The organism is Acinetobacter sp. ABJ_C4_1 (assembly GCF_044538495.1).
Classification (GTDB): Bacteria; Pseudomonadota; Gammaproteobacteria; order Pseudomonadales; family Moraxellaceae; genus Acinetobacter; species Acinetobacter nosocomialis_A.
The window spans coordinates 1-57,671 of the sequence record NZ_JBIUCQ010000005.1 but is presented as its reverse complement, the minus strand read 5'-3'; the positions used below and the strand labels follow the sequence as shown (position 1 = coordinate 57,671).

At 39.8% G+C, this 57,671-nt stretch carries 55 protein-coding genes, 1 rRNA gene and 1 pseudogene (1 of these 57 running past the window's edge); 26 read left to right on the top strand and 31 right to left on the bottom strand.

Annotated features, from left to right (window positions below; translation table 11 throughout):
- On the bottom strand, positions 1-76 hold the start of the coding sequence (locus ACIF8R_RS08385; protein ID WP_002053176.1) for a FeoA family protein. The gene continues 185 nt to the left of window position 1, outside the view; 76 of the gene's 261 nt are visible here — the first part of the coding sequence; it begins with the start codon at positions 74-76; its stop codon lies beyond the left edge, outside the window.
- Between the two features lie 143 nt (positions 77-219).
- On the opposite strand from ACIF8R_RS08385, the gene xerD reads away from it, so the two are divergent.
- From xerD to thrC, 4 genes are all read left to right on the top strand, one after another.
- A complete protein-coding gene (gene xerD, locus ACIF8R_RS08380; RefSeq protein WP_396480209.1) occupies positions 220-1,140 on the top strand; it encodes a site-specific tyrosine recombinase XerD in 921 nt (306 codons plus the stop codon).
- A gap of 146 nt (positions 1,141-1,286) precedes the next feature.
- Positions 1,287-2,102, top strand: a complete 816-nt coding sequence (locus ACIF8R_RS08375) for a DsbC family protein (protein WP_396480207.1) — start codon at positions 1,287-1,289, stop codon at positions 2,100-2,102.
- Between the two features lie 244 nt (positions 2,103-2,346).
- Positions 2,347-3,648, top strand: coding sequence for a homoserine dehydrogenase (locus ACIF8R_RS08370; protein WP_396480205.1), 1,302 nt, complete (start codon positions 2,347-2,349; stop codon positions 3,646-3,648).
- A gap of 54 nt (positions 3,649-3,702) precedes the next feature.
- Positions 3,703-4,842 carry a threonine synthase gene (gene thrC, locus ACIF8R_RS08365; RefSeq protein WP_019457006.1) on the top strand — a complete coding sequence of 380 codons (1,140 nt, stop codon included), beginning with the start codon at positions 3,703-3,705 and terminating at the stop codon, positions 4,840-4,842.
- Between the two features lie 108 nt (positions 4,843-4,950).
- Here thrC and pbpG read toward each other — a convergent pair whose 3' ends face one another.
- Positions 4,951-5,997 (bottom strand): D-alanyl-D-alanine endopeptidase PBP7/8, encoded by a 1,047-nt coding sequence (gene pbpG / locus ACIF8R_RS08360; protein ID WP_311070215.1) that lies wholly within the window; start codon positions 5,995-5,997, stop codon positions 4,951-4,953.
- 211 nt (positions 5,998-6,208) lie between these two features.
- On the opposite strand from pbpG, the gene ACIF8R_RS08355 reads away from it, so the two are divergent.
- The 3 genes from ACIF8R_RS08355 to ACIF8R_RS08345 are packed head-to-tail and all read left to right on the top strand — an operon-like array spanning position 6,209 to position 9,872.
- Entirely contained in the window at positions 6,209-6,844 is a 636-nt protein-coding gene (locus ACIF8R_RS08355) for a response regulator (RefSeq protein ID WP_000633799.1), read from the top strand.
- 10 nt (positions 6,845-6,854) lie between these two features.
- Positions 6,855-8,423, top strand: a complete 1,569-nt coding sequence (locus tag ACIF8R_RS08350; RefSeq protein WP_396480203.1) for a sensor histidine kinase — start codon at positions 6,855-6,857, stop codon at positions 8,421-8,423.
- Positions 8,424-8,447: 24 nt separating this feature from the next.
- Positions 8,448-9,872: a sigma-54-dependent transcriptional regulator gene (locus tag ACIF8R_RS08345; protein WP_396480201.1), complete on the top strand. Its 1,425-nt coding sequence runs from the start codon at positions 8,448-8,450 to the stop codon at positions 9,870-9,872.
- A 3-nt stretch (positions 9,873-9,875) separates the two neighbouring features.
- Here ACIF8R_RS08345 and ACIF8R_RS08340 read toward each other — a convergent pair whose 3' ends face one another.
- The 4 genes from ACIF8R_RS08340 to lptF form a co-directional block, all read right to left on the bottom strand.
- Positions 9,876-11,060, bottom strand: a complete 1,185-nt coding sequence (locus ACIF8R_RS08340) for a S41 family peptidase (protein WP_343570294.1) — start codon at positions 11,058-11,060, stop codon at positions 9,876-9,878.
- Positions 11,061-11,075: 15 nt separating this feature from the next.
- Positions 11,076-12,623, bottom strand: coding sequence for a 2,3-bisphosphoglycerate-independent phosphoglycerate mutase (gpmI, locus tag ACIF8R_RS08335; RefSeq protein ID WP_396480199.1), 1,548 nt, complete (start codon positions 12,621-12,623; stop codon positions 11,076-11,078).
- Between the two features lie 125 nt (positions 12,624-12,748).
- Entirely contained in the window at positions 12,749-13,819 is a 1,071-nt protein-coding gene (gene lptG / locus ACIF8R_RS08330; RefSeq protein ID WP_039249061.1) for an LPS export ABC transporter permease LptG, read from the bottom strand.
- Positions 13,819-14,919 (bottom strand): LPS export ABC transporter permease LptF, encoded by a 1,101-nt coding sequence (gene lptF, locus ACIF8R_RS08325; protein ID WP_205200467.1) that lies wholly within the window; start codon positions 14,917-14,919, stop codon positions 13,819-13,821. Before lptF ends, lptG begins: the two co-directional genes overlap by 1 nt.
- Positions 14,920-15,062: 143 nt before the next feature.
- On the opposite strand from lptF, the gene ACIF8R_RS08320 reads away from it, so the two are divergent.
- The 4 genes from ACIF8R_RS08320 to ACIF8R_RS08305 all read left to right on the top strand — a co-directional run bounded on the left by ACIF8R_RS08320 (position 15,063) and on the right by ACIF8R_RS08305 (position 17,937).
- A complete protein-coding gene (locus ACIF8R_RS08320; protein ID WP_396480197.1) occupies positions 15,063-16,511 on the top strand; it encodes a leucyl aminopeptidase in 1,449 nt (482 codons plus the stop codon).
- Positions 16,504-16,911, top strand: coding sequence for a DNA polymerase III subunit chi (locus ACIF8R_RS08315; RefSeq protein ID WP_006581179.1), 408 nt, complete (start codon positions 16,504-16,506; stop codon positions 16,909-16,911). The genes ACIF8R_RS08320 and ACIF8R_RS08315 overlap by 8 nt, the downstream gene beginning before the upstream one ends.
- A 38-nt stretch (positions 16,912-16,949) precedes the next feature.
- Positions 16,950-17,588 carry a hypothetical protein gene (locus ACIF8R_RS08310; protein ID WP_233930716.1) on the top strand — a complete coding sequence of 213 codons (639 nt, stop codon included), beginning with the start codon at positions 16,950-16,952 and terminating at the stop codon, positions 17,586-17,588.
- 130 nt (positions 17,589-17,718) lie between these two features.
- Entirely contained in the window at positions 17,719-17,937 is a 219-nt protein-coding gene (locus ACIF8R_RS08305; protein WP_004883640.1) for a hypothetical protein, read from the top strand.
- Positions 17,938-17,997: 60 nt separating this feature from the next.
- Here ACIF8R_RS08305 and ACIF8R_RS08300 read toward each other — a convergent pair whose 3' ends face one another.
- The 6 genes from ACIF8R_RS08300 to glnK all read right to left on the bottom strand — a co-directional run bounded on the left by ACIF8R_RS08300 (position 17,998) and on the right by glnK (position 23,503).
- Positions 17,998-18,657 carry a riboflavin synthase gene (locus tag ACIF8R_RS08300; RefSeq protein WP_004710964.1) on the bottom strand — a complete coding sequence of 220 codons (660 nt, stop codon included), beginning with the start codon at positions 18,655-18,657 and terminating at the stop codon, positions 17,998-18,000.
- 42 nt (positions 18,658-18,699) lie between these two features.
- Positions 18,700-19,992 carry a DNA adenine methylase gene (locus tag ACIF8R_RS08295; RefSeq protein WP_001083669.1) on the bottom strand — a complete coding sequence of 431 codons (1,293 nt, stop codon included), beginning with the start codon at positions 19,990-19,992 and terminating at the stop codon, positions 18,700-18,702.
- Positions 19,989-21,074, bottom strand: a complete 1,086-nt coding sequence (gene ribD, locus ACIF8R_RS08290; RefSeq protein ID WP_396480194.1) for a bifunctional diaminohydroxyphosphoribosylaminopyrimidine deaminase/5-amino-6-(5-phosphoribosylamino)uracil reductase RibD — start codon at positions 21,072-21,074, stop codon at positions 19,989-19,991. The genes ACIF8R_RS08295 and ribD overlap by 4 nt, the downstream gene beginning before the upstream one ends.
- 15 nt (positions 21,075-21,089) lie before the next feature.
- On the bottom strand, positions 21,090-21,548 hold the full coding sequence (nrdR, locus tag ACIF8R_RS08285; RefSeq protein WP_000543541.1) for a transcriptional regulator NrdR: 459 nt from the start codon (positions 21,546-21,548) through the stop codon (positions 21,090-21,092).
- Positions 21,549-21,709: 161 nt separating this feature from the next.
- Positions 21,710-23,107, bottom strand: coding sequence for an ammonium transporter (locus ACIF8R_RS08280; RefSeq protein ID WP_396480192.1), 1,398 nt, complete (start codon positions 23,105-23,107; stop codon positions 21,710-21,712).
- Positions 23,108-23,164: 57 nt separating this feature from the next.
- Positions 23,165-23,503: a P-II family nitrogen regulator gene (gene glnK, locus ACIF8R_RS08275; RefSeq protein WP_000780326.1), complete on the bottom strand. Its 339-nt coding sequence runs from the start codon at positions 23,501-23,503 to the stop codon at positions 23,165-23,167.
- A gap of 279 nt (positions 23,504-23,782) precedes the next feature.
- On the opposite strand from glnK, the gene ACIF8R_RS08270 reads away from it, so the two are divergent.
- Together ACIF8R_RS08270 and ACIF8R_RS08265 are read left to right on the top strand one after the other, a co-directional pair.
- Complete coding sequence (locus tag ACIF8R_RS08270; protein ID WP_002048939.1) at positions 23,783-24,010, top strand: accessory factor UbiK family protein; 228 nt, start codon at positions 23,783-23,785, stop codon at positions 24,008-24,010.
- Between the two features lie 65 nt (positions 24,011-24,075).
- Positions 24,076-25,560: a YifB family Mg chelatase-like AAA ATPase gene (locus tag ACIF8R_RS08265; protein WP_396480189.1), complete on the top strand. Its 1,485-nt coding sequence runs from the start codon at positions 24,076-24,078 to the stop codon at positions 25,558-25,560.
- Between the two features lie 14 nt (positions 25,561-25,574).
- On the opposite strand, the gene ACIF8R_RS08260 is transcribed toward ACIF8R_RS08265, so the two are convergent.
- Positions 25,575-27,008 (bottom strand): PLP-dependent aminotransferase family protein, encoded by a 1,434-nt coding sequence (locus tag ACIF8R_RS08260; RefSeq protein WP_396480187.1) that lies wholly within the window; start codon positions 27,006-27,008, stop codon positions 25,575-25,577.
- Positions 27,009-27,119: 111 nt separating this feature from the next.
- Between ACIF8R_RS08260 and ACIF8R_RS08255 the strand changes: the two genes are divergently transcribed.
- Both ACIF8R_RS08255 and ACIF8R_RS08250 read left to right on the top strand, forming a co-directional pair.
- Positions 27,120-27,896, top strand: a complete 777-nt coding sequence (locus ACIF8R_RS08255) for an aldolase (protein WP_396480185.1) — start codon at positions 27,120-27,122, stop codon at positions 27,894-27,896.
- A gap of 16 nt (positions 27,897-27,912) precedes the next feature.
- Complete coding sequence (locus ACIF8R_RS08250) at positions 27,913-28,791, top strand: dihydrodipicolinate synthase family protein (RefSeq protein WP_396480183.1); 879 nt, start codon at positions 27,913-27,915, stop codon at positions 28,789-28,791.
- Between the two features lie 44 nt (positions 28,792-28,835).
- Here ACIF8R_RS08250 and ACIF8R_RS08245 read toward each other — a convergent pair whose 3' ends face one another.
- The gene (locus ACIF8R_RS08245) at positions 28,836-29,660 is read right to left on the bottom strand and encodes a TorF family putative porin (RefSeq protein ID WP_396480181.1); all 825 of its coding nucleotides are present in this window, start codon (positions 29,658-29,660) and stop codon (positions 28,836-28,838) included.
- 961 nt (positions 29,661-30,621) lie between these two features.
- On the opposite strand from ACIF8R_RS08245, the gene ACIF8R_RS08240 reads away from it, so the two are divergent.
- Positions 30,622-31,941 (top strand): OprD family outer membrane porin, encoded by a 1,320-nt coding sequence (locus ACIF8R_RS08240; protein ID WP_396480179.1) that lies wholly within the window; start codon positions 30,622-30,624, stop codon positions 31,939-31,941.
- Positions 31,942-32,048: 107 nt separating this feature from the next.
- Here the strand turns inward: ACIF8R_RS08240 and ppa are convergent, their stop codons facing one another.
- Both ppa and ACIF8R_RS08230 read right to left on the bottom strand, forming a co-directional pair.
- Positions 32,049-32,573 (bottom strand): inorganic diphosphatase, encoded by a 525-nt coding sequence (gene ppa / locus ACIF8R_RS08235; protein ID WP_002121243.1) that lies wholly within the window; start codon positions 32,571-32,573, stop codon positions 32,049-32,051.
- 127 nt (positions 32,574-32,700) lie between these two features.
- A complete protein-coding gene (locus ACIF8R_RS08230) occupies positions 32,701-33,099 on the bottom strand; it encodes an MAPEG family protein (RefSeq protein ID WP_213064718.1) in 399 nt (132 codons plus the stop codon).
- A 106-nt stretch (positions 33,100-33,205) separates the two neighbouring features.
- On the opposite strand from ACIF8R_RS08230, the gene ACIF8R_RS08225 reads away from it, so the two are divergent.
- Complete coding sequence (locus ACIF8R_RS08225; RefSeq protein ID WP_263612727.1) at positions 33,206-33,589, top strand: hypothetical protein; 384 nt, start codon at positions 33,206-33,208, stop codon at positions 33,587-33,589.
- Positions 33,590-33,629: 40 nt separating this feature from the next.
- Here ACIF8R_RS08225 and ACIF8R_RS08220 read toward each other — a convergent pair whose 3' ends face one another.
- The 6 genes from ACIF8R_RS08220 to ACIF8R_RS08195 form a co-directional block, all read right to left on the bottom strand.
- Positions 33,630-35,309: a long-chain-fatty-acid--CoA ligase gene (locus ACIF8R_RS08220; protein ID WP_311070233.1), complete on the bottom strand. Its 1,680-nt coding sequence runs from the start codon at positions 35,307-35,309 to the stop codon at positions 33,630-33,632.
- Positions 35,310-35,606: 297 nt separating this feature from the next.
- The gene (gene parC, locus ACIF8R_RS08215; protein ID WP_396480177.1) at positions 35,607-37,826 is read right to left on the bottom strand and encodes a DNA topoisomerase IV subunit A; all 2,220 of its coding nucleotides are present in this window, start codon (positions 37,824-37,826) and stop codon (positions 35,607-35,609) included.
- 153 nt (positions 37,827-37,979) lie between these two features.
- Positions 37,980-39,299 (bottom strand): MFS transporter, encoded by a 1,320-nt coding sequence (locus ACIF8R_RS08210; protein WP_396480175.1) that lies wholly within the window; start codon positions 39,297-39,299, stop codon positions 37,980-37,982.
- Positions 39,300-39,381: 82 nt separating this feature from the next.
- The gene (locus ACIF8R_RS08205) at positions 39,382-40,026 is read right to left on the bottom strand and encodes a trimeric intracellular cation channel family protein (RefSeq protein ID WP_002048969.1); all 645 of its coding nucleotides are present in this window, start codon (positions 40,024-40,026) and stop codon (positions 39,382-39,384) included.
- Between the two features lie 45 nt (positions 40,027-40,071).
- On the bottom strand, positions 40,072-40,539 hold the full coding sequence (locus ACIF8R_RS08200; RefSeq protein ID WP_396480173.1) for a YchJ family protein: 468 nt from the start codon (positions 40,537-40,539) through the stop codon (positions 40,072-40,074).
- Between the two features lie 71 nt (positions 40,540-40,610).
- Positions 40,611-42,203 carry a TerC family protein gene (locus tag ACIF8R_RS08195; RefSeq protein ID WP_263612722.1) on the bottom strand — a complete coding sequence of 531 codons (1,593 nt, stop codon included), beginning with the start codon at positions 42,201-42,203 and terminating at the stop codon, positions 40,611-40,613.
- 326 nt (positions 42,204-42,529) lie between these two features.
- Between ACIF8R_RS08195 and ACIF8R_RS08190 the strand changes: the two genes are divergently transcribed.
- The 4 genes from ACIF8R_RS08190 (at position 42,530) to dinB (ending at position 46,605) form a co-directional block, all read left to right on the top strand.
- Positions 42,530-43,153 (top strand): TIGR00730 family Rossman fold protein, encoded by a 624-nt coding sequence (locus ACIF8R_RS08190; protein ID WP_263612721.1) that lies wholly within the window; start codon positions 42,530-42,532, stop codon positions 43,151-43,153.
- 167 nt (positions 43,154-43,320) lie between these two features.
- Positions 43,321-44,712 (top strand): multidrug transporter subunit MdtD, encoded by a 1,392-nt coding sequence (mdtD, locus tag ACIF8R_RS08185; RefSeq protein WP_396480171.1) that lies wholly within the window; start codon positions 43,321-43,323, stop codon positions 44,710-44,712.
- 77 nt (positions 44,713-44,789) lie between these two features.
- Entirely contained in the window at positions 44,790-45,548 is a 759-nt protein-coding gene (locus tag ACIF8R_RS08180) for a GH25 family lysozyme (RefSeq protein WP_396480169.1), read from the top strand.
- Position 45,549: 1 nt separating this feature from the next.
- Positions 45,550-46,605 carry a DNA polymerase IV gene (gene dinB, locus ACIF8R_RS08175; protein WP_396480167.1) on the top strand — a complete coding sequence of 352 codons (1,056 nt, stop codon included), beginning with the start codon at positions 45,550-45,552 and terminating at the stop codon, positions 46,603-46,605.
- A gap of 58 nt (positions 46,606-46,663) precedes the next feature.
- Here the strand turns inward: dinB and ACIF8R_RS08170 are convergent.
- Positions 46,664-46,726: pseudogene (locus tag ACIF8R_RS08170) on the bottom strand (hypothetical protein); the annotation flags it as partial.
- A 199-nt stretch (positions 46,727-46,925) separates the two neighbouring features.
- Between ACIF8R_RS08170 and ACIF8R_RS08165 the strand changes: the two are divergent.
- Positions 46,926-47,279, top strand: coding sequence for a RidA family protein (locus ACIF8R_RS08165; protein WP_004711002.1), 354 nt, complete (start codon positions 46,926-46,928; stop codon positions 47,277-47,279).
- Positions 47,280-47,432: 153 nt separating this feature from the next.
- Here ACIF8R_RS08165 and ACIF8R_RS08160 read toward each other — a convergent pair whose 3' ends face one another.
- The 4 genes from ACIF8R_RS08160 to ACIF8R_RS08145 all read right to left on the bottom strand — a co-directional run bounded on the left by ACIF8R_RS08160 (position 47,433) and on the right by ACIF8R_RS08145 (position 52,651).
- On the bottom strand, positions 47,433-47,933 hold the full coding sequence (locus tag ACIF8R_RS08160; RefSeq protein ID WP_396480165.1) for a DUF2726 domain-containing protein: 501 nt from the start codon (positions 47,931-47,933) through the stop codon (positions 47,433-47,435).
- 315 nt (positions 47,934-48,248) lie between these two features.
- Positions 48,249-50,624: a YgiQ family radical SAM protein gene (locus tag ACIF8R_RS08155; protein WP_396480163.1), complete on the bottom strand. Its 2,376-nt coding sequence runs from the start codon at positions 50,622-50,624 to the stop codon at positions 48,249-48,251.
- Positions 50,625-50,839: 215 nt separating this feature from the next.
- Positions 50,840-52,099 carry an esterase-like activity of phytase family protein gene (locus ACIF8R_RS08150; RefSeq protein ID WP_396480161.1) on the bottom strand — a complete coding sequence of 420 codons (1,260 nt, stop codon included), beginning with the start codon at positions 52,097-52,099 and terminating at the stop codon, positions 50,840-50,842.
- 147 nt (positions 52,100-52,246) lie between these two features.
- Positions 52,247-52,651, bottom strand: coding sequence for a helix-turn-helix domain-containing protein (locus ACIF8R_RS08145; protein ID WP_000351005.1), 405 nt, complete (start codon positions 52,649-52,651; stop codon positions 52,247-52,249).
- Positions 52,652-52,732: 81 nt separating this feature from the next.
- Here ACIF8R_RS08145 and ACIF8R_RS08140 point away from each other — a divergent pair, with 81 nt between their 5' ends.
- The 4 genes from ACIF8R_RS08140 to ACIF8R_RS08125 all read left to right on the top strand — a co-directional run bounded on the left by ACIF8R_RS08140 (position 52,733) and on the right by ACIF8R_RS08125 (position 54,909).
- Entirely contained in the window at positions 52,733-53,218 is a 486-nt protein-coding gene (locus ACIF8R_RS08140; protein WP_396480159.1) for a DUF2938 domain-containing protein, read from the top strand.
- An 18-nt stretch (positions 53,219-53,236) separates the two neighbouring features.
- A complete protein-coding gene (locus ACIF8R_RS08135) occupies positions 53,237-53,803 on the top strand; it encodes a flavodoxin family protein (RefSeq protein WP_396480157.1) in 567 nt (188 codons plus the stop codon).
- A gap of 4 nt (positions 53,804-53,807) precedes the next feature.
- Complete coding sequence (locus ACIF8R_RS08130; RefSeq protein ID WP_396480155.1) at positions 53,808-54,008, top strand: DUF2798 domain-containing protein; 201 nt, start codon at positions 53,808-53,810, stop codon at positions 54,006-54,008.
- 292 nt (positions 54,009-54,300) lie between these two features.
- The gene (locus ACIF8R_RS08125) at positions 54,301-54,909 is read left to right on the top strand and encodes a lytic transglycosylase domain-containing protein (protein WP_077169937.1); all 609 of its coding nucleotides are present in this window, start codon (positions 54,301-54,303) and stop codon (positions 54,907-54,909) included.
- A gap of 52 nt (positions 54,910-54,961) precedes the next feature.
- Here the strand turns inward: ACIF8R_RS08125 and cysK are convergent, their stop codons facing one another.
- From cysK to rrf, 4 genes are all read right to left on the bottom strand, one after another.
- A complete protein-coding gene (cysK, locus tag ACIF8R_RS08120; protein WP_396480153.1) occupies positions 54,962-55,960 on the bottom strand; it encodes a cysteine synthase A in 999 nt (332 codons plus the stop codon).
- Between the two features lie 139 nt (positions 55,961-56,099).
- Positions 56,100-56,684: a hypothetical protein gene (locus tag ACIF8R_RS08115; protein ID WP_396480152.1), complete on the bottom strand. Its 585-nt coding sequence runs from the start codon at positions 56,682-56,684 to the stop codon at positions 56,100-56,102.
- A gap of 100 nt (positions 56,685-56,784) precedes the next feature.
- On the bottom strand, positions 56,785-57,327 hold the full coding sequence (locus ACIF8R_RS08110; protein ID WP_396480150.1) for a GNAT family N-acetyltransferase: 543 nt from the start codon (positions 57,325-57,327) through the stop codon (positions 56,785-56,787).
- Between the two features lie 225 nt (positions 57,328-57,552).
- Positions 57,553-57,667: ribosomal RNA gene (gene rrf, locus ACIF8R_RS08105) — 5S ribosomal RNA — on the bottom strand.
- Positions 57,668-57,671: the final 4 nt, after the last annotated feature.

The following is a 57,671-nucleotide window of genomic DNA, read 5'->3' as shown; positions in this document are numbered from 1 at the left end:
GCTCGGACGTTTGTGTCATCCGATCTACTTTGGTGATGGTAGCCGCTTGCTTCACTTTCAACGCTGATAAACGCACCGCATCCGATCCTAAACCTTTTCTTCTAGTATACATATAAATGAGAATAATTACCAAATAAGGTTAGATTTCAATTCTCACCTACTTTAATCGACAAATCTTAAAGTTTCTTTTAAAGTACAGTGGTTTAGAGGATATTGTTTATGATAAATAAAAAACCGCGTATTCCAAGCCCTGTTCAAATTCCTGAACATTTGAGCTTTTTACAAGGTTTTCGTGACTATTTAGTTGCACAAACAGTGAGTCCGCATACGCGAAATGCCTATTTATCTGACCTTATTCAATGCAGCGAGCTTCATAAAAAAAATAGTTTGCCGAAATGGTCGAGCGAGGACATTTCTGATGTACTGATTGAACTCACCAAAATAGGAAAAAGTCCACGCTCAATTGCACGTTGTTTATCTGCCTTACGTCAGTTTTATAAGTTTCTACGTGAACAAAAATTACGAAGCGATAATCCTGTAGCGACTCATCACTCACCAAAAATTGGCCGAGCTTTACCGAAAGATTTATCAGAAGAAGACGTCGAAGCACTTATTCAAGCGCCTGACATTACCACAGCCTTAGGTTTACGTGACCGAGCAATGTTTGAAGTCCTTTATGCTTGTGGTTTACGTGTTTCTGAATTAATCAACTTACGCTTAGAGCTGATCAATTTAAAACAAGGTTATTTACGTATTACCGGTAAAGGCAATAAAGAACGTTTAGTGCCTTTAGGGCAATATGCCTGTGACTGGGTAGAGCGCTACTTGCAGGATGCTCGGCCTCAACTCTATAAAAGCTCTACTGACTATCTCTTTTTAACCCAACATGGCGGAATTATGAGTCGTCAGAACTTTTGGTATGCGATTAAACGTTACGCCTTACAAGCCAATATTCAGGCTGAGCTGTCGCCTCATACCTTACGTCATGCCTTTGCAACACATCTACTTAATCATGGTGCCGATTTACGCGTAGTACAAATGTTACTGGGTCATAGTGATTTATCTACTACCCAAATCTATACCCATGTAGCACAAGTCAGAATGCAACAATTACATGAAAAACATCACCCTAGAGGTTAAAATTTTTTAAACGAATTATTTGAAATTCAGCAAACAATCGTTTGATTTCGTTCACAAAGGTTAAGAAAGTTTTAACAATACATACTAGATTTTTTGTTATGCTTAGCAGCTTCTGACTATAAATACTGATGAAATAAGGGTTATCTATGTCCTTTACCCGATCTCAAATTTTTCTTGCCTGTGCTTTGGCTTCTAGCTTGTTGTTCAGTGCTTGTTCTAAAGAAAACAAACCACAAAAAGAAGATGCGCTCACAGCGACCGCACCTGCTACTGGGGAAGCTTCAACTATTATTGAACGTAATGCTAAACAGCGTTTAATTGAAACTTTGCAAAAACAATTTAAGAATGCAAATATCAACGCCAAAATTTTAGATATCAAGCCTACTGAAGTTCCTAATTTATATTGGGTAAATCTCGAAGGTATGACGTCGATTTATACAACTAGTGATGGTAAATACCTTATTCAAGGTGATGTCATCCGTTTAGGCGGTAAAGAGCTGCATAATATTGGCGATAACCTGCAAGCTTCAGAAAATAAAAAGCACCTTGCTGCTTTAAAAAATGAAGATTTGATTGTTTACCCAGCCAAGGGCGGTAATGCTAAACATGTGATTTATGTGTTTACCGATGCAAGCTGTCCTTATTGCCATAAACTACATGAGCACATACCTGAAATTAATGAAAAGGGTATTGAGGTTCGTTACATTGCTTGGCCACGTGGTGAGCAATTCATGCCAACCATGGAAGCCGTTTGGTGTAGTGCAGACCGTAAAGCTGCATTTAACCAAGCCGTACAAGGCGTTAGTATTCCACCTGCGCAATGTAAAAATCCTGTTCGCGAACAATATCAACTTGGTTTAAACATGGGCGTGAATGGTACTCCTGCAATCTATAATGTTGATGGCGAGTACTTGGGTGGCTACTTAACACCAGATGAATTGGTTAAAAAACTGGATAAATAACATCCATTAAGCTGATGAATGATTAATCAGCTATCTCTTCAACAAAGCGCTGCTCTTATCGCAGTGCTTTGTTTTTTCAATAATTAATACTTTTTCTATCAGTGTTTAAAGACTGATCTACTCTGCTTTTCCGAACATCGCACTCTAATTGATTGAACAGGCACGAAAAGCGCTAGAGTCTGGCGTTTTTTTTAGCTATGATCTAGCTTCAACTAAATGATTAAATGATGATATGGAGTGTGACGTGAAACCAGTTCGCCTGGCAATACTCGGTTTAGGAACCGTAGGTGGAGGAGCCCTTAAACTACTACAAGAAAATGCCGCTGAAATTAAACGTCGCACCGGTCGAGAAATTCAAATTACCCACGTTGGAACACGCCGCCCTCGTCCAGATCTTGAATTAGAAGGTATTAAACAAAGCGCAGACTTACTTGACATCGTTCGTCAACCCGATGTAGATGTGGTTGTAGAAGTGATGGGTGGTATTCACCCTGCTTACGAAATTATCATGGAAGCAATCAAACACGGTAAGCAAGTTGTTACTGCAAACAAAGCCTTACTCGCTGAACATGGCAATGAACTATTTAAAGCAGCTGAAGACAATGCTGTGCAAATTGCTTATGAAGCAGCAGTAGCTGGCGGTATTCCAATTATTAAAGTGATCCGTGAAGGCCTTGCTGCAAACCATATCGAGTGGCTTGCAGGCATTATTAATGGTACAGGTAACTTTATTCTCACTGAAATGCGTGAGAAAGGTCGTGCATTTGATGATGTGTTAAAAGAAGCTCAAGAACTCGGTTATGCAGAAGCAGACCCAACTTTTGACGTTGAAGGTATTGATGCTGCACACAAGCTTACAATTTTAGCGTCTTGTGCTTTTGGTATTCCTCTTCAATTCGATAAGGTTTATACCGAAGGTATCAGCAAAATTACTGCACAAGATGTGAAGTATGCCGAAGAGCTTGGTTTCCGCATTAAACATTTAGGTATTGCCCGTCGTGCTGAGCATGGCATTGAATTACGTGTTCATCCAACACTTATTCCAGATGAGCAACTTATTGCTAACGTAAACGGTGTTAAAAATGCTGTTTTAGTTCAGGCAAATGCAGTTGGTCCAACGCTGTACTACGGTGCTGGTGCTGGTGCAGGCCCAACAGCTTCTGCGGTTGTTGCCGATGTGATTGATATTGTTCGTGACATCTCTTATACAGAAGATGGCGCAGGTACAATTCCTCAACTTGCTTTTGAAGCATTAACAAATATGCCAATTTTAAGCCGTGAAGAAATGACTACAGGTTATTACATCCGCTTAAATGCTGAAGATCAGACTGGTGTACTTGCAGATGTAACGACCATCTTAAGCCGTGCTGGAATCAGTATTGATGCCATCATGCAACAATCACGCTTAAAAGACCTCATTCCAATCGTAATTTTGACCGATCCAATCGTTGAATCAAAAATGGATGACGCTCTTGCGCAAATTCAAGCATTACCTGCTATTCGTGGCGAAATCGTAAGAATTCGTTTAGAATCGCTCGATAGTTAATCAGGTTGAGGGAAAGATTCCCTCTCCCGCTTCACCTCTAATTGGAACACCATCATGTCTAATGCCAATCGTTATACTGGTCTTGTAGATCGTTATCGTGACCGTTTGCCAGTTTCGGCAACTACTCGTGCTATCTCTTTGGGTGAAGGCAACACCCCTCTCATTAAACTTGAGAATATTCCACGTATTATTGGCAAAGATGTTGAAATTTATGTGAAATATGAGGGCTTAAACCCGACTGGTTCATTTAAAGACCGTGGTATGACCATGGCTGTAACCAAAGCCGTTGAAGAAGGCTCTAAAGCAATTATCTGTGCATCTACGGGTAACACGTCTGCTGCTGCTGCTGCATACGCTGCTCGCGCTGGTATCAAAGCATTTGTTTTGATTCCAGAAGGCAAAATTGCGATGGGTAAAATGGCTCAAGCCATGATGTATGGTGCGATCACTATGCAAATCCGTGGTAACTTCGATGATGGTATGCGTCTAGTAAAAGAAGTGGCTGATCAAGCACCTGTAACGATTGTAAACTCAATCAACCCTTACCGTTTGCAAGGTCAAAAAACCATTGCTTATGAAATCGTTGAAGCTTTAGGCCGTGCACCTGATTATCACTGCTTGCCAGTAGGTAACGCAGGTAACATCACCGCTCACTGGATGGGTTATACAGAAGCTGTAGCAAACCAACCTGCTGATCAGTTCGAACAAGTTGTTTATGATGCTGCGACTGATCAATTCACTGGTCCTAAACCAGAAGGCTTACCAACAATGGTAGGTTACCAAGCTTCTGGCGCAGCTCCATTCTTACGTGGTGCTCCAGTTGAAAGCCCTGAAACAGTTGCAACTGCAATCCGTATTGGTAACCCACAAAGCTGGAACCATGCAAAAGCTGTAGTACGTGACTCTAAAGGCTGGTTTGATGAACTTCAAGACAGCGAGATTTTAGAAGCTCAACGCTTACTTTCTATGTATGAAGGTGTATTTGTTGAGCCAGCGTCTGCTGCTTCTATCGGTGGTGCAATCCGTGACATTAAAGCGGGTAAAATTGCTGAAGGTTCTGTAATTGTATGTACAGTAACTGGTAATGGCTTGAAAGATCCTGATACTGCAATCAAACAATGTGCTGATGCAGTGATGTTGTCAATTGATGCAACAATGGACCAAGTAAAAGATTCGATTTTATCTAATATGTAAGATCTGAGTTTTTATAAAAAATGGCTGTTTCATACAGCCGTTTTTTTATGCTTTTTTAAATGCCATAAAAAAACGCTTCTTAGTAGAAGCGTTTTTAAAATATTTAACTTAAATACGTTTTGGCAAATTACTCAACCAACCTAATAAGTTAGTTGCGTCGTTATTACGTGCCTGTGTACTTGGCTCACCAAGCAATACAATCACTGCTGGACGTGAGTTTACAGTCGTGTGCATCACAACACAGCGGCCTGCTTCATTAATATAACCAGTCTTAGATAAGTTGATATTCCAACCACCATTACGCACTAAAGCATTAGTGTTGTTTGACTTGAGTACACGGTAACCTAAATTAAAGTCATAGGTTGGTGTTGTCGAGAATTGACGGATCAAACCATACTGAGATGCTGTACTCGCCAAAATCCCTAAATCACGCGCAGAAGAAACATTGCGTGGGTCTAAACCAGTTGATTCATAATAATGAGTTGCACTCATCCCCAAAGAACGTGCTTTAGCATTCATCGCTGCTACGAATGCAGGACGACCGCCCGGATAAGTACGTGCTAAAGCTGCCGCTGCAGGGTTTTCAGACTTCATTAAAGCAAATAGAAGAACTTCTGCACGGTTCATCTTGTCGCCAACACGTAAGGTTGAGCTTGAGTTTTTACCATTTGCACCAGCAAAGTCGATTTGCTCAAGTGTAATTTCTTCTGACATGTTTAAACGCGCATCTGCCGTTACAACTGCTGTCATTAATTTGGTAATAGACGCAATCGGTACCGATGCGTTGGTATTTTTACTATAAAGGACCTCACCTGTTTGTGCATCCATCACAAGTGCAGCACGTGCGCTGACACTCGGCTGGGCGTTATAACCCCCAGTATCACGGATTGGAGCAACTCTAGGTGTAGAGCTAATAACTTTTGGCGCATTACCGCCACGCAAAGTTGTAGTTACAGAAGTTGAACCTTGCGGCGTCGGCTCATCATCTTCATCATTTAAAAGTTGACTAGCATCCGCTGCTGACCAATTTAAACTTGCAGTACCAGTACTCCCTGAGGACGGGTTATTGACGAGTTCTGCAAAGCTTGTTGAACTCAAACTAAGCAAAATAGACATGCTTAGCACATGCATTAAAGACTTTTTAGAATTTTTCACGGCACAATACTCGACTCAGGGTGACACACATTTGCGCTTACTATCATTATGCCTTACATTTGGGATATAAGGTATAAAGCTTTACCGACACAATTGTGCACAACTATTCGCTCACTATAGAAGAATAGGATTGCTAATTTTGTCATTCCATTGCAAGCTTATTTTGCTTTATGTAACAAAAAACTTGTTTTTTGAAAGAAAGGAGGTCTTCTTGATTACAGTTTTAGTTGTCGATGACCATGAACTGGTACGTACGGGTATTTGCCGTATGTTAGAAGATCATGCAGATGTTGAGGTAATTGGACAAGCCGAATCTGGGGAAGAAGCAATTGCTATCGTTCGCCAGCAACATCCGCAAGTCGTACTACTTGATGTCAACATGCCGGGCATCGGTGGTGTAGAAACAACTCGTCGTTTATTACAAACAGCCCCAGAGACCAAAGTCATTGCTGTAAGTGGCCTTGCTGAAGAACCCTACCCATCTTTATTGCTAAAAGCTGGTGCAAAAGGCTATATCACCAAGGGTGCGCCAATTGCCGAGATGGTACGTGCAATTAATAAAGTCATGCAGGGCGGTAAATATTTTAGTGCTGATATTGCCGAGCAGCTAGCAAGCTCTTATTTATCCGACACTCAACAATCCCCTTTTGACTCTCTATCAGAGCGGGAAATGCAAGTTGCGATGATGGTCGTCAACTGTATTAGCGCACAAGAAATTGCCGATAAACTTTTTGTGAGTGTGAAAACTGTAAATACTTACCGTTATCGTATTTTTGAAAAGTTAGGAATTGATAGTGATGTAAAACTCACACACCTTGCGATTCGTTACGGTCTGATCAAACCATAATCAGACTTACATGCACTCTCCTTTAAATTCATCCCTGTCCCATACGATTTTTCGTTTGGGCACTTGGTATGGTTTATACCGTCTTATTATTGCGGTTAGCCTGACTATTATTTTGGTTTCAACCAATGCGCAAACCGACAATAGTTTGCAATACCCTGCTTTATATTTCTACACACTACTCGGCTATTCGCTCTTAAGCCTTGTCCAGTTGTTATGCTTTAAATTGGTTGCGACTCAGGCAACACGTCAGCTTGCTTTATTTTTTATTGTCGATGTTATTTGTTTGAGTTTACTGACTTTTTCTGTTGGTGAACCAAATTTACAGCTTAGTCTACTTTATGTAATTGCAATCTTTACCTCGGCAATTTTGCTCAGCGCAAGAATGTCTTTGATCATTACCTTACTTGCGATCATTGCAGTTATTTACCAGCGCTTCGTGGGTAGTTTGTTCGACTACAGCAATCTAAACACGATCGGTAATAGCGCCCTACTGGCCTTCTTATTTTTTGTGGTGCATGGTATTGGACAAATTGCTGTGCAGCGTTTTAAATTACTTGAAGCACTCACTTTTCACCAATCAATAGAACTTTATCAATTACAAAATATTAACCGTTATATCTTAGAACAAATTGAAGAAGGCTATTTAGTTCTAGATGAAGACTACGACATTGTTCTAAGTAATCCGGCCGCTTGCTCTCTTTTAGGAATTCCTCCTCAATTTGCCAATGAAAAATATTCTTTGGCTAAATGGCATGCCGATTTATTTGAAATATTGAAGTTTGGTGACTTACAAGAAGGTGACCGATTTATTTTTGAGTCTCGGTTATCCACCTATTCTATTAATATTAAAGTGCAGCATCTTTTAGTCCCACAACAAGCGCTGACACTGCTTATTTTACAAGATGCCCAGCAAATTAATCAGCAAGCCCAGCAGCTCAAACTTGCCGCTTTAGGGCAACTCTCAGCAAGTATTGCGCATGAAATTCGCAATCCCCTTGCAGCAATTGTTCAAGCAAATGAGCTACTCAAAGACAGCAACCTAGAACAACAAAATACTTTACGCCATATGATTGGCAAGCAAACCAAACGCATTGATAGTATTGTTCAAGACACCTTAGGACTTGCTCGTAGTGAAAGAACACACCCTATTCAGATTGACTTAAACAATTTTATAAATACGCTACTCGATGAAGATTTATCTGACGTTAAACATTCAATTCAACTCAAAATTTCTGATCGTTCTTTAAAATTTTTATTTGACGAAAAACAATTAAGACAAGTCATGATCAATCTGGTGCGAAATGCTCTACGGCACAATGCACCCGACTCACCGAATGTCATGATCAATATTCATTCACAAACAAATAAAATTTATATTGATGTGATCGATTACGGTGAAGGTGTTTCAAAACGTGATATATCTCAATTATTTAAACCATTTTTTAGTACCGAAATTAATGGAACTGGTTTAGGATTATACTTGTCTCATAGTTTTTGTGAGGCAAACCATGCAAAGCTCACCTATGTAGAGCAAAAACAAGGGGCATGCTTCAGAATAGAATGCCCAATAATATATTGATTTTTTTATTAGGTTTTTGGGGAAATGGCAGAACAGCAACCACTCGTTTTGCTTGTAGACGATGAAGAAGATTTGTGCCTTTTAATGCAAATGACACTTGCACGAATGGGGATTAAAACACATCTTGCTTATCGGGTTGAACAGGCCAAACAACTCTTCACACAGTTTCATTACGATGCATGTTTAACCGATTTAAACCTACCCGATGGAAGTGGGTTAGATTTAGTCAAACATGTCTCTCAAAATTACACCAACACACCCATTGCGGTTTTAACTGCCTACGGCAATATGGATATTGCAATTGCAGCATTAAAAGCAGGTGCTTTTGATTTTGTAAGCAAACCCATCAATCAAGTACATCTAGATCAGTTATTACAGAAAGCCTTAAATCGGCAAAAAACAGAGCGTGATTTTGCCGAGAGCGCTTTAGAAAACAAATTATTAATCGGTCGTTCTCTGCCTATTCAACAATTACGCATCGCAATTAAAAAAATTGCACGCTCTCAAGCACCGGTATTTGTTACGGGTGAATCTGGAACAGGTAAGGAAGTAGTTGCTAACCTAGTTCATCGGCTGAGTAACCGTAGTGAAGGTCCTTTTATTGCGATTAACTGCGGTGCTATTCCAACCGAACTCATGGAAAGTGAGCTGTTTGGGCATAAAAAAGGGAGCTTTACCGGTGCCACGCAAGACAAACAAGGCCTAATTTTATCGGCTCATGGCGGTAGTTTATTTTTAGATGAAATTGCCGAATTACCATTAAGTATGCAGGTTAAACTACTCCGTGCAGTACAAGAGAAAAAGATTCGTCCTGTCGGTTCCGATCAGGAAATTGATGTTGATTTTCGAGTAATTAGCGCGAGTCATCAAGACTTAGATTTATTGGTTAGACAAGGCAAATTCCGTCAGGATTTATTCTTCCGTATCCACGTTATGGACCTGATGTTACCGCCTCTACGTGAACGTGGTGAAGATGTCTTGTTACTTGCAAATCACTTTATTCAGAAAATTTGTATGGAGTGGGAAACCCCACCTAAGCAATTAACCGAAGCAGCTGAAACTTACTTGTTACAGCAGCACTTTCCGGGCAATGTTCGCGAATTAAGAAATATGATTGAGCGAGCAATTACCTTAAGCGACGATGCCAAGATTGATATACCACATTTGCATCCTGCACCTTTAAGAGCAAATATTCCTCATCCAATAACATCGGCATCTCAAAGCTTACCGAGTCCGGTAACTGCTGCTCCACAGACTGTAAAGAAATTGCCTACTGAGGGCTTGGAGCGTTATTTAGAGAGTATTGAAAAAGATATCTTGCTCAATGCACTCAATATGACTCATTGGAATCGAACCTTAGCAGCTAAAAAACTAGGAATGACTTTCCGTTCTTTACGCTATCGTTTGAAGAAATTTGGATTAGATACTGAAACTGAACAGGAAGTATAAAGCTTACTTCCTTTTTAGAAGTAGATCGGCAACACGATCTAAATAAACTTCTTCTTTCATTTCTGGAGGTAAGGGATAAGTCTGGTTAGGCTGAATACCTTGCCCTTCAATCATATTGCCGTTTGGTGTGTAGTAATGTGAGACCGTCATTTGTAAGGCTGCCCCACTTGGTAAAGGGAAAAGCTTTTGTACAACGCCCTTTCCATAACTTTTCTCACCAATGACCCAAGCACGTTGATGCTCTTTCATTGCAGCAGTAAAAACTTCTGCTGCCGATGCAGATCGGTGATTAATTAAAATACCAACTTTTATATTTTGAAAATCATTACCGGGTAAAGCCTGAAATTGCTGATTGCCTTCCGAGCGACTTTTTGTAGAAACAATAATGCCATGATTTAAAAATAAATCGGCTGACTCAACAGCAGCAGATAACAGCCCACCTGGGTTATTTCGTAAATCAATTAATACGGCTTTTAAACGCGAAGAACTATTTTCTTCAATTAAACGTTTGATCTCATTGGCGGTATCTTGCTGGAATACTCTAATTTTTAAGACCAATACCTGATTATGTAACATGACAGGTTCGATATCGGTTTCAATCTTTTTATTACGAACCAAACTGATTGGGGTATTTGACTCTTCTGTCTGTACTTGAAGTGTTGATCCTATCGATCCATAAAGCAGACCAAATACTTGATCTTGCGTCAGATTCTTAAGCTCTTGATTGTCGATCTTTAAAATAGTTTGGCCATTTCTTAAGCCTAATTTATATGAGTCTGAACCCGCCTTCAGGTCACGAATCATCCATTTATGAATATGTGCTTCTGGACTTAACGCGAAATCAACCGAAGCAAGATCCCCTTCGGTATATTGAATGAGTTGACGGTATTCTTCAGCTGACAAATAGCGGGAGTAACGGTCTAGACCACTAACAAGGCCTTTAATTGCTTGTAAAAATAAAGCGTCGTCCGACTTTTCATCGACATAGTTATCGCGAACAATTCCGTAAATTTGTACAAACTGCTGAATCGATTCAATAGGGACTTCTGCATAACTTTCTTCAGATTCTTGTGAATCAGCATGCTGAGGCGATAATTTTTCTTTTACAACAGGAGCAGCAAGAGCGAGGTGGCTGCAACACATCAATACACTACCCAAAAAAGCTTTATATATATTGTGTTGCAGCATTTAGTCACCTATCGCTTATGCAGATAATGTAATCAGATTACGACCTTGCATTTCCGCAGGTACAGGAATCTGCATTAGATTAAGGATGGTCGGTGCAACATCTGCAAGTACACCACCTTCTGCAATAGTCGCTTGTGTTGGACCAACATAAATAAACGGTACAAGCTCTGTTGTATGTTGAGTATGAACCTGACCACTTTCGTAGTCCTGCATTTGCTCAACGTTACCATGGTCAGCAGTAATAAGCATGTGGCCTTTTTTCGCCATCACAGCTTCGTATACACGACCTAAACATGTATCAACTGCTTCAACGGCTTTAACCGCAGCATCAAATACGCCTGTATGACCTACCATATCACCATTGGCAAAGTTCACAACAAGTAAATCGTACTCACCTGAGTTAATTGCCTTAACGAGTTCATCAGTTACTTCATAAGCACTCATTTCAGGCTTCAAGTCATATGTTGCAACGTTTGGTGATGGAATTAGAATACGCTTCTCACCTGGGTATTCATCTTCACGACCACCACTAAAGAAGAATGTCACATGAGCATATTTTTCTGTTTCAGCAATACGTAATTGTGTTTTGCCAAGAGAAGATAAATATTCACCAAGTGAGTTTTTCAACTCTTCAGGCATATATGCCACAGGTGCATCAATACTTGCCTGATAACGTGTCAGCATGACAAATTTAGAAAGGTTCGGTACAACTTTACGCTCAAAGCCAGCGAAGTCTTTTTCAACAAAAGCACGAGTAATTTCACGAGCACGGTCAGCACGGAAGTTCATGAAAACAATGCTATCGCCGTCTTGAACTTTGGCCACATCACCAATACGAGTTGCTTTTACAAACTCATCATTTTCATTAGCTGCATAGGCAAGCTCTAAACCTTCAACTGCAGTATTTGCAGTACGAACTGCTTCACCTTCAGTCAATAAACGGTAGGCCTGTTCTACACGGTCCCAACGATTGTCACGGTCCATTGCAAAGTAGCGACCAATCATGGTTGCAATGCGCCCTTTGCCTTCATATTGAGCAAATAAAGCATCTAATTTTTCTAATGAAGGTTGAGCACTACGTGGAGGAGTATCACGACCATCAAGGAATGCATGAAGGTAAACTTTTGCACCACGTTTTAATGCAAGCTCACACATTGCCACAATATGGTCTTCGTGTGAATGAACACCACCTTCAGAAAGTAGGCCCATAATATGAACTGCACCACCTGCCGCTTTTGCTTTTTCAACAGCGTCAATCAACACTTCATGTTTGAAAAAGTCGCCAGTACGAATGTCTTTAGTAATACGGGTAAAATCTTGGTACAAGACACGGCCAGCGCCAAGGTTCATATGGCCAACTTCGGAGTTACCCATTTGTCCATCAGGTAAACCTACATCTTCGCCAGAACCAGAAATCAGACTATTTGGATGCTTTGCTTTCATTGCAGTTAAATTCGGGGTTTTTGCTGCAAGAAAAGCATTATCTTCAATCGCTTCACGGTGTCCAACACCGTCCATAATGACCAGAACGTGAGGAATCTTGCCAGCAGTTGCATCCGTCATAATCAATTTCTCTTTTGTCTACAATTTCATCGCAATATCTTACCGAATTTTCGGTGAAGACTCTATTTTTTCCTATGGCTTTCACCAATGCAGATCATTGAGAAAGCCATTCATATTCTTTCAAATTAGCGGGCACGGTAAAGTAAGTAACTTCCGGCACCAAACATTAAAATAATAGGTACAAGTACAAACCAAGCTGGAGAAGGTGCATATACCAAACTTGCGTAACCCAAGAAATCTTGCAAGTAATAGAAGCCTAAACCAATAAAGAGTGCGATCACCAAACGGAAACCCATTGACTGTTGACGTAGTGGACCAAAAATAAAAGAACACGCCACTAATACAAGAGTAATCAATGAAAATGGAGAGGCAACTTTTTGCCAGAAAGCCAATTGGTAAGTTTTAGGAACTTGGCTATATTCCTCCATATAGCGCATAAAACTAATGAGCTGACTTGGAGATAAGTCTTCAGGGTCTAAAGTCACCATGTGTACATATTTAGGTTGTAAAGCCAACCCTAAAGACTGCTGATCATGGTTATTTTGTATTGAATTACCATCTGTAAGAATGTCGGTCTGGCTGGCTTTTTGCAAAGACCATTGACCATCTTTGATAAACTTTCCTTGCTCTGCATTAATTACTGACTGCAAGTGATATTCTTTATCAAAGTCGACCACCTGAATATCTCTTAGATTTCCTTGCGAGTTTGCATAATCAATATAAATAAAGCGCTGCCCTTCTCGCGACCAATAGCCTTTCACTTCGCCTAAAGCCGCTACTGAACGATGGCTTTTGATACTTTGTGCTTTCTCATTGGTATAGGGAACAACCCACTCGCTTAGCGCAAAAGATAAAACAATGAGTAGCAAAGCTGAACGCATCACCCAGCCTACAATACGCCATAAACTAATCCCGACTGAGCGCATCACGATGAGTTCACTGTTGGATGCTAAAGCACCCAACCCAATCACAGCACCAATTAAGGCCGAGATAGGCAAAATTTCGTATAGATAACGAGGAGCGCCCCATAATACATAGATAAAAGCTTGCCATGCATTATAGTCAGGCTTTAACTCACCCAACTCACCCAAATAGGTAAACAAGACTTGCAAAACAGATAAGACAATGGTGGTACCAAACATTGCAAGCGCAGTGGTTTTCGTCACATATTTGGCGACTATTCGACGTGCTAACATTATAATTTCACTCGCTTGATCTGTTTCTTGATTTTCGGCCCTAATTTCTGTTTACGTGAAAATAAGGCAGCTGCAATTGCATAAACCAATAAAGCCGCTGGATAAGCCCAAATATCCAATTCACCTTTACTAATACGAGTCTTAATCGCAATCATAAGCACAATCAGGCTCGCGAAAATAAAAATAGATGGAATAAGACGATAATAACGACCTTGTCGAGGACTCACCTCAGACAATGCAACCGACATCATTAGGGCAACAATAATGGTAAACGGACCAAATAAACGCCATCCCAATTCACTTCTAATGACTGGATCATTAGTTTTAGCCAATAGCTTAGAAGTTGGAAGTGCTTCTACTTCGCTACTTTCAAACTTGACGTCTTTATCATTTTCTAAACGCAGACGATAAGACTGGAACTCTGCTTGCGTATATTTAGGTTGTCCCGGATATATTTCATAACGGCGACCTTGAACCAGATCGACAACATTAGCTGTATCATTAGCCATCTCAACACGTGTTGCCTCTTTTGCCAAAATCATGACATCTGGCTTGCCTTCTTTGGTCGCACGTTGATAAAAGAAAATATCCTTGAGGTTTTTACGGTCTTCCGACAAGGAGCCTGCATAAATCGTATAAGGCCCTGAAGAAATAAACTCTCTTGGTCGAACCAAGTCAAAGCCTGTCCGTACAGCTTGGGTCGTCGTTAGTTTTTCAAATTCACGTAGTCCCCACGGCGTCATCCATAGCATAAGTACAGACTGACAAACCATATAAACCAATGTCATTGGAATGAGTAACCGCGCTAACTGATGACGGCTTACCCCACTACCATTCAAGACAGCCATTTCATGGTCAACATATAATCGACCAAACACCAACATTAAACCAATAAAAAATCCCAGTGGTAAAATGAGTGTTAAAAATTCAGGTAAACGGTATCCAATGATGCTAAATAAAATACTTGCATCTAAACGCCCCTGTGCCGCCACACCAAAGTATTTGATCAGACGACCACCCATCATGATTAGGGTCAATAATGCAATGACCACCAATGAGGTAGAGACAACTTGCTTGACGAGATAACGCCGAATAATCAAATTAATACTTCCAAAAGGCTAAACGGGACGAACGCTAGTTTACCCGAATGTTAAAAATATAAAACCGCACATTGCAACGCTATGCTTGAAAGTGTTTCAATGTTTTAATCCAACATAACTTTCTATAGGCAATCACGGCAGCCATGAAATTTACAACTTATACGACTTTTCCTGAACAAACATCTAATGAATCTTTGTGGGTTTTAGTTGATTCAGAACAGCTACAAAGCAACCTCAATACATATCAAATCAATAACCTAGAAAGTATTCTTGCAGCGTCTCAATATAAAGCTAACTTCAATGAGACACTGCCATTATTTGGTCAGCTTAACACTCAACCTCACAGCCAACTACTTGGTTTAGGAAAAGCAGCTGAACTTCAAGCAGTTAAGTTAGCAAAATTGGCACAAACCATTATCAAATCGACACAAAATAAATTTAAGCATATCGCAATTGATATTGCTGCATTACCTGTCGAATACCATTATTTATTTGCATTAAGCTTAACTCAAGCAGCTTATGGTTATGATGAGTTTAAATCGAAAAAAAATGAATTTGTGTTACAACAAGTTGATTTAATTAGTCCACATACTAGCCTTGATGAAAATCAACTTGCTTTAGTACATGCCGTACAATCTGGTCAATCTTTTGCGCGTGACTTAGGTAACCGTCCAGGTAATATCTGTTTCCCTGAATATCTGGCTGAACAGGCTTTAGCTTTAGCAGCAGAATTCCCTGATTTACTCAAAGTGACTGTCTTAAATGAGCAGCAAATGGCTGACTTAGGCATGTATGCTTTCCTTGCTGTGAGTAAAGGATCTGAGCGTCCGGGTCGTATTGTCACTCTTGAATACCAAGCACAGCTTGAACAAGCCCCTGTCGTACTTGTCGGCAAAGGCGTTACTTTTGATACAGGTGGTATTTCTTTAAAACCAGGCCTTGGCATGGATGAAATGAAATTCGATATGTGTGGAGCAGCCTCTGTACTCGGCACGATTCGCGCACTATGTGAAGCACGCCTTCCAATCCATGTGGTGGGCGCGATTGCAGCAGCAGAAAATATGCCTTCGGGTAAAGCAACCCGTCCAGGCGATATCGTAACGACCATGAGTGGTCAAACGGTTGAAATTTTAAATACTGACGCTGAAGGCCGTTTGGTTCTTTGCGATACGTTAACGTATATCAAACGTTTCAATCCGGCAGTCGTTGTTGATATCGCAACATTAACTGGTGCTTGTGTAGTGGCATTAGGTAAAGTGCTAAGCGGTTTATTCTCTCCTGACGATGCCTTAGCAGCTGAGCTTCAACAAGCAGGTGAGCAGTCATTTGACCGTGTGTGGCGCATGCCAGTGATTGATGATTATCAAGAACTATTGGACTCACCTTTTGCAGACATCGCTAACATTGGTGGACCACACGGTGGTGCAATTACAGCAGCCTGCTTCCTTGAGCGTTTTACTCGTGACTATCGTTGGGCTCACCTAGATGTAGCAGGAACAGCTTGGTTATCAGGTACAGCAAAAGGTGCGACTGGCCGTCCAGTACCACTACTTATGCAATTCTTGGCTAACCGTGTAAATACGAATGGCTAAAGTTAGCTTTTATCTGTTTGAAACCAGTGAAGAACGGCAAGTCGATAGTGCTTGCCGTTTATGTCGGAAGATTTTACTGAAGCATTCAAACATCTGGTGGTATTGCCCAGATGTACAGTTACAACAAACACTTGATGAAAAATTATGGAGCTTTGATCCGACCAGTTTTATTGCACATGGGATTGATCAGGCAGACGCAGCAGTATGTATTTCGGCTAAACAACCTTCTGAACAAGGCTGGTTGGTATTTAATTTTAACAATCATGCACTTGAACAAGTGAATCATTTTAGCCACATTATAGAAATTGTTGAAAATAATGAAGCAGCCAAGCAAATTGGCCGAGAAAAATTTAAAATGTATCGTCGTTTAGGTATAGAACCTCGAACCTTTAAATTATAACGCGCTAAAATGTAGATACTGTTGGACAAAGGAGAACTGTGGTGGCATTAAATGTCGGGCAAGATTTTAAAAAAAGATGGTTAAATGCGCCTGAAGCTGTCCGTCATGCCTATCAACAGGATTTGGCACGTATTTGTGATTTATTAGAGCCTCAGACGCCTATTCAACTTTGGGTACTCAATGATGAGAAGGCACAGCTAGAGTCACAGCAAAACATTGAACAAGCTTATGCTGACTTAAAAGCAGAGTTAATCGAACAGGCACGTATTCGTCGTCAGCTTGCTTTAGAAAAGTCTCTTGCAGATAAGCGCGCAATGGAAGCAGCCTATGCTGCTGAATTACAAGCAGACGAAGTTCGTAAATTTAGTGAACAAACTGAAGCTCTACAAGCTTTCCGCAGTCATTTAGAACAAGAAGTTGCTGAACAAACTGCGCGTTATCAGAAAAATCCTGAAACCCCAGCAGTTAATTACTCTTCTGGCATAAAACTTAGCATTACCGATGATCAAATCCTATCTGAGCTTGAAAGTTTACGCATTCGTTTAGAACTTGAAGCTGAGAGCTTAATTGAACAATCTGTAACGGCTTTCCGAGCTAAGCTAAATTCGGCAGCTCAAGAAGAAATTGAATACATTTTAAAGAATTCTAAGTTTTCTGATGAAAAAATAGAAAAGTAAAGTTTGTAAAACCATCTTTGTCATCAAAATGACATTTAATTGTCACAAAATGGTCATGCATAATATTCTTTTAGTTCAAATAATTATTAGAATAACGCATGGTTACTTATGAAAATTAATGAGGGTAAAAATGGACATTCCACATCAGATTTCAACGCAACTTGAGCAGCTTAATCAGGGTGAGCAATGGACATTTTCAGCACAAGAACTTTATATGAGTCACAACGACTTTAATTCACTTTCAATCTTGCTTACACGAGCGTCAGAAAAAGGTGAGTTTTCAATTACACGCACCCAGCACAATAAACCATGGGTCGGTACACATTCGGTTACTCTCACCAAGCATTAATTTTTAAAATAAAAAAACCGGAACAAGCGTCCGGTTTTTTTATTTTGGCGATTTAAAATTTTATTTTAAAAAACCATTTTCAGCCAAGAAAGCCATACTAATATTTGACTCGGTCTTCTGTTCAGCAGCTTTATCACCCAGTAATAAACGTTCGATATAACGTGCTAATACATCGACTTCAAGGTTAACTTTGCTACCTACTTGCCATGTTCCAATATTGGTACGTTCTGCTGTGTGTGGAATTAAGTTCAAACTTAAAATATTACCGCGCAAATGGTTAATGGTTAAACTAATGCCATCTACAGTTACAGAACCCTTCTCTGCTAAGTATTTAGCAAGCTCTACAGGTGCTGTCACTTCATAATAAATTGAGCGAGCATCTTCACGGACTACAGTAATTTCACCTACGCCATCAACGTGACCACTGACAATGTGTCCACCAAAACGGGTTGTCGGTAGCATTGCTTTTTCAACATTGACACGTTGACCCACTTTCCAGTTACCCAAAGTAGTACGGTTTAAACTTTCGCGAGAAACATCTGCTGCGTACCAATTGTCACCCCACTCAATAACGGTGAGACAGATTCCATTGGTTGCAATTGAGTCACCCAAATGTACATCAGACATATCCAAATCGGTTTGAATACGTAAACGCACATCGCCACCTACACTTTGCAGGCTTTCTACTTTACCTAAACTTTCAATAATGCCTGTAAACATGGCTCAATCTCCAAATCTTTTACACTGCTTAAATTGCAGCGCTTACCAAAGTGCGAGCTGCGTACTGTTACCTGAAGTATCTACACCACCTAGCTCGGCAAAGTGGTAAAGCTGGCCTAACAATTGACGTAACGGCGGTCCTGGTTTGGCATGAGTATCGGTAATCACAATAAACTCAAGCACACGTGCGCGCTCTGACTGACGTTGTTTACTTACGCGATAACGTGGAACATCTTGAGTCAGTAAAGTAACTTTTCCGCGCTCCAGATTGGCCATCAGTAGATCTTTTGGCTCAATGTTACCATCTGTCGAATAACTGGTCAGAATATAACGTGCATTGATGGTTGAAAGTAATTTTTCATACGCATCTTTTGCATGTTTAGACGAGTTGTACGGACTTGGACGCTCTTTACGCCATGCACGGTCAATACCACTTTTATAGCCTTTCGTATCTGGCGGTGGTAAATCGACTTGATCCCATAACGTCAATGCATTTAAAACGTGATAGTTACTACTATAAGCATGCTGGTTATACGGTGGATCAAGATAGGCTACATCTACTTCAAAACCGCTCATCTGATTTGCTAGATGCTGGGCATCTACACACCACATTTCAGCAGCTGGACGCTTACGGTCACCGATCTCACAAAAACGGCTAGGTGTAAGCCACAGCAATGATTCAATACGTTCTAGTGCCGTTTGTGTACGTCCGCCCCACCCTTGATGGAAGCTTTTAAATACACCACTGGTATTACTCACAAAACTAGCTGAGTAGAGTAATGGTGCAAGTAAAGCACTCATTTCTACATCATTAATTGCGCCTTGTGCCTGCCATGTTGCAATTTGCTGGCGAATCGCATCAATACGCATACCATTACGACGCTTAAAGAACAAACGGTCACGCGACGGATCGTAGACATCATCGTTACGAGGGCAAAGGTTATGCGTTACCCAACCTTTAACTTCAGGCAATCTATTTAAATAATCGATGGCTTTCTGATATCCACCAAGCTCTTTAAACGCAGGTGCATCGACACAAGCTAAAATCGCATGATTTAAAGCATGGCTATAAGGTTCCCAGTCATTCGCAATGACTCGGTAACCATTTTGACGTGCCAAACGAGACACTACACCACTACCCGCAAAGAAGTCGGCAAAAATCGGAGGATTCTTTTTCTTGCTATTCAGCGTCCCTGTAATTTCTAGAGCTTCTAAAATCAAGTGGAGCAATCGGCGCTTGTTGCCCAAGTATGGTACAAGCTGATGAAAAAGATATTCGTCTGTCGTGCGGGCTGCATGACGACGTTTGTGGTAAACCGAAGGCTCTGAATTCATACTTTCTCTTGCGTAGGGATTAACCTTAAGCGTATATCTTGATCAAGTTGTATTACATCAAGAAGTTTAAAACGAAGTTGCTGTGCCATATATTCAAAATCTGTATTGAACATGGCTCTTGCACTTTGCCCCAATAAAGTCGGGGCAACATAACTGATCATTTCATCCACAAAACCTTCTTGTAAAAAGGCAGTCGACAAAGTTGCGCCAGCTTCAACCAACACATCATAAATTTGGTATTGCTTAGATAAGGTCTGTAATAGTGTTTTTAAAGGCTGAATTTCTAATTGTATCACGCCTAAGTCAGCAAGTTCCTGACGATATGGCCCCATCACCATGACAGTTTCAGGATTTTCTAAAATTTTAGCGGTGAGCGGTAAACGTCCTCTCCGATCTAGAATTACCCGTTTTGGCTGCGCAACCGTTTCGATATCAATATTATGGAGTGACCGTACATTAAGCTGACAGTCATCAGCAAGCACAGTATCAATGCCTGTAATCACTGCACCTGAAATGGCACGCCAATGTTGGACATCTTGACGAGCAGCAGAACCAGTAATCCACTTCGACTCACCAGATGCCATTGCAGTACGCCCATCTAAACTAGAAGCAACTTTTAAACGCACATATGGCATGCCCGTAGACATCGCTTTTAAAAAGCCTTGATTAAGTTGAGCTGCCAAATCTTCACAAATCCCGATTTCTACTTCAATACCGGCATTTTTTAAGATCTGAACACCTTTACCCGCAACAAGCGGATTGGGATCGGGACATGCCACAACCACTTTTTTAACTTGTGCCTTTACAAGTGCCTCAGCACACGGAGGTGTTCGTCCATAATGAGCACACGGTTCAAGCGTTACATAAGCGGTTGCGCCTTGTGCCTGTTCACCCGCCTGACGCAGCGCAAAAACTTCAGCATGAGGTTGACCAGCTTTCGGGTGAAAACCTTCGCCAATGATTTGATTATCTTTGACAATGACACAACCGACATTTGGATTTGGTTTTGTCGAATAGAGTCCTCGTTTGGCAAGTTCAATGGCTTGCTGCATCCAGTACTGATCTTGTTTCAACTCAGACATATAAATCTCAAATGTTTAGTGCTCACGTTGTTGCATTTGCTCAATTTGACGGCGAAACGCTTCAACATCCTGAAAGTCTTGATAAACCGAAGCAAAACGAACATAGGCAACGTGGTCAAGTGCAAATAAAGATTGCATAACAATTTCACCAATTGTTCTGGATTTGACATCACGCTCACCTAAACGGCGAATCTGCAATTGAATATCGCTTAGAACCGTTTCGATCTGCTCTTGTGTCACTGGACGCTTTTGTAAGGCATGCATAAGCGAACGACGTAGCTTCGCCTCATCGAACGGTTCATTTTTTCCATTCGATTTGATCACACGGGGCATCACCACTTCATAGCTTTCAAAAGTGGTAAAACGTTCACCGCAACTTACACACTCACGACGTCGACGAATCTGACAACCTTCTGCGGCTAGACGCGAATCGATGACTTTACTATCTGCGGCGTTGCAAAATGGACAATGCATAGCGGACTTAATAGGGTCAATTACTTTGACCTAGTGTAGCAAAATTTCTACACTTACAGAACCAGCATTCTAAGAGACAAAAAACAGTCCTGAGCAAGATCAAAGCATCGCTTTGATCACAGCGCAAGACTGTTCTTTTAAGACAGCAGATATATTACGAATTATTCGATACGTTCGCCATGTTGGCTTAAATCCAGACCCATACGTTCATCATCGGCATTAACACGTAGACCAATCACAATATCAATCACTTTAAGAATAATGAAGGTTGCAATACCACTGTAAACCATAGTTGCAAGTACACCTTCAACTTGTACCCATAATTGACCTGCAAATGTTGGAGCTAAAGTTACACTAGCTGCTTTGATGATTTCATCACTATAGAACACGCCAGTTAAAATTGCGCCGACAATACCACCTACTGCATGTAAGCCAAAGGCATCCAATGCATCATCCGCTTTAAGTAAACGTTTAAGTGCTGTAATACCCCAGAAGCAGACCACACCACCGATCAAGCCCATCACTAAAGCACCGCCGACGCCGACGAAACCTGCTGCGGGTGTAATCACAACCAAACCAGCCACAGCACCAGATGCACCACCTAATACAGAAGCTTTACCACGAATCATACGTTCTACAACCAACCAAGAGAACGCAGCAGCAGCGGCAGCAACTTGAGTCACTAAAATTGCCATACTTGCACGAGCACCAGCGCCTAACGCACTACCACCGTTAAAGCCGAACCAACCCACCCAAAGTAAGCTTGCACCGATTACAGTTAAAGTTAAGTTATGCGGTGCCATAGATTCACGGCCAAGGCCAATACGTTTACCAAGCATGTAAGCTGCAACTAAACCTGCAACACCAGAGTTGATATGTACAACTGTACCACCAGCAAAATCTAATGCGCCTGCTTTAAATAACCAACCATCTGTTGCCCATACCCAGTGAGTAATTGGCGCATAAACCACAAGTACCCAAATGGTAATGAATGCCATGAAAGCTGAATATTTCATACGATCAGCAATCGAGCCACTCAAAATTGCGACAGTAATGATGGCAAAAGTCATTTGGAAAATAACAAAGAGGCTTTCAGGAATTGTTCCACTTAGTGCATTAAAGCCTACACCATTGAGCATAGCTTTAGACAAGTCACCAAAGTATGCACCTGTGCCAGAGAACGCGATTGAATAACCCGCAATCACCCAAAGCAAACTTACCAAAATTGCAGCAGAAAGGCTGAACATCATGGTACTTAAGACGTTTTTCTTACGGACCATACCGCCGTAGAACAATGCCAAACCAGGAATCGTCATCAACAGTACTAAAGCTGTTGACACTAAAATCCAAGATGTATCGCCTGTATCGAGTTTTGGTGTCGGTGCTGGAGCTGCCGGAGTTACTGCGGCGGCTGGTGCTGCTGCAGTTATTGCAGGAGCTGCAGACGTTGATGTTGCTGTAACCTCAGATGTCGGTGTTGTTACAGTCTCTTCTGCCCAAGCGGCAGTACCACCCAAAAGTGCGCCTGTTAGACTCAGCGCCATAAGCATTTTTTTCATTCGTGTCCCCCAACCTCATTTGCGAGCTATTTATTGCTCAGCAAGCTTTGTGCCAATTTAGACAGCATCTGGTCCTGTTTCACCCGTACGGATACGGATGACTTGTTCCAGGTTAGTCACAAAAATCTTACCGTCGCCGATTTTCCCAGTGCTTGCCACACGAGTAATTGACTCAATTACTGCGTCGACCATTTCATCGCTAATCGCAATTTCGATTTTTACTTTAGGTAAGAAATCAACCACATACTCCGCGCCGCGGTAAAGTTCTGTATGCCCTTTTTGACGACCAAAACCTTTAACTTCAGTTACGGTAATCCCTTGTACACCAATGTCAGAGAGTGCTTCACGCACATCATCCAATTTAAACGGTTTTACAATTGCAGTTACAAGCTTCATGTTTGTTTCCTTCGGCTTCTTTTCACCAGTAAGGTTTTATGTTCAATTTTCATGCCAATATTTCAAAGGTTGGAGGAGATGAATCTTTTGCATGAGCTTTCTTTATAACCTATTTAGTTATCAAGATGTAGATGAGCTACTAAAAATAAAATGAATTTGCAGTCCTGTTTTTATTTCGTTTTATCGTTATCCAATATGGAAAAGCCGAGAAGCCTATATCCGAGGTTCAAGCAATGTTAAACTGGCAAGCATAAGGTAATACAACAGTTTGGATATCTCATGCTAGAAACTCTATTACAGGCTATTTTGGAACAAATTGACGAGCCTAAAAAAGATTTAGAAAAAAACTTACGTGCATTATTAAATGAAACTGTCGAGAAATTAGACCTCGTGTCTAAACAAGAAATCGAAAGACAAAAAACTGCACTTCATTTAGCCAACCAACGTTTAGAAGAGCTACAAAAACAAGTGAGTCTATTAGAAGAAACTTTAAAGAATAAAAAATAAGCACCAATGTAGCGCACTTATACTTTACAACGATTAAAAATTAAGCACTATAATGGAACAATAAGATGTCTTTTTCTAAAATTTATACACGGGGACTTTTAGGTTTGCATGCCCCTCTCATTGAAGTAGAGGTGCATGTGAGTCAAGGCTTACCCTCTCTGACGATTGTCGGGCTAGCTGAAGCGGCAGTGAGGGAAAGTAAAGACAGAGTTCGCTCAGCCATTATTAATAGTGGATTTCAGTTTCCGACTAAACGGCTGACCATTAATCTTGCTCCCGCAGATTTGCCCAAAGATGGTTCACGTTTAGATTTACCGATTGCATTAGGGATATTAATTGCCTCAGGTCAACTCCCAGAGAACTGCACAGAAGACTTTGAATTTATTGGAGAGTTAGCACTAGATGGTCATGTAAGACCAGTTTCAGGCGCTTTAACTTTGGCAATGGCATGCCAGCAAGCTCATCATAAAATTGTTTTACCAGTCGATAATAGTCAGGATATTAGTCATTTACCAAATCTTGAGTGTTATCCGGTGAGTCATTTAAAAGAAGTTTGTGAACACTTTTTAGGAAATACTAAGCTATCTCAGGTGCATTCATCTTCACGCTCAAATGACATGCCGTATAAATTTGACCTTGCAGATGTAAAAGGTCAGCTACGCCCACGTCGTGCATTGGAAATTGCAGCCGCTGGAGGGCACTCCTTGCTCTTTAAAGGACCACCGGGCACAGGGAAGACTTTACTAGCCTCACGTCTTCCTTCAATTTTGCCACCACTTTCTACTCAAGAAATGCTTGAAGTTGCTAATATTTATTCGATTTCAAATACGCCCCATACTTTTGGGCAGCGTCCTTTTCGTGCACCCCACCATACAGCATCAGCAATTGCACTAGTTGGCGGCTCACACCCTAAACCGGGTGAAATTACATTATCCCATTTAGGTGTTCTATTCTTAGATGAATTGCCCGAGTTTGATCGCAAAGTATTAGAAGTCTTACGCCAGCCGCTCGAGTCAAAAGAAATTATTATTTCTCGTGCAGCCCGGCAAATTACTTATCCTGCAAACTTTCAGCTCATTGCAGCCATGAACCCCTGCCCATGTGGTTATGCATTTAATCAAGACAGTCGTTGTCAGTGTTCACCAGAGAGTATTAAACGTTATCAAAATCGTATATCAGGACCTTTACTTGACCGTATCGATTTACATATTGATGTACCACCTTTAAAAGCTCAGGAACTACAAGATCCAACGCCTGTTGAAGGTTCTACGGCTGTAAGACAGCGTGTAATTTCAGCTTATGAACAACAAATGCAAAGACAAAATTGTTTAAATCAAGCGCTTTCGCCTAAACAATTAGAGCAGTTCGCTATTCTGGATGACACGTCACAGCGAATGATTGAAATGGCTCAGCAGCGTTTAAATTTATCTGCACGTGCTTATCATCGGGTTTTACGAGTAGCACGGACCATTGCCGATTTGGCTCAAAGCGAGATGATCCAAAGTCCTCATCTCACAGAAGCACTCTCCTATCGAGGCAATCATTCTTAAGGCAAAACAGCGGATTATGAGTCCGCTGTTCTTTTATTAAGAATCTCATTTAGCTTCTCGATTAAAGCAGTAATTTCTTTCTCTGATAAAGCAGCAAAACCCAAGCGGATACTATGATTAGGGTGTTCTCCCTGTTTAAACTTATGCTCTGTATCAATATTGAGTTCTTTTAACTTTATAAGCTGATCTTGAGTAAATGGTTTCTGGAACTTCACCCATAAAGCCATTCCGCCCGCAGGTGGTTGTATCTGAACAGACTCAGCAAAAACTCGCTGAAACTCAGCTAAGGCATGGTCACGGCGTAGTTGATATATTTTTTTCATTTTACGGATGTGTCGTTTGATCTCCCCTCGCTGCATTAAATCTGCTAACGCAAGTTCCGTAATGTTATTACCTTGCCGATCAATCAATAAAATATCTTCAGTAATGGATTGAATGATTGGTGAAGATGCCACAATGTAACCCAAGCGAATACCGGGTGCAAAAACTTTAGACAATGAACCCACATGAATGACTAATTCAGAATGAGGCAAACTTGCTAAGGGCGGCATAGGCCGACTGTCATAGTGAAATTCATGGTCATAGTCATCTTCAATAATATAAAAACCCCATTTTTTTGAAAGCTCTAAGAGTTGGAGACGACGGCTCATTGGCATAGTAACGGTTGTAGGGTACTGATGATGTGGCGTTGTATAAATTGCTGCAACCGAGTGTTCGTTTAAAATACGTTCTAAATCTTCAAGGACAATACCTTGTTCATCTAATTTGACAGAAACGACCTGAAAACCATTTGATTGGAACGCTTTAAAAGCAGATGGGTAGTAAAGCTCTTCAACAACAATAACACCCTGCCGATTAGGTAATGCACGAGATGCAAGAAAAATTCCCATCTGACTACCACGTACAATACAAATTTCATCTTCAGCAACATTCATAAAGCGTTCCATCGATAACATTTGTTGTAAGGCTTGTCTTAGCTCAATCATTCCCCGCGGGTCGCCATAGCCCATGTACTGGTTTTGCGTAATTTTAATCAGTGCATGCCGATAGGCCCTCGAAAATAATTCGTATGGAATAAGACGTGGATCTGGTACACCATCGTTATGTGGACGTTGAATCACTTCTTGAATAATCGGCTTATCATTAAATTTTCGCTCAGATACTAGCTCTATATGAAACTGTTTTTCTGGCAAAACATCTGCCACAAATGTGCCTTTTCGGGGACGAGTCACCAGCCATCCTTGTGCTTCTAATTCTTCATAGACCGCTTGTACGGTTTTTCTATTAATCCCTAGTTCTTTTGACAAGCTACGAGACCCTGGCAACATAGTTCCTTGCACCAAACGGCCACTTAAAATTTCCTGACTAATCAGGTTAGTAAGCTTTAAAAAAACTGTTTTTTCTTCTCTTTCATCGATACGAAAATGTACTTGCCAAGGTCTTAGCATATTTGCCCCATCTGGACCATATAACTTATTAAAACTGGATGTATTGATTCATCCAGTTGTTTTCTATTCTGCCTTCACCTACTGAATTTGGTCAACTGGACTGGAGAAGAGATGAAGACAGCTTCTGTAAACAAACAAGAGCTGATGCAACACGCACAGCAAGACATGCAAAAGTGGATTAGCGACTCAGATTTAACTGACCGCCAAAAGCTTGCACTCACTTGTCGTATTTTATTTGACCATGGCCATGATGCTGGCTTAGCAGGTCAAATCACTTGCCGCAGCCCAAATAAAGATTCCTTTATTACCCAACGTTTTGGTTTAGGTTTTGATGAAATTACTGCCTCAAACTTACTTGAGGTAAATCAAGATTTAGAACCAATCAATCAAGAAGGAATGGCAAACCCAGCTAACCGTTTTCACACATGGATTTATAAAGAACATCCCGAAGTGAACTGCATTATCCATACGCATCCGACTCATGTAGCTGCTCTTTCCATGCTTCAAATTCCGCTCATGATTTCTCAAATGGATGTCTGTGCACTTTACGAAGATTGCTCATTTGTAGGCCATTGGCCGGGTGTTCCTGTGGGCAATGAAGAAGGTATTTTGATTTCTTCGGCTCTTGGTAAAAACCGCGCAGTTTTGTTGTCTCACCATGGTCAACTGGTCACAGGAAAAACCATTGAAGAAGCATGCAACTTGGCTCTTTTAATTGAACGCGCAGCTCAACTACAACTATTAGCCATGTCTGCCGGGCAAATTCAGCCGATCCCACACGATTTAGCCACAGAAGCTCATGACTGGGTATCTACCGATAAACGTAACAAAGTGAACTTTGCTTACTACGCACGTAAAGCTTTGAAAAAACATTCTGACTGTATTTAAAAAAGAGATTCCGACCATGAAACTAAACGGCATTATTGGCTACCCTGTTACTCCATTTTTTGATGACAACACCATTAACCTTCCTGTTTTAAAACAGATGCTCGACTTGCTTATTGAAAATGGCTGCGACGCGATTGCACCTTTAGGCAGTACAGGTGAAAGCGCTTATCTTGAATGGGATGAGTGGTGTTTAGTCGCGAAAACTTCAATTGAAAGTATTAATAAACGCGTGCCCGTCATTATTGGAATTTCAGAACTCACCACCGATCAAGCCATCAAAAAGGCGCAAATCGCACAAAGCTATGGTGCAGATGCACTTATGGTGATTCCTGTATCGTACTGGAAACTAACTGATCAAGAGATTTTTGAATATTACCAAGCGATTGCTCAAGCAACGACTTTGCCGATTATGGTGTATAACAACCCTGCAACGAGTGGTGTTGATATGTCTCCAGAGTTAATTGTGCATATGTTTAACAACATTGCAAACATCACGATGGTGAAAGAAAGTAGCGGTGATATTCAGCGCATGCATAAAATTCAGGAACTCTCAAAAGGAGAACTCCCATTTTATAACGGCTGCAACCCTCTAGCTTTAGAAGCCTTATGTGCAGGAGCAAGCGGTTGGTGTACAGCAGCACCAAACCTGTTAGGTCAGCAACCTCAACAGCTTATTCAACACGTCAAAAATGGTGATTTAAGTCAGGCCCAGAAGTCATTTTACCAACAACTTCCTTTACTCCGCTTTATCGTAAATGGTGGATTACCAAAAACAATTAAAGCAGGTTTACAGCTACAAGGTATTTCTGCAGGCTTACCACGTAAACCTTTATCTAAAGCCATGGATGTTGAACTTAACCAGTTAAAACGATTACTTTCTGAAATAGAAAATTAAATAAAAAAAAGCGGGTTATTTACCCGCTTTTCTACAGCATAAACTTAGAAAGTTTTAGTTAAACTAAACACTAAGCCAGCGTCATAAGGTTTTTTCTGAGCGTCTGTCATACCAGAAGTACTCACATCAGTACCCACTACGTCTAGCTCAGCCAAAATACCTAAGATGTTACGATTTACACCAACTTTATAATCGATATAGCTGTCGTCCGTACCAGGACCACCCGCAACTACAGCTAAAGCTTCTTTATTTTTAAATTTGTTATAACCAACTGATGCAAGCCCAGTAAATCCAGTGTTTGCAATTGGCGCTGAATAACCAATGTTAAAATACCAGAACTGTTTAGAGTTAGCCCAATAATCATTTGAATAGTTAACGCCTACACTAAGTGCATCGCCTTTAAATAAAGAGTCGGCAAACGTTAACTTACCGTACACTTCATTAAAATCTAATCCGTTTTTGCCATCGTAACCGATACCATTACGGTCAAAACTATGGCCCGAACCAATGTAACCATAATGGATTACACCTACATCATAAGTTGGTGCAAGTTTATCGGATAACTTTAAAGTATTGGTATAACCCAAAGCGACATCTGTTTCAGTTGAGTTGCCTGTTACACCAAAATCAACACTTGAGCCCCAAAGTGATAAATAAGCACCTGATTTATGAGTAAAAGTAAAACCGCCTTGAATGGCAGGGTTATTTGAGGATTGGGTAACACCACGGAAACGATAGTCTGTGGTCGCTGCTACACTACCCGTTGTCGTGATTCCGTAAAAAGATGATGGAGCATTTTCAGCCATAACCATGGTTGAACCTGCCGTAAGTACGCCGAATGCTACTGCTTTAAGTGCAAATTTCATCATTTTGATCTCCCCCACAATGAACGCACGATTTAATTGAATTAAACAAATTTTGTTACTTAAGCTTTAGCAATTGCTGTGCCAAGTCCATATTTCGTATCGCCCTGTTGCATGAGTTTTGAAATCAAATTCTTTTTAAAGTGAAAATATCGCCTAACGCTTATAAAAATATATTTATAAAAAACAATGCAATAAAATAAAGTTATTACAAAACTAAAAATGCTCAACATAGAAAAACCCCTTATCGGAAATTATTACCGAGCTTAGAAGTATTCATTTGATGTGCGTAAATTTTCTATTTAGATCTAAAGCCGAGATATAAAAAGTATGTAAATTATTGAGGACCGCACTTGTAATGATCTGTGAGTGAGCATTTTTACTTACTTCATTTCTTTATTTATTTCTGAGTTAAAACTGGTGAACTATTTTGGGTCTTTTTTAAGCGATAATATAAACAAAAAGAGTACTGCACAGAATTTACGCAAAATATCGCACTAATTTTGATCAGCTCAATTAAATTGTATTGGCTTTTTATAACAATCCACTCTTATACATTGCGCTTTAAAAATAATGTTATATTGTAACAATTTAAAGGATGTTTAAAATAAATCGTTGAAAAAATCAACTCGAAACAAGGTTAAAAAGTAAACATATCCAGTAAAAATGGATAAAAAACGAACACAAGAATCAACTATTTTTTGAAGTTTGAATATAAAATAAATGGTAAAAATCAACTAAAAAATAAATTACTTTTTTTATTTTAAACAATAGATTAAGTATAAAAGACTAATAGTAAATTTACTAAATAACCAGTAGCACATTAATCAATTTCTGCATAGCATATATAAAATAAAATCAACAAAAATATATCTTTTTTATAGATTACTTATACAATTGATGGAAATCCTAGGCCCTGAACTATAACAAGGCACAGGATTTATCGTTTTTATGAGGTTCTTTAAATATGCTAAATGCACAAAAACTTACATTAGCAGTTCTCATTTCTGCGGCAATAATTTCCTCAGCTCAGGCAAGCGAGCAAAGTGAGGCAAAAGGATTTGTTGAAGATGCGAACGGTTCTATTCTCTTCCGTACAGGTTATCTAACTCGCGACAAAAAACAGGGCGCGAAAGATACTAGCTCAGTTGCTCAATCGGCAATTGTAAATCTTGAATCTGGCTTTACCCCTGGTATTGTTGGTTTCGGTGTAGGCGTTGTTGGTGACGGTTCATTTAAAATCGGTGAAAATAATCATGCCGGCAACCAAATGATTCCTAAGCACAATGATGGTTCAGCTTATGACCATTGGGGTCGTGGTGGCGGTAGCGTTAAAGCTCGTTTCTCAAATACGACTGTACGCTACGGTACTCAAGTACTTGATTTACCAGTTTTAGCAAGTAACACTGGCCGTATGGTTCCTGAATATTTTACAGGTACTTTATTAACAAGCCATGAAATCAAGAATCTTGAATTAGTTGCTGGTAAATTCACTAAAGACCAAATGTCTGATCAAATTAATACTGATGCAGATGCTTCTGGCAGAGGTCTTGATCGTGCAATCGTTTGGGGCGGTAAATATAGGTTCAATGACAACTTAAATGCCTCTTACTATGGCTTAGACAGCAAAAATGCGCTTGAACGCCATTATGCTAATGTGAACTTTAAACAGCTTCTAACTAAAGACAGTTCATTAACTTATGACTTCAGTGGCTACCACACTAAGTTTGATGCAAATGCACACACTTATTCAGCAACTGGAGCAGTAGCACCGAATTATGGTGACACTGGTGTAGCTGGCGAAGAAAAGACCAATAATATTTGGGCAGTTTCAGGAACTTATGCAACTGGTCCACATAGTGTTATGCTTGCTTACCAACAAAATACTGGTAATGTTGGTTATGACTATGGTCAAAATGCTGATGGTTTCCAAAGTATTTACTTACCAAACTCTTATATGTCTGATTTCATCGGTAACCACGAGAAATCTGCACAAATTCAATACAACGTTGATTTCGGTAAATTAGGTGTATTACCTGGTTTGAACTGGACAACTGCATTTGTATACGGTTGGGACATCAAAGTTCGTAATGTAACTGACGATGCTCAAGAGCGCGAATTCTTCAACCAAGTAAAATACACAGTACAAAGTGGTTTTGCTAAAGATGCAAGCCTTCGTATTCGTAACTCTTACTACCGTGCAAGTGATGCTTACCAATCTAATGCGTACATCGGTGATACAAACGAATGGCGTATCTTCCTTGATATTCCTGTGAAATTATTCTAATTCATAGATCTATCAAGCATAAAAAAACCTACCTCTGGCAACACAGGTAGGTTTTTTATTGAGCCTAGAATATCAATTGTGACACTCTAGGCTCATAAAATCAGAGCTTATTTAGCAGCTTCGATTGCTTTCAATACTTCAGCTTTAGCAACGTCAGCACCTTCCCAACCGCTGATTTTCACCCATTTGCCTGGTTCTAAATCTTTATAGTGGCTGAAGAAATGCTCAACTTGGCTAATCAACAATGGAGGAAGATCTGTATATTCCTTCACGTCTTTGTAAAGTGGAGATAATTTCTCGTGTGGAACAGCGATTAATTTCGCATCGATACCACCGTCATCTTCCATGTTTAATTTACCAACTGGGCGGCAACGAATTACTGAACCAGCAGCAACAGGATGTGGAGTTACAACAAGTACGTCTAATGGGTCACCATCTTCAGACAAAGTATTTGGTACATAACCATAGTTTGCTGGATAGAACATTGCTGTGCCCATGAAACGGTCTACAAACAATGCATCAGAATCTTTGTCAATTTCATATTTAATTGGCGCTGCATTTGCAGGAATTTCAATGATGACATAGATGTCATTTGGTGCATCTTTACCTGCTGGGATATTGCTGTAACTCATATCAATACTCTTTCGTTATGAAGTCAGATGTAAAATCCACTCGATTATAACGTGGATATCATCAAAATGATGCCGATTATACAATGCGCACACGCGAAAGTTGATATGAATGGTGACAGAATGACACTCAAGTCAGCTTAATTGTCACGATCAATAAAAATATTGGGCATAACAATGATAAAAACCAGACAATCGAGCGTAAAGTTGCCCAATTACTTAAGTAACAAATGCCATAAATCACGCGCAAAATAATATATGCCCAGCCCAATCTCAAAATAAAGTACTCAGGCACCACCATATATTCAGCCATCAAAATAGCTGTTAAAAATAAAGGTAAACTTTCAAAACTGTTTTGTTGTACTGCATTTGCCCGAGCAGCGATACCCTTTGTATTAGCAAGAAAATCTCTTGGGTTATGATTATCCGAGGGCTGAAAACCACCCTTAAATTTTGCAATTACGGTAAATGCGTATGGCAGCAAACATGCCACTAAAATAATATAGATAATGCTGCTGATGCCGTGCATAGTGCCATCCATCACTGAAAATACTGTTGATCATGCTATCATAACTCATCGTTTTTACCTGAAATTTTATGCAATCGCATGTCATCACTGATTTATAGGGCTATGTATGCAACAACCTGATCAAAAAGAATTGCTCGAGGTCTTAGAAAAGCAAAAGAAGAACCAGCTTCAGGTAGATCTTATCTTCAAAATTGTATTACCCATTGTCGCTTTTTTACTGAGTGTAATTTGCGCGAATTTTAATTGGCAATCGACACTAGGTACTTTTGTCATTTTGACAGTTACTTTTATTGCGGTGGGTGTCAAAAGACTTCCTTTATGGCATTGGCTCATTGTAGTTACCGTATATTGTCTAATAGATAATTACCTCAGCTATGGCCAACTTGACTTATCTCACTTGCGCTTACAACTCGGCACAATGATTGTTTTCGTGGGTATGGTTGGAATCGGCCGTCCTTATGTAGATCGCTGGTTTATGAAAAGCCACTAAATAAAAAAGCGCCCTACGGCGCTTTTTTATTCACTAACGATTAAGCAGGTTTACGTAAGTCTTTACGTAAAATTTTACCTACATTTGATTTTGGTAATTCATCCATAAACTCAACATAACGAGGGCGTTTGTAGCCTGTTAAGTTTTCTTTAGCAAAGTTCAAAATTTCTTCTGTGGTTAAGCTTGGATCTTTTTTCACAATAAAGAGTTTTGGCACTTCACCTGATTTTTCATCTGGAACACCAATTGCAGCAACTTCCAAGACTTTTGGATGTTTAGCAATAACTTCTTCAATTTCGCTTGGGTAAACGTTAAAGCCTGAAACCAAAATCATATCTTTTTTACGGTCTACAATTTTTGTATATCCACGGCTGTCCATTACACCAATGTCACCAGTACGGAAGAAGCCGTCGGCTGTCATCACTTTAGCGGTCTCATCTGGACGGTTCCAATAGCCCTTCATCACTTGCGGACCACGGATTGAGATTTCGCCTTGTTCACCTAAAGGTACTTCTTTACCGTCATCATCTAAAATAGCAACTTCTGTTAAAGGTAATGGAATACCAATCGTGCCACTAAATTCAGTAGAAGCTGGAGGGTTTGCAGTCGCTACCGGAGAAGTTTCTGATAAACCGTAACCTTCAATAATGGTTGTGCCAGTAATTTTCTTCCAAGCCTCTGCTGTAGAAGGCAGAACTGCCATACCACCGCCCATCGCCATTTTTAAATTGCTATGGTCAAGCTGCTTGAACTCTTCATTATTTACTAAGGCATTAAATAACGTATTTACTGCCGGGAAGAAAGAAGGTTGATATTTACGTAATTCCTTAATCACGGCTGGTAAATCACGTGGGTTTGGAATCAAGATATTTGCCTGCCCTTTGTACATACCGTACATCGCACAAACCATGAACGCAAAAATATGGTAAAGCGGTAAGGCACAAACAATGCGATCGCCTTTAGCACCCTCATTTACACCAAATTTACTTTGGAAAATACCATCACACTGTAAAAGGTTAGCAACTAAATTACGGTGAGTCAGCTCAGCGCCTTTTGAAACGCCCGTTGTACCACCCGTATATTGAAGCACGGCGGTATCACTTAAAGTTAAAGTCGGGCGCTTATAATTACTTGGATTTTCTTTATTTAATGCGCTGTTAAACTTAACATGGCCAGGAATGTTCCAAGCTGGAATTTGTTTACGCACTTTGCGTAAAACAAAGTTCACTAAAGTACCTTTTAGTGTACCTAACATGTCTCCAACAGAAGCAACCACGACGTGTTTGACCGGAGTTTTTCCTAAAATACTTTGGTAAACACTCGCAAAGTTCTCAATAATGACAAGAACTTCAGCACCTGAGTCATTTAACTGATGCTCAAGTTCACGCGCAGTATATAGAGGGTTAACATTCACTAAAATCAAGCCAGCACGGAAAACCGCCAATGCCACTACAGGATACTGCAATACGTTTGGCATCATTACTGCAACGCGCGTACCTTTTGCTAACCCCAAATTTTGCAAATAGGTCGCGAACTTACGGCTTGCAAGTTCCAACTCGTTAAATGACATGGCTTTATCCATAAAGATAAAGGCATCACGAGAACCAAATTTTTGGAAATTACGCTCAAAAATATCAACAAGTGAGGTATTTTCTGCAGGCAATGCTACTGTTTCTGGAATCCCTGTCTTTTGGTATTCTGCAAACCAAATCTTTTCCATAATGCCATTATCTCCGATTCGTAATCCTTAGTAATAACTGTTATTCAATGCCCCAGCTATTCTTTAGCTTCTTGGTGCCAGAACATATTTAAAACTTATTGGCACATTCATGACACTTTCGAACAAGATTATGAGACAGAAGTTTTGACAATTTGACCCTGCCAAATTTTTTGCATGGAGTACAAATTATGTACTCCAAATTGCTGCCCTTTTAATCATTATTCCATACCAACAAGTTCAGTTCATTGCTTGAACTTGTTGCCATATATAGCGTATTTATGTTGCCAGACGCTAGCTTTATCTCTGAATCAACAGTTTATTTGCTTTTTGATATCCACGTGGTAAGAGCTGACCTTTCGAAGCACGTTTACCCATGTATTTTTGTAGATCATCACCTTTTAATTTTAGATGTTGTTGACCTGCAACCACCTGAATTATTTCATCTAAGTTCAGGGTTGTCATGGATAAAATCTGCTCTTTGGCTTCAAGTTGTATCAACTTATTACCTTTACCTTTATTTAAATTTGGTAGTTCTGCCAAATCTAAAATTAACAAACGCCCTGCCGAGCTCAGCACAGCCAAATGCGTCATGTTTTGGGCAGAGATGAGCGGTAATGCTTTTGCCTTATCGGATACCGTTAAGAATGTCTTACCAGCTTTAGCATTGGTATCTAACTGTTTGACTTGAGTTTTAAAACCATAACCCGATGAACTTGCAGCAATCAGTTCAGATTCTTCATCATCTAAATAAGCCTGAATAAACGCTACACCACTTGCTGGTGACAGTTTCGAACTTAATGGATCGCCTAAACCTCTAGCCGACGGTAAACTGCTAATTGGTAAGGCATAACTACGCCCTGTTTCATCAAGGAAGTAAACTCGTTGGTTGGTTTTACCTACAGCATGGCTTAAATATTGGTCCCCTGCACGGTAATTCAGGTTTTCAGCATCAACATCTGCACCTTTTGCCGCACGAACCCAACCCGCTTCAGACAACACAACGGTTACCGTTTCAGCTGGCATTAGATCTTGTTCTTTAATTTGAATCGCTTCAGCACGTGCAACAATTGGAGAACGGCGTTCGTCACCAAACTTTTTCGCATCTTCTTTTAATTCACTAATAATCAGATTTTTTAAAGATTCAGGATTTTCCAACTGTTCACGAATAATGGCAGCTTTCGCAGAAAGCTCATCTTGTTCATGACGGATTTCCATCTCTTCAAGCTTTGCCAAGTGACGTAATTTAAGTTCTAAAATCGCCTCAGCCTGTATCTCATCAATATTGAAGTGTTCCATCAATACTGGCTTAGGCTGATCTTCTTCACGAATAATGCGAATAACAGTATCAATATCGAGATAAGCAATTAAAAGACCTGCCAAAATATGTAGGCGCTTTTCAATACGGTTTAAATGATACTGCAAACGACGAGTGACCGTGTTTTTACGGATCTCAATCCATTCAAGCAAAATACGGCGAATTGATTTCACCTGCGGGCGACCATCTTCGCCAATCATGTTCAAATTGACACGATAGCTTGACTCTAAATCGGTGGTCGCAAATAAGTGGCTCATCACCGCTTCTGCATCAATACGGTTAGAGCGCAATACAATCACGAGTCGTGTTGGGTTTTCATGATCTGACTCATCACGTATATCCACCACCAAAGGCAGCTTTTTCGCCTGCATCTGGTCAGCAATTTGGGTAATCACTTTAGAACCAGAGACTTGATATGGTAGCTCAGTGATTACGATTTCATGCTTTTCAACAGTATAAACCGCTCGCATGCGGTAACTACCACGACCAGTCGTCTGGATTTTAAGTAGCTCTTCTGGCGGGGTAATAATTTCAGCTTTGGTTGGTAAGTCTGGCGCCGGAATATATTCAGCTAATTTTTCGTCTGAAGTTTGCGGGTTACGGATTAAAGCAATTGTCCCCTTCACAACTTCACGTAAATTATGCGGAGGAATATCGGTCGCCATACCCACAGCGATACCCGTTGTACCATTCAAAAGAATATTCGGTACACGTGCAGGTAAGGTAATCGGTTCTTTTAAAGAACCATCAAAGTTATCTTGCCATTCACTGGTACCCTGACCTAATTCACTCAGCAACAACTCACTATAAGCCGAAAGTTTGGCTTCGGTATAACGCATCGCAGCAAATGACTTAGGGTCATCGGGTGAACCCCAGTTACCTTGACCTTCAATTAAAGGATAGCGATAACTAAAAGGCTGAGCCATGAGTACCATGGCCTCGTAACATGCCGAGTCGCCATGTGGGTGGTATTTACCAAGTACATCACCCACTGTACGCGCTGATTTTTTTGGCTTGCCACTATTTTTTAAGCCTAGCTCGCTCATGGCATAGACAATACGGCGCTGTACAGGCTTTAAGCCATCACTGATATGCGGCAATGCACGATCCATAATGACGTACATGGCATAATTCAAGTAAGCCTGTTCAGTAAATTCGGCTACAGAGCGGTTTTCTGTCGCATGATGCGCAAGGCTGGTCATAGTCAGCTTATCTTCCAAATCAGTCGTTATTTTAAGTGTGTATTATGCTAAGTGGGCTATGTTACAGACACAAGAGGGACTCTGTCACCTGAGCGTCAAATTATGTCTTATCTCTCTATATTTTTAATTACTTGCTATAAAGTTAGGCAGAAACTATAGCCCAATCGACTCTAGTCTTTTACCTTGAGTCTCTTCACCTAATATCAAAATTACTAAGGCCACAGCAAGTAAAACAACAGTAAACATCATAAAAACGTGATTAAAGCCGTTTTTGGCAACCATCATATGGGTCACAACCATTGGCGCGACAATTCCACCAATACGCCCCATTGCCGATGCCCAGCCCGAACCAAACGCCCGAATATTGGCTGGATATTGTTCAGGTGTATAAGTATATAACACGCCCCATGCACCCAAATTAAAGAATGACATGAGACAGCCCCAAAACATAATGCTATTTACGCTGTCGGCTTGTCCAAAGAAATATGCCGACAAAGCACAAAAACCGATAAATGCCGCGAGTGTAATTTTTCGACCTAAACGTTCAACAAACCAAGCCGCCGCCAAGTAGCCCGGTAGCTGTGCCAAAATCATAAGCAATACATATTCAAATGATTTAACGATATCGTAGCCTTGTTTCACCAATAAACTCGGCAACCATGTGAAAATACCGTAATAGGAATACACAATTCCAAACCAGATCAGCCAGAGCATTAAACTTCTACGAGCAAATTGACCACTCCAGAGCTGTTTAAATGAAACTTTTTGTCGCATCGCCACAGGCACGACTTCGATATGATGCACAATTTGAACGCATGCTTCGGCTTCTAGTTTTTGTACCAGTGCATGTGCTTCTTCAATACGACCACGGTTAATCAAATACGGTATCGACTCAGGGACTTTTTTCCAAATGACTAAAATATAAATAAGTGGTAGGCCACCCATAAGAAAGGCAATATGCCAGCCAAATTTAGGAATAATAAAATAAGAAATGAGTGCTGCGACTAACCAGCCTAATCCCCAAAAGCTTTCAAGCAGAACAATAAACCGTCCACGAACATGAGCAGGAACATATTCACTCACCAGTGTGACTGCTACAGGTAACTGACCACCGAGTCCTAGCCCAACAATAAACCGAAAAATTAATAGCCACTTTAGATCCGGAGCGAAAGCACATAAAGCTGTAGCAATACTATAGATTGCCATCGTGATCGCAAATACAGTTTTCCGGCCAAAACGATCTGCCAAAGCACCAGAACAAACTGCACCAATAGCCATGCCTACAAAGCCAATACTGACAATCCAACCGCTTTCAGCTGGTGTTAATGACCAGTCTTTAACAAGGGTTGTCATAATAAAAGCGATAATGCCGGTATCCATCGCATCAAACATCCAGCCTAAACCCACTACCCATAAAAGTGTGTAGTGAAATTTGCCAATTGGAAGATTTTGTATACGTGAAACCAGATCCATAGGAGTAACTCTACTGGAAAGAATAAGTGGACAAGACCATATATAGAATTGTTATATCATGCCCACATGAAATTCTGCATGATTAATGTTCATCGGTTGAAGAAGCTGACTCTGCATCATCATCTTTATAAATAAATTTAGGCATTTCCAAACCAAAATAAATGGCAATTAAACGGAGCGTAAAACCAAATACCAAGGTTGAAATAACGGTAAGTTCTAAACTCAAACCTAAGTCCAGACAAACCCAATAGCAAATGACTGCAACAAAAGAAATACTTGCATAAAGCTCACGGCGGAAAACAAACGGTACGTCGTTACATAAGATGTCACGTAAAATACCACCCGAAACTCCAGTCAAAACACCTGCTACAGCCGATACGACAAAACCATGCCCCATTTGTAAGGCAATCTGGCAACCAATAATGGTAAACCCAATCAAACCTAAAGCATCGAGTACCAAGAAAATGTTATGTAAATGGCGCATCCACTTGGCAATAATGATGGTAACAAAGGCAGCACAACACGTTAAAACTAAGTATTCAGGATGCTTTACCCACGTTAAAGGATAGTGCCCAAGTAGTACATCACGTACAGAACCACCACCCAAGGCCGTTACACAGGCAATCAGTACGACACCGAACCAGTCCATACTCCGTCGCCCAGCAGACAATGCTCCTGTCATGGCTTCAGCAGTAATCGCAATAATATAAATAACGGTGAGTAACATTGCCCTTTCCTTCAGGCCAAACGGTGGGCGTATTTTAAGATAAAGTTATAGGAATTGTGCACAGCATTGCTTAAATTTTTTTCCTGAACCGCATATGCACGGTTGTTTCATGGTGACCTGCATATCGACCGTTGGATCAAGGAAAAACCAATGCTGCTGGTGATATACAAAATGTGAAACTTCATGATGGATTTGAGCACTTTTTCCATCGTGATAATGAGCCTTAAACTCCACCTGTGCATGGGTCTTATCCAACTTTTCTTTGGCTTGGATGACTTCCAAACCGAGCCATTGATTTTGTTTACTCCAATCTGCAATCGCCTCTTTATCAAGAGCAGCTTGTTGACCTAAAGCCGTGGTTTGAACAATATAATCGATTTGCTGTAATGCAAAAGCACTATAACGGGAACGCATAAGCTGCTCTGCGGTGAGTGCTTTTGCTGTGCCTAAATGTAAAGGCTCACAACATTCTGCATAACTGCCCTTTCCACATGGACAAGTGTGTTGAGTCATTCTGTGTTTCTCAAATAAAAAATAGCTCAAAGTTGAGCTATTTTATGATGTTTCTAAATCTGACACGCAATTTAATCTTTCGATTCATCTTGTTCGATAGAAACAATATGAACTTTCTCGATTTTATGGCCTTCCATAGTTACAACTTCAAAGCGATAACCATCTGCTTCAACAGTTTCACCATTTTCAGGTAAACGACCTAAATGGAATAACAAATAACCAGATAAAGTAGAATATTGTTCACTTTCATCAACGAGGTCACGACCTAATAAAAGCGATACATGGCGAATATCGGTTGAACCTTCAAGTATTAAAGAACCATCTTCTAAGCTTTCAGCTGCTGCATCTAGTTCGTCTTCATCAGGGAACTCACCAGCAATTGCTTCTAAAATATCAATTGGTGTCGCAATACCTTCAATTGAACCATATTCATTTAGAACAATCGCCATTTGCAAAGGGGCCTGACGTAATTGTTCCATTACCATAAGCACTTGTGCATTTTCATGCACAATGACTGGCTCACGTAAGTACTTTTGAAAATCAACCACGCCTGTTTCAATGAAGCCATTTAAAACTTTATGTGTAAGCGCGATCCCTTCAATATTATCAAGTTCACCACGAGCAACGATTAAACGCGAATGTGTCATCGACATTAAACGTTCTTTTAAAACTTCCGGTTCATCGTCTAAGTCAATCCATTCCAGCTCAGGTCGTGGAGTCATTACAGACTTTACTGGACGTTCAGATAAGCCAAGTACGCCTTGTACAAGTACACTGTGGTAAGCACCATTTTCTTCATCAAAGACTTCATCGGCAAAAGCTTGAGTAGCCAATACATCTTCTTTATCAGCCGTTTGAGCATCTGAAGTAGAACCGCTATTTTTACTGCCTAACATACGTAAAACCGCAGAAGCTGTGCGATAACGTAAATCTGTAGTAGTCACTAGCTTTTCTTGATTGCGGCGCATGGTTTGGTTGATCATTTCGACTAAAATCGAGAAACCAATCGCAGCATATAAGTAACCCTTCGGAATATGGAAACCAAAACCTTCCACCACCAACGAGAAACCAATCATCATTAAGAAGCCAAGACACAGAATAACGACTGTTGGGTGCTTATTTACAAAGTCCATGAGTGGTCTTGAAGCCCACAACATGATACCCACAGCAATCACAACAGCAACCATCATGATTGACAGCTCTTTCACCATACCCACAGCAGTAATTACGCTGTCTAATGAGAATACGGCATCAAGCACTACAATCTGAACGATAACCATCCAGAACGCAGCATGGACTGGATTATCTTCTTTATGAAGCTGTTTACCTTCCATCCGCTCATGTAATTCCATGGTGCCTTTAAATAATAAGAACACACCACCGAACAATAAAATCAAGTCACGGCCAGAGAATGGATGGTTAAGAATATGGAAAAGTGGTTGGGTGAGTGTCACGACCCAAGCAATTGAAGCTAAGAGGATAAGACGCATTCCCAAAGCGAGTATTAAACCCACTATACGTGCCTTAGTACGTTGTTCTGGTGGCAACTTTTCAGCCAAAATGGCAATAAAGACGAGGTTATCGATCCCTAGTACGATTTCAAGAACAATTAATGTCGCTAAGCCTACCCAAGCAGACGGATCAGACATCCATTCAAAGATCATTGATCCTGCTCCTGTGCTGGGTGGATTTTATCTTTATTGGACAACGCAACAGGCGTGCCTAGACAAAGGGGGAATAATGTTTTTTTAGGACAAGAAATTAAAACGGAGCGACTACAACCACTACCCATATTTGTTCATATGTTGTTAAACGAATTTTCAGTATAGGCAAGATTTAACATAAATTCATCATTTTTATTTGAACATTATATGTATTCACCAAACCCATACAAAACATGAATCTTTCCTATAAAACTGCTTATAAAGTTGTCATATTTTTTGCTTAGTGTAGACAAGAAATATGAACGTGATAAGGTGAAAATAAAACAATGAATAGCGTATTAACAATGGCAGTAAATGATTCACCAATAACAGCTGTAAAAACAACACAACCTCTTATTGCATTATATTGTGGCTCACGAGCAGGAAATAACCCGATTTATCGCGAAAAGGCAATTGAATTAGCCAGCGGAATTGCTGAACAAGGTTTTGGTCTGGTCTACGGCGGTGCCAGCATTGGTTTAATGGGCCAAGTCGCTGAAAGTGTACTTGCACATGGTGGAGAAGCTGTAGGAGTCATTCCTGAATTTATGCTTGATTATGAAGTCGCACATGCAGGACTAACCGAATTACATGTGGTCGAAACCATGCATGAGCGTAAAGCCATGATGGCAGAGCGTGCGAGTGCGTTTATCGCGCTACCTGGCGGTTTAGGAACATTCGAAGAAATTTTGGAAATTGCGACTTGGGGTCAACTCAATCAGCACCAAAAACCCATGATTTTATATAACGTAAATGGTTTTTATAATGCATTAATTGCTCAGTTAGACCATGCAGTCCAAGAAGGTTTCCTCCCTCTTCAGCACCGAGCTAAATTAATTGTATGTGAAGAAATCGACCAAATTTATAACGTCATTCGAAACTTAAAAATGCCAAAGAGATTTGTTGTGTAAACTCTCTACCTCAACAAAAAAGCGGTTCTTCCGCTTTTTTTGTTTTAACTATTTTCAACGTTGCCTTCAAAAGCAATTAGATTTAGTAAAGGGGTACTCAACATTGCCTTACTCTTTTTACTTTCAATTTGTTTTACACTAAGCGAAAACGTTAATTTTCAAATGTTATGAATGCCACGCCGACTCATCAAGCTTTGCAACCTGAATATCGCCTATTGGTTCTTTTAGTTTCCATTGGCTTTTTTATGCAGGCATTGGATACCACCATTGTAAATACTGCTATTCCTGCAATGGCACAGCATTTAAATGAAGATCCATTACGTATGCATAGCGTGGTGGTGGCTTATGTTTTATCTGTAGCGGCCTGTATTCCTTTAAGTGGATGGCTAGCCGACCGCTTTGGTGTTAGAAATACGTTTTTATCAGCAATTGTTATTTTTACGCTTGCATCTTTAGGTTGTGGTCTTTCTCAAAGCCTTAATGAGCTTTTATTTTTCCGTGTCATTCAGGGTGTGGGGGGCGCGTTATTGCTCCCCGTTGGTCGTTTATCACTTTTAAAAATTATTCCCCGAACTCAGTTTTTAGCAGCCATGAGCCTTATGAGTCTGGCAGGTTTACTTGGTCCTTTAGCGGGTCCAACTCTAGGTGGCTGGCTCGTTGAAGTGGCAACATGGCACTGGATTTTTCTTATTAATATTCCAATGGGTATATTAGGTATATTAATGACATTGAAGGTCATGCCAAATGTAAAAGAGCCTACCGTTAAAACCTTTGACCTTATTGGGTTTGTACTTTTGGTTGTTGCAATGATTGGCTGGTCATTGGGTATTGAACATCTTGCCTCACGTGAATATTCAAAATGGTTCAGTATTTCACTGTTAGTCGTTGGTGTAATCGCAACGCTTTGGTACGCCTATCATTCACATACCCATCAAAATGCATTATTCCGCAGCCGATTGTTTAAAAATAAAATATTTGCAATTGGTATTTTAGGTAATTTCTTTGCCCGTTTTGGTGGCAATGCCTTGCCTTTTGTTTTACCGCTTATGTTGCAAGTGGCATTTGGTTTTGAGCCATTCATTGCGGGTTTAATGATGATTCCATTAGTCTTAGGATCGCTTTTTTCTAAGCCGATTGTTAGATCCATTATTCAGAAAATGGGTTATCGCCGCTTTTTGTTAATTAACACCACATTAGTCGGTCTATGTATTGCATCTTTTGCGATTATGACGGTCGATACTCCTACTGGGTTTAGAGCCCTACACTTTTTCTTATTTGGTACATTGAACTCATTACAATTTGTGGGCATGAATACACTTACCTTGAAAGATTTGCCTCAACAAGATGCAAGTAGTGGGAATAGTTTCCTATCAATGATTATGATGCTTTCAATGAGTATTGGTGTTGCACTAGCAGGTACCCTCATTAATGTATTTACCGATTACTATGGTACAGCACATGTGACTACCGCCTTCCATGTCACCCTTATTTGTTTAGGCTGTATTAATGTCATTACTGCGCTTATCTTTTGGCAAATTCCAAAAAATACGCCTGTGTAAGCAGTTGCATTTTTAACATGGTTTCTCATTCACGAATCACGCTATGATGTGAGCTTCATATTGATACTGAGTTTTGCATGACCAAGCTGGCAAAAACCTTTTCTGCACCACGCTACAACACCCTCATTGGGATTGTTTTAGCTTGTGTTATGGGGGTTCTCACTTACTTCGGTCTGTTCTACCAACAAAAAGCAATTGCTCAAGATTATCCGGTTCAAGGCTTTGATGTTTCTCATCATCAAGAAAATATTAACTGGAAAAAAATATCACCCAAAAAATTCCAATTCGTCTATTTAAAAGCAACGGAAGGCGGTGATTATAAAGATCCAAAATTTCAAGAAAACTGGTTAAAAGCACGCGAACATGGCTTTTATGTTGGGGCTTATCATTTTTACCGTTTATGCCGTGATGGCAAAACACAAGCTGAAAATTTTATTGCAACCGTACCCAACAAACCTGATGCCCTTCCTCCTGTTATCGATCTGGAATATGACGGCAACTGTATTAATGCGCACACCAAAGAACAATTACTTAAAGAAATAGGCATCATGCATGACCGCCTAAAACAGCATTATGGCAAACAGCCTATCTTTTATATTTCCAAAACTTTTTACCACATTGTGTTAATAGGGAGTTTCCCTAATACACCACTTTGGGTCAGAGATTACGAAGGAAAACCTGAGCTGAAAGACAAGCGAAAATGGCTCTTTTGGCAGCATAGTAATCAAGGTAAAATTGAAGGCATGACAAAGCCTGTAGACTTAAATGTTTATGAGGGTTCAGTCAAAGAATGGCATCAATTTTTACAGCAGCAAGGCATCGTGAAAGCACAATAATATGCGCAAAATCATTCATATCGATATGGATGCCTTTTATGCATCGGTCGAATTGCGAGAGCGTCCTGATCTAAAGCATCTTCCCGTCGTTATTTCTTCGCATCATCCGCGTGCTGTAATTGCGGCAGCTTCTTACCCTGCCCGTGAGTTTGGCTTACGCTCTGCCATGTCCATGAGCCAAGCAAGAAAACTATGCCCTCAAGTTGTTATTATTGAGCCTAATTTTGAAAAATATCGTACCATCTCGGCTCAAATTCATAGTATTTTTCAACAATACACCACTCTTATTGAACCTTTATCACTTGATGAAGCATACCTTGATGTCACTGAAAATTTAAAACAAATCGCAAGTGCAACCGAAGTGGCTATGCATATTCGGGAAGATATTTTTAGGCTAACAGGACTGACTGCCTCGGCTGGTGTAGCACCCAATAAATTCTTGGCAAAAGTCGCATCTGACTGGAATAAACCGAATGGTCTGTTTGTGATAAAGCCCTCTCAGGTGGCCAGTTTCATTCAAGACTTGCCCTTAAAAAAAATTCCGGGTGTCGGTAAAGTTACCCAAGAAAAACTCCAACAGCTTGAGTTACATACGCTGGGTGACTTACAAAAAATTGAAGAAGCTGTTTTAGTTCACCACTTTGGTAAATATGGGCAACAACTTCATTTATATGCTCAAGGTATTGATAATCGGCCTGTTCAAGCTGAACGTGCTCGTCAGCAAATTTCAAAAGAAACTACATTTGATAGTGACTTTACCCTAGCACAGTGCCAACCCTACTGGCATGGCTTAGCCGAAAAAGTCTGGCAAAGCTTAGAGAAAAAGCAACTTAATGCTCGTGGTGTAAATATTAAGCTCAAACTTAAGAATTTCCAGACACTCCAACACAGTAAAAGTTTTAAAAACCCAATTCATTCTCAACAAGACCTGATTCAAGTTTTATTCTTACTTTTAAATGAGATGCATATTCCCGAAAACTTCCAATTTCGGCTGATTGGTATTGGCGTTTATCAATTGCAGACCAAAGCTGACGACTTTCAGTTGTCCTTATGGTAAGTGTTGTTTTTTTATCCAAATGAGCAAGTTTTAAACAAAAACAGTTCCCTTTTGATCAAAATTTGAAGTAATCTAATCAACGCATATTCATTACCCATGTATTTGCAACGTGCCAAAGCAACCTTACTTTCGGCATATCGTCCTGTGATTGGCGTGACGACCAAATCCGAATATTACAGGGCACTTAAAGTACATGGGACTCTACCCATTCTTATAAATCACAACAATAATCTACCGAAATTCCTTTGCACTTGCTTGCGCCTGCCTAGTAACTCTTCATAAAATCAAACTATTCAATAAAGACACTTTAGAGCATTTTTATGACGGTAAAACGCTTACACGTGACTTCAAGATATTGTGAAGTGGCGATTTCGGGTAATTTAGTCCATTTAGCAGGACAACTCGCTGATGATACCAGCGTAGACATTACGGCGCAGACTCAACAAACTTTAGACAATATTGATCGCTTACTTGCTGAAGCAGGAACCGACAAAAGTCATATTCTTTCTGTCATGATTTTTCTAAAAGATATTGAAACAGACTATGCAGCCATGAATGCTGTATGGGATGCATGGATTAGCAAAGAGCATCCACCTGCTCGTACTTGTGTCGAATCTAAACTTTATGCACCTGATGTACTTGTAGAAATGACAGTAGTTGCAGTACTTCCTTAATTCTTATTAATTTTAAGCAATAAAAAACTGAGCAATATTGATCAAGATAATGCTCAGTTTTTTATGTTTCTAGAAGTTTTAATTTCGGCATTTTATTCAAATCTTCTTTAATGAGTCCTAAAATTAAATTGCTATAACCTCTATTTATAAATTCTAAGACTTCACAAAAGCATTTGAGATTCTTTCTAACTGCGGCGTGACAGGTAAAGTTGCCATCTCTGATTCAGGGGTTAATAAATCTCTTCTTAAATCATGATAATCAGGCACACTACCGTAGCGAAGCACACGATAACCTGCAAGTTGTAATAAACGGCGCTCATATTGCTGATGTGCTCGGCGTAAACCATTTTCCTCAAGCATAACCACTACAAAAACTTGGTAATTTTGATCAAGTACAACAAAATCAGCCGTCATATTTTGATATTTGCGACGTGTGTGAGCATATTTAGTTGTTAGTAAAGCATCAAATGAAACATGGGCTAATACGGTAAATTTAGGCAATACTGTTTGTAAACGAGTAAGCGTCATTTGTTCATGACTACTTAATACGGCGCGGCGCTTTAAAGCACTGTCTTGTTGATGCTTTCTGGAGAGACTTTTTACCGCCATAACGACAGTCAAAAAGAGTAATAAGATCGTGATTAAATAATACATGGGCCTAATCCTTTAAGTTTTTTATAATGATTTTGCTAGATCACACTTTGTTTTAATTGATAACGACACAGCCGTTTTTTTAAAAGGTTCACTTAGTAATTTCACTTGTAGTTATCAAGCTTGGCTTAAATTTAGCCACCCTCACATTATTTATAATCATAGAATCAATAACAATCAAGTGCAGCTCGTCAGATTTTTAGCATTTATCATTTTTCATTACATTTTTTAGGCTAAAAATTTGAAAAAATCTCACTATACGATTTAAATAACCTCGTAAAAAACAAAAAAGGCTCTGTTTAAGAGCCTTTTTTATCATTATCCACGTGCTTTTGACTTTGATTTACTTTTACTACCAAACGGTCTCTTCTCACCTGTTTCACGAGGAGGTAAACCTGTATGTTGCGTTAATACCTGACCTTTCTGTGGACGCTTCTGATTTGAATGATTATTGGTTTGCTGGTTTCGTTTAACCGAATCCCCTGCCGTAGACGAGTTTTTCTTACGGGCAGATTTATATTCCCCTTCAGTCCCTTTTGGCTGATAAGTCGGAATTAAATGCTGCTTCGAATTACCAATTAAATCGGCACGGCCCATTTCTTTTAAAGCTTCACGAAGTAATGGCCAGTTATTTGGATCATGGTAACGTAAGAATGCTTTATGCAGACGACGGCGTTTCTCACCTTTTACAATATCAACCTTTTCAGTATAACGAGCGACTTTAGCAAGCGGGTTTTTGCCCGAATAATACATGGTTGTTGCAGTTGCCATTGGTGATGGATAGAAAGTTTGTACCTGATCGGCACGGAAACCATTCTTTTTCAACCAAATTGCAAGATGCATCATGTCATAATCTGAAGTACCCGGATGCGCAGCAATAAAGTAAGGAATTAGATATTGCTCTTTTCCTGCTTCTTTACTGAAACGATCAAACATTTGTTTGAAACGATCATACGTACCAATACCCGGTTTCATCATCTTAGATAACGGGCCTTGCTCAGTATGTTCAGGCGCAATTTTTAAATAACCACCAACGTGGTGTTGTACCAGTTCTTTGACATATTCAGGGTTGAGTACAGCAAGGTCATAACGTAAACCTGAACCAATCAGAATCTTCTTCACGCCTTTAATGGCACGTGCTTTACGGTAAAGCTGTACTAAAGGTGCATGATCGGTATGTAAGTTTTGACAAACCCCTGGATATACACAAGAAGGTTTACGACAGTTCTTCTCAATTTCTGGGTCTTTACAGTGCAAACGGTACATGTTTGCCGTTGGGCCACCTAAGTCAGAAATAATACCTGTGAAGTTTGGTGCAGTATCACGGATTTTTTCAATCTCACGTAAAATTGAGTCTTCCGAACGGTTTTGAATAATACGACCTTCATGTTCCGTGATTGAACAGAATGTACAGCCACCAAAACAGCCACGCATAATGTTGACCGAGAATTTGATCATATCAAATGCAGGAAAACGCGCATCACCATAAGTAGGATGTGGCAAACGTGCATATGGTAAATCAAACACATAGTCCATTTCCTCAGTAGTCAGAGGAATTGGAGGTGGGTTAATCCACACATCACGCTCACCATGGCGTTGCACCAACGCACGGGCATTACCAGGGTTGGTTTCAAGGTGCAAAATACGGTTTGCATGTGCATAAAGCACTTGGTCATTCGCCACTTCTTCAAAAGAAGGTAAGCGAATAACCGCCAACTCTCGTGGTGGTAATTTGTGTTTAATTGCTTTTGATGGTGCTGGCTTTAATTGAACGATTTGAGTGTCGTCATCGAGTTTGTCGCCTTCACGCACAATCGGATTTGCAACAATCTCTTTTTGGAAATTTTGATACTGAGCTAAAGAATTACCCTTTTCTTTTTCAACCTCACAGCCATCAATATCTTCTGTCATGACATATGGGTTAATAATTGGGTCAACACGCCCAACCGTATCTACATCATTACTCGCAACTTCAACAAACTTTGCTTTTGATGCTTTGTTATGTTTATTAATAATAAATGCCGTACCACGAACATCTGTAATCTCGTAGATTTTTTCTCCTTTAGCCAAACGATGCATCACATCAATAATGGCACGCTCACCATTACCATACATAAGCAAATCAGCTTTTGAGTCCATCAAAATCGAACGACGGACTTTATCTGACCAATAATCGTAGTGTGCGATACGGCGTAAACTGCCTTCAATACCACCCAGTAACACAGGTACATCAGGGAATGCTTCTCGACAACGTTGGCAATAAACTGTTGCTGCGCGGTCAGGACGTTTATTTGGCTCATTGTTTGGAGAATATGCATCATCCGAACGGATTTTACGATCTGCCGTATAACGGTTAATCATCGAATCCATATTTCCTGCGGTTACACCCCAAGCAATTGTTGGCTTACCTAAAACTCGGAAGCTTTCAACATTGGTCCAGTCTGGCTGCGCAATAATTCCGACACGGAAACCTTGTGCTTCAAGTACACGCCCAATCACACCCGATACAAATGACGGATGATCAATATAAGCATCGCCACAGACTAAAATAAAGTCACACGCATCCCAGCCGAGTTGGTCCATTTCTTCTCGTGACATCGGCAAAAATGGCGCTGGTTCAAAACACGACGCCCAATATTTGTCGTAATCAAACAGCGCTTTTGGCGCAGTTTGCATGGTATAAGCGGTAGACATGGCTTGCGAATCTCGGCTAGCAGATGAAGGAGAGACATCTAAAGATGAAAGCCGATCATTTTAACATGAATTCTATTCATTTTCCTTGTTTATAAAACATACGAAAACAATAATATAGAAATTAATTTGATCAAAGTTTATCCAATATTTTATTCTCGGAATAAATACGGCGGAATAAAATCCGCCATAGTCTTAACACAATTTATTTATAAGCATTAGAACAAAGCTTTTGGTAAACGAATTTGAATAATTTCGTTATCATCAGCCAGTTTTGCGTTGCGTCCTGTTGAACCAGGGAAGTTATTGTCATTTAGTACCGTGAGCGTTGTACCATTTTCAATAATCACATCTTCAATGGTTTCAAACGGGAAGGCAAAAACTTGTCCCGTACCAATATCCCCTGCTCTTGCTGTACCATACAACATATTCGGGTTAGCAATTTTAATTAAATCGACTAAATCTTCACGGCTTACTAGCTGACCTGACTCATTCAATTTAATACGAATTAATTTTTTATAGCTGCCTAAATTATTCTGAGTCGCATCACGCTCAATAATAATGCCTTCTTTATCATTAAAGAGTTGGAAGTCACCAATATTGGTAGCTTTACTGTCTAACTGGAACCAATAATATTTTCCTGTATACGCTTTTTTCTTAATGTCGAATTGAGAGATCAGCAACTGTCTTTCCGTTTCCCGAATTGATTTAATTGGCTTTTCTATAAGCGGGTAAAGATACTGCCCATCTGGCGAAATCGCCATTCCTTCAAAACCACCACTTTGCTGAACCAGAGGCTCCACAAAATTAATTTGTGCTTTATTAAACTGATTTTGTGGTGAACGTAACTCTTGAGTCGGATTTAATGGATTTGGTAAAGCAATCGGTGCATCTAACAACACACCATCCGCTGAAAAATGAAGTAAATAAGGGCCAAACTCATCCCCAATCCAATAAGTTCCATCGCTAGTACGTTGCATTGACTCTGGGTCAAAATCAGCACCCGTTAATAAACGCTCAGGCGTATTACCGTTCACGATATTAAAAGGAATTAACTTTTTTGGATCACGCAATTGAATAAAGCTTTGTACGGTAACTTGCCCTGTACCTTTGGTTTTAGTTTTGAAATCAGGTTTTAATTTATAAATACGAAGTAAAAAGTCTGCTGAATTATCTTGGGTACCAAAGCCATTATCGGCCATTGCCATATAGCTGCCATCTTCATTTTTTAATGCAGCAGAAAAACCTTGTACAGGCTGGCCTTTAAATGGAGGATAAATTCCATTTGCACCTTTTACATATGCACCAGAGTCTGGGCCAGCAGCATAGGTTTCTACAGGCAATTTGGCAAAAGAAATTAAAGTTGGTTCGGTAACGTTTTCAGTAGGTGATGTTTGATCTTGATCATTATTATCATTACATGCCGTCAATCCTAAACTGGCACAGCATAATAATGCGACTAAAGTTTTTTTGCTCATGATTTTATACAGTTGGTAAAAAATTAAGCAAATTTAATCAAGCTTATATGAAGTTTTTACTTCAAAAAGATGAAATCTTTATGGCGAAAATATGACAAACCCAACTGTTCAATACAGACACAAACTAAATGACTTCATCAAAAAGAATTAAAGTTTCGTTGGCTGATATTCTCCAGCAATTGCTGCTTTCAAAAAGTTCTGAAAAGTTGGGCATTCCATATGATTTTCAGCAGGACACACAGCAGCATGTTGTAATCCTTGACTAATAAAATGTAATCGCTTTGCCATTTGCTCTAGTTGTTCAGCTTTATCTTTTAGTTTTTGCCGATCAAGATCAGGCTTACCATCTTGTCCAAACATTGTTGCGATTTCATTTAAAGAAAAACCTGCGGCACGACCTAAAGCAATGAGTGCTAATTGATCAAGCACTTGTTTCCCATACTGCCGACGCAAACCTTGCCGCCCTATCGACTTAATTAATCCTTTCTCTTCATAAAAACGTAGCGTAGCGGTTGTGACTTTTGCCTTCTTAGAAACTTCACCAATATCCATAACATCCTCTTGACTTCAAGTGAACTTGAACTTGCACAATAAATTTATCACGTTTCATACGTATAAAAGCAAGGTTTCAAAATGAATCTCTCCACAACGTTCTTTCAGGCTTTATGCCTTGGTATTGGCGCAACAATTATTATGGATATCTGGCTGTTAATATTAAAGATATTTAAAATTCCGACATTAAATTTCGCTTTTCTCGGACGCTGGGTTAGTTGGATATTTAAAGGGAAAGTCATCCATCAGTCTATAGCTCAAAGTCCTCAAATTAAGGGTGAATATTTATTGGGCTGGATTGCTCATTATAGTGTTGGGTTGATCTTTGCAGTGAGCTTTCTTCTCATTGTCGGCTCAGATTGGCTCATTCATCCTCAGTTTTACTCAGCACTACTATTTGGTGTAGTCACTGTTCTCATTCCCTTTTTTATTATGCAACCAGCCATGGGTAGTGGTTTTGCTTCGTCAAAAACCCTGCATCCTTTTCTGAACTGTCTAAAAAGTTTACTGAACCATAGCGTTTTTGGCTGTGGTTTATATCTCACTGCAAAACTATTTCAAATTTAGATAAAAAGGAAACTATCCATGAAAACTGTTGCCATTATTTACTATAGTCGCCAAGGGCATACCCAATTTATCGCTCAGCAAATTCAAACTGGTATTTTGAGCCATCAAGATATTGAAGTAGATTTACTCAATGCCGAAGATCTTATCGAGAACCCAGAGACTCTTATCCAATATGATGGTTTAATTTGGGGCTCTCCTACGTATTTAGGGGGGGTATCTTCCAAGTTAAAACAACTCATGGATGCAACGGGTCCATTATGGAAAAAGCAGAACTTTAAGGGAAAGCTAGCAGCTGGATTTACCGTTTCCTCTCTTCCCGCTGGTGATAAACAATCGACACTAATTTCCATTTTTACCTTTTGTATGCAACACGGCATGTTATGGGTCGGCAACCCGATTCTGCCCGAGCAACACCAAGGTATTCCTTATACTCAAGCAGCCAATCGCCTCGGTTCGTGGTCAGGCTTAATGGCTCAGGCCGAACATGGCAGTAATGCCGATAGGTTTGATGAAGGGGATATTAAAACTGCTCAACAATTTGGAGAAAATTTTGCATTGACCTTAAGTGCTTATCAAGGAATATAAAACCATGAAAGTACAGAAACTTTTATTCCTCTTAATTTTATCGGGAATGATGTCTTTTATCGTTTCAGGTATATCAACTTTTAAAGTAGTAGGACTAAATCATCAATTCGTTTCATTGTGGGTATCAGCTTGGATATTAGCTTTTCCAAGTGTATTGATTTGTGCTCCTATCGCCCAGAAACTAGTCGACATCGTATTTAAGTAAGTTGATCTGTAAGTTAAAACGTACAAAAATTGCGGTAATTTGCGGATATTCAGCTTTAGTATTATTTCATAATATATGAATCATAGAGAGACAGGATGTCTCATTGAAGAAGAATAAGAACGCAGGAAGCGGTAGTTGACAGGAGTTAGCTACATAAAGCTGAATACGAAGGAACCTCGACAGGATGTCGGGGTTTTTTCATTTCAATTATACAAAATTCTTACTTTTTAGATGCGCTGAGCAACAGAACTAATATTGATCCGATAAGTACGGCTAAATACCATCATTTTATTTGAAACTTCATTATTGGTTTTGTATTTTGCTTACCCCATCTTTAACCCAAAATCGTTTTGAACCATCACAATTACACATTCTTGGTCTGAAATTTTTCATAACTTTTTTAATGATCATAATGACAGGATGTACAAGCTTAGGCCCTAATAGTGGCTCATTTACTTGGCGTTCAAATAAGCTATCATCTGGTTTACAAAAAGCTTATTCAGTTCCACCGAGTACAGCGAATCGATTGTCTCCAATGATTATTCAAAGTGCTGACAAATATAATGTTCCTCCACTTTTACTCGCGGCAGTGATCAGACAAGAGTCGAACTATAATAGTAATGCCCGCTCTCCGACTGGGGCTGTTGGTTTAACTCAAATTATTCCAAGCTATTGGCAACAAACTTGTGCTGGTAATTTGTATGATGAATCTACAAATATCCAATGTGGTGCTTATATTTTAAATCATTACTATCAAACCGCAGATAGCTGGTTTAAAGCCACGGCCTATTATAATGTTGGGCCAACAGGATATGAGCGAAGCTTCTGGACCCGTCACAAAGCGAAAAAATATGCTCGGTCTATTAAGCATCATCAAAAAAATTTAAAAAGTGCCTTATAAATAAGCTTAAACAAAAGCCCATCAATAGATGGGCTTTTTTATACGGTTAATTTTATTCGTCAAATAAACCTTCAAATAATACAGAAGACAGATAACGTTCCCCACTGTCTGGCAGAATAACAACGATGGTTTTACCAGCATTTTCAGGACGCTCTGCAATTTTTGCAGCCGCTGCTAATGCAGCTCCACTTGAAATACCTACTAGAATACCTTCTTGGGTTGCACAGTTTCTCGCCCATTGAATTGCTTCTTCGCTAGTCACTGGTAAGACTTCATCCACAAGGTCCAAATCAAGATTCTTTGGAATAAAGTTTGCACCAATTCCTTGGATTTTATGCGGTGCAGGTGTAATGTTCTCACCATTTTTGGTCTGAGTAATAATTGGAGATTCAGCAGGTTCAACAGCTACTGAGTACAATGGTTTATTTTGGACTTGTTCAAAATAACGAGAAATACCTGTAATCGTACCGCCAGTACCCACACCAGCAACCAAAATATCAACTTGTCCACCTGTAGCTTGCCAAATTTCAGGACCAGTTGTGTCTACATGGATTTTCGGATTTGCTGGGTTTTCAAATTGTTGTGGCAAGAAATAAACATCTGGCTGTTCAGTTGCTAATCGTACCGCTTCATCAACTGCCCCTTTCATTCCCTTCGCAGGTTCAGTTAAAACCAAATTAGCACCTAAAGCTTTCAGTACTTTTCTGCGCTCAAGGCTCATACTTGCAGGCATAGTTAGAGTAATTGGATAACCTTTTGCCGCAGCAACAAATGCCAATGCAATACCAGTATTACCACTGGTTGGCTCAACAATGTGCATACCTTCTTTTAATACACCGCGTTTCTCTGCATCTGCAATAAGTGCCGCTCCGATACGGCATTTCACAGAAAATGCAGGATTACGGCTTTCCACTTTTGCTAATACGGTTGCGCCCGTTTTAATCAAACGGTTAATACGTACTAAAGGTGTATTACCAATAGCTTCGGCATTATTGGAATATACCGCGATACCTAAATTGTTGGGAGTTGGAAATTGCTGGTCGGTAGACATGTTATATCCTTATTAGATTTGGAATGATTCTGAATCATTATAGGTCTATAAATAAGAGTTACTACAAAATTCAATTATTCTGAAACAAATTTGCTTTCTTCAATCATGAATGATTCTAAATAGTTAGTGAATATATTCTTTAATGTGGTGTCTTCAAAACAAGAAACTGAATTAAAGAGATAACCCAATAAATTGTTGTACTAAAACCAATTAAAATTAGTCCACGAGCTAGATTAATTCTCCATAGTGGTACAAATTGGAACCAACTCAAGGCAACATTTTTAGCAGTACATTCAGCACTTCGAACTAGAAGTAAAGCAGGAAGGTCAATATTTATGCTCATAATTTCAATTCCTATCTCCTCCCTAGGTGATAGGTTATCAAATATTAGAGTACAGCGACCATCTTGATCTATCTTTTGTTCATAAGAGCGAACAGGCCAGGAATTTATATGCTGGGGCTGCCAGTTAAAAATTAATTCAATTTTATTTGCAGTATCTCTTCCAATATTTATGACTTTGATTGAGGCGGTCTCAACTCTTTGCATTGGTCTTAAAATATTACCCTCAACATCTCTCAAAGGTTCTTGTACAAGGAAGATAAATGCATGAGGATTCGTCCAAATTAATTTTGCTCTAGGCTTTATCCCCACATTAAGGAACCAAGTAATAAATGGTACTAATAAAGAAACTATTTCCTTACCATAGGTACTTATAAACTCCATAACATCTCCTCAGCAAACAATCCCAAATAGTTATTATCATAGATTTATTTTAAAAAAAATTATTTTAAATCAGTCAATTAATGTGAAATTATAGTTAAAACTACCAAACCTCACCCTCTCGCCATTCTGCGCAAATACTATCGTCCTCTGAACGTTGTGATAGTAGATCTTTCATATGGATACTCAAAGGATATAGCATAATTTCATAGTCATCAGTCAGATAAGTAGATGCATCTTGTTTGATGTACAAATCACCCCGCCAAGTAGTCCAACCTAATTTTTTATAAAAGGCTTCATCTTCCGGTTGTAATGCAGCAAGTCCATATTCCAAGTCAGTTAATGCTTCAACTAAATATTTTAATAATTGTGATGCAAGCCCCTTACCTCTCATCGTGTAATCAGTGGTGACATACTCTACATAAGCTGTTTTTACATCAAAGCTACCATTTATAGTAAAAACTCTATCCGTCCATAAGGCATGTGAGACAATTTGATTATCCAATATACCAACGACATGAATAGCTTTTTGCATGAAAACATATTGACTCCATGGATCTTCATCAAAGGCAGAAAAACATAACTCAGCAATCTGATGACGTTGATTTTTATCTAGATCTTGGGCTGCGATAATTTTGAACTGCATAGATGAAAACTCAAGTTTAACTATTTATAGATTAAGCAAATATTGGAATATTATGAAATGTTTTTTTATTACACGATAATTTAATTGAATTAAGACACTGTATCTCTGAAGCAGGACAACCGTGCAAATTTGTTTTTTTAGGGACTGAGTTTTCTAGAATTTTATTATTCCCACGCATAAAGCAACACCCCAATCTCTTTTGAGACCGGGGTGTTTGGAATAATGAGCTGGCGATGACTTACTCTCACATGGGTAACCCCACACTACCATCAGCGCTAAGAGGTTTCACTTCTGAGTTCGGGAAGGGATCAGGTGGTTCACTCTTGCTATGGTCGCCAGCACAA

Bases quoted from the DNA above. Each gene is read 5' to 3' on its own strand.
- xerD (WP_396480209.1), top strand. From the start codon at position 220: ATGATAAATAAAAAACCGCGTATTCCAAGCCCTGTTCAAATTCCTGAA.
- ACIF8R_RS08375 (WP_396480207.1), top strand. From the start codon at position 1,287: ATGTCCTTTACCCGATCTCAAATTTTTCTTGCCTGTGCTTTGGCTTCT.
- thrC (WP_019457006.1), top strand. From the start codon at position 3,703: ATGTCTAATGCCAATCGTTATACTGGTCTTGTAGATCGTTATCGTGAC.
- ACIF8R_RS08350 (WP_396480203.1), top strand. From the start codon at position 6,855: ATGCACTCTCCTTTAAATTCATCCCTGTCCCATACGATTTTTCGTTTG.
- ACIF8R_RS08345 (WP_396480201.1), top strand. From the start codon at position 8,448: ATGGCAGAACAGCAACCACTCGTTTTGCTTGTAGACGATGAAGAAGAT.
- ACIF8R_RS08340 (WP_343570294.1), bottom strand. From the start codon at position 11,060: ATGCTGCAACACAATATATATAAAGCTTTTTTGGGTAGTGTATTGATG.
- gpmI (WP_396480199.1), bottom strand. From the start codon at position 12,623: ATGACGGATGCAACTGCTGGCAAGATTCCTCACGTTCTGGTCATTATG.
- lptG (WP_039249061.1), bottom strand. From the start codon at position 13,819: ATGTTAGCACGTCGAATAGTCGCCAAATATGTGACGAAAACCACTGCG.
- ACIF8R_RS08320 (WP_396480197.1), top strand. From the start codon at position 15,063: ATGAAATTTACAACTTATACGACTTTTCCTGAACAAACATCTAATGAA.
- ACIF8R_RS08315 (WP_006581179.1), top strand. From the start codon at position 16,504: ATGGCTAAAGTTAGCTTTTATCTGTTTGAAACCAGTGAAGAACGGCAA.
- ACIF8R_RS08305 (WP_004883640.1), top strand. From the start codon at position 17,719: ATGGACATTCCACATCAGATTTCAACGCAACTTGAGCAGCTTAATCAG.
- ACIF8R_RS08300 (WP_004710964.1), bottom strand. From the start codon at position 18,657: ATGTTTACAGGCATTATTGAAAGTTTAGGTAAAGTAGAAAGCCTGCAA.
- ACIF8R_RS08295 (WP_001083669.1), bottom strand. From the start codon at position 19,992: ATGAATTCAGAGCCTTCGGTTTACCACAAACGTCGTCATGCAGCCCGC.
- ribD (WP_396480194.1), bottom strand. From the start codon at position 21,074: ATGTCTGAGTTGAAACAAGATCAGTACTGGATGCAGCAAGCCATTGAA.
- nrdR (WP_000543541.1), bottom strand. From the start codon at position 21,548: ATGCATTGTCCATTTTGCAACGCCGCAGATAGTAAAGTCATCGATTCG.
- ACIF8R_RS08280 (WP_396480192.1), bottom strand. From the start codon at position 23,107: ATGAAAAAAATGCTTATGGCGCTGAGTCTAACAGGCGCACTTTTGGGT.
- glnK (WP_000780326.1), bottom strand. From the start codon at position 23,503: ATGAAGCTTGTAACTGCAATTGTAAAACCGTTTAAATTGGATGATGTG.
- ACIF8R_RS08270 (WP_002048939.1), top strand. From the start codon at position 23,783: ATGCTAGAAACTCTATTACAGGCTATTTTGGAACAAATTGACGAGCCT.
- ACIF8R_RS08265 (WP_396480189.1), top strand. From the start codon at position 24,076: ATGTCTTTTTCTAAAATTTATACACGGGGACTTTTAGGTTTGCATGCC.
- ACIF8R_RS08260 (WP_396480187.1), bottom strand. From the start codon at position 27,008: ATGCTAAGACCTTGGCAAGTACATTTTCGTATCGATGAAAGAGAAGAA.
- ACIF8R_RS08255 (WP_396480185.1), top strand. From the start codon at position 27,120: ATGAAGACAGCTTCTGTAAACAAACAAGAGCTGATGCAACACGCACAG.
- ACIF8R_RS08250 (WP_396480183.1), top strand. From the start codon at position 27,913: ATGAAACTAAACGGCATTATTGGCTACCCTGTTACTCCATTTTTTGAT.
- ACIF8R_RS08245 (WP_396480181.1), bottom strand. From the start codon at position 29,660: ATGATGAAATTTGCACTTAAAGCAGTAGCATTCGGCGTACTTACGGCA.
- ACIF8R_RS08240 (WP_396480179.1), top strand. From the start codon at position 30,622: ATGCTAAATGCACAAAAACTTACATTAGCAGTTCTCATTTCTGCGGCA.
- ppa (WP_002121243.1), bottom strand. From the start codon at position 32,573: ATGAGTTACAGCAATATCCCAGCAGGTAAAGATGCACCAAATGACATC.
- ACIF8R_RS08230 (WP_213064718.1), bottom strand. From the start codon at position 33,099: ATGCACGGCATCAGCAGCATTATCTATATTATTTTAGTGGCATGTTTG.
- ACIF8R_RS08225 (WP_263612727.1), top strand. From the start codon at position 33,206: ATGCAACAACCTGATCAAAAAGAATTGCTCGAGGTCTTAGAAAAGCAA.
- ACIF8R_RS08220 (WP_311070233.1), bottom strand. From the start codon at position 35,309: ATGGAAAAGATTTGGTTTGCAGAATACCAAAAGACAGGGATTCCAGAA.
- parC (WP_396480177.1), bottom strand. From the start codon at position 37,826: ATGACCAGCCTTGCGCATCATGCGACAGAAAACCGCTCTGTAGCCGAA.
- ACIF8R_RS08210 (WP_396480175.1), bottom strand. From the start codon at position 39,299: ATGGATCTGGTTTCACGTATACAAAATCTTCCAATTGGCAAATTTCAC.
- ACIF8R_RS08205 (WP_002048969.1), bottom strand. From the start codon at position 40,026: ATGTTACTCACCGTTATTTATATTATTGCGATTACTGCTGAAGCCATG.
- ACIF8R_RS08200 (WP_396480173.1), bottom strand. From the start codon at position 40,539: ATGACTCAACACACTTGTCCATGTGGAAAGGGCAGTTATGCAGAATGT.
- ACIF8R_RS08195 (WP_263612722.1), bottom strand. From the start codon at position 42,203: ATGATCTTTGAATGGATGTCTGATCCGTCTGCTTGGGTAGGCTTAGCG.
- ACIF8R_RS08190 (WP_263612721.1), top strand. From the start codon at position 42,530: ATGAATAGCGTATTAACAATGGCAGTAAATGATTCACCAATAACAGCT.
- mdtD (WP_396480171.1), top strand. From the start codon at position 43,321: ATGAATGCCACGCCGACTCATCAAGCTTTGCAACCTGAATATCGCCTA.
- ACIF8R_RS08180 (WP_396480169.1), top strand. From the start codon at position 44,790: ATGACCAAGCTGGCAAAAACCTTTTCTGCACCACGCTACAACACCCTC.
- dinB (WP_396480167.1), top strand. From the start codon at position 45,550: ATGCGCAAAATCATTCATATCGATATGGATGCCTTTTATGCATCGGTC.
- ACIF8R_RS08165 (WP_004711002.1), top strand. From the start codon at position 46,926: ATGACGGTAAAACGCTTACACGTGACTTCAAGATATTGTGAAGTGGCG.
- ACIF8R_RS08160 (WP_396480165.1), bottom strand. From the start codon at position 47,933: ATGTATTATTTAATCACGATCTTATTACTCTTTTTGACTGTCGTTATG.
- ACIF8R_RS08155 (WP_396480163.1), bottom strand. From the start codon at position 50,624: ATGTCTACCGCTTATACCATGCAAACTGCGCCAAAAGCGCTGTTTGAT.
- ACIF8R_RS08150 (WP_396480161.1), bottom strand. From the start codon at position 52,099: ATGAGCAAAAAAACTTTAGTCGCATTATTATGCTGTGCCAGTTTAGGA.
- ACIF8R_RS08145 (WP_000351005.1), bottom strand. From the start codon at position 52,651: ATGGATATTGGTGAAGTTTCTAAGAAGGCAAAAGTCACAACCGCTACG.
- ACIF8R_RS08140 (WP_396480159.1), top strand. From the start codon at position 52,733: ATGAATCTCTCCACAACGTTCTTTCAGGCTTTATGCCTTGGTATTGGC.
- ACIF8R_RS08135 (WP_396480157.1), top strand. From the start codon at position 53,237: ATGAAAACTGTTGCCATTATTTACTATAGTCGCCAAGGGCATACCCAA.
- ACIF8R_RS08130 (WP_396480155.1), top strand. From the start codon at position 53,808: ATGAAAGTACAGAAACTTTTATTCCTCTTAATTTTATCGGGAATGATG.
- cysK (WP_396480153.1), bottom strand. From the start codon at position 55,960: ATGTCTACCGACCAGCAATTTCCAACTCCCAACAATTTAGGTATCGCG.
- ACIF8R_RS08115 (WP_396480152.1), bottom strand. From the start codon at position 56,684: ATGGAGTTTATAAGTACCTATGGTAAGGAAATAGTTTCTTTATTAGTA.
- ACIF8R_RS08110 (WP_396480150.1), bottom strand. From the start codon at position 57,327: ATGCAGTTCAAAATTATCGCAGCCCAAGATCTAGATAAAAATCAACGT.